Here is a 56,511-nt window from a genome sequence, read left to right as displayed (position 1 = left end):
GTTATAACGGCCTGTGCCGCTATAACATGCGTGGCGAGTTCAATGTGCCGTTCGGGCGCTATAAGAAACCCTATTTTCCGGAAGAAGAGCTTTACTGGTTTGCGGAAAAGGCGCAGAACGCCACGTTCGTATGCGAGCATTATCAGCAGACGCTGACTAACGCCACCTCTGGCTCGGTGGTGTATTGCGACCCGCCTTACGCGCCGCTGTCGGCCACGGCCAACTTTACGGCGTACCACACCAACAACTTTAATAATCGGGACCAACAAAATCTGGCGCAGCTGGCGCAACAGTTGTCGTCGCAAAGCCAGATCCCGGTACTGATTTCCAATCATGATACGTTACTGACTCGTGAATGGTATCGTGATGCCTCGTCGTTGTATGTGGTCAAGGCGCGTCGCACCATCAGCCGCAATATTTCGGGCCGCAGCAAGGTCAACGAGTTGCTGGCGTTGTATTGTCGGGCGACGTTCTGAGCGTGGCAAAGTGCGCCAGATGGATGACGAGGTGAGGAAGTAAGAGGGTTGTTCCCTTACAGAGTGGCTGCGCAGGTGTGCGATTAACCAACAGCGCCCGGCAGCGAAATGCAGACTTGATGGTTTGGAGAAACGCATGAAACCGTTTTTAATCGCCCCGTCTATTTTGTCGGCTGACTTTGCCCGTCTTGGCGAGGACACGGCGCAAGCCCTGGCGGCTGGGGCGGATGTGGTCCACTTTGACGTGATGGACAATCACTATGTTCCCAATCTCACTATCGGTCCGCTGGTGCTGAAATCTCTGCGCAACTATGGCATCACCGCACCGGTGGATGTGCATCTGATGGTAAAACCGGTGGATCGGCTGATCCCCGATTTTGCCGAAGCCGGCGCCAGCTTCATCACGTTTCATCCCGAAGCGTCCGAGCATGTCGACCGCACCCTGCAACTGATCAAAGATCACGGCTGTAAGGCCGGTCTGGTGTTTAACCCCGCCACCTCGCTGAGTTATCTCGACTACGTGATGGATAAGCTGGACATTATTTTGCTGATGTCGGTCAATCCGGGCTTTGGCGGCCAGTCTTTCATTCCGTCCACGCTAGATAAGCTGCGTCAGGTGCGCCAGCGGATTGATGACAGCGGCTACGATATTCGCCTGGAAGTGGACGGCGGCGTTAAAGTGGATAACATCGCGCAGATTGCGGCTGCCGGGGCGGACATGTTTGTCGCCGGTTCGGCGATTTTCGGTCAGCCGGATTACCGGGCGGTGATTGCGCGTATGCGACAGGAACTGGAGGCGGTACGTCATGGCTGATTTTTCTGCGATTCGCGGGCTGGCGTTCGACCTTGATGGAACGCTGATCAACAGCGCGCCGGGGCTGGCTGAAGCGGTTGATATGACATTAGGCGCGTTATCGCTGCCTCATGCGGGCGAAGAGCGGGTATCCACCTGGATTGGCAACGGCGCCGATGTGCTGGTGGAGCGCGCATTGCGCTGGGCGGGTATGGAACCGACGGCCCGGCAGGTTCAGGATACCCGTTCGCTGTTCGATAAGTATTATGCCCGCACGGTGGACAGCGGTAGCCAGCTGTTTCCAGATGTGCAGGACACGCTGACCCAATTGGCCGAACGCGGTTTTCGCATGGCGGTCGTCACCAATAAACCGACGCCGTTCGTTGCCCCGTTGCTGGAGATGCTGGGGATCGGCGACGACTTCGCGCTGATCATCGGCGGCGATGACGTGACCGAGAAGAAGCCGCATCCTGCGCCGCTGTACATGGTGCTGGGCAAGCTCGGTTTGCGCGCGAACGAGTTGCTGTTCGTCGGCGATTCGCGCAATGATATACAGGCGGCGCGGGCCGCCGGATGCCCGTGCGTCGGCATGACGTACGGCTATAACTATGGCGAGGCGATCGCCCTGAGCCACCCCGACGTGGTGCTGGATCGCTTTGCGGATCTATTGACCCTTGCCGGGTTACCCCTTTCAAACGATCAGGAAGCATGACATGAGTAAGCCCATTGTATTTAGCGGCGCACAGCCGTCAGGCGAGTTGACCATTGGTAACTACATGGGTGCGTTACGTCAGTGGGTCAACATGCAGGATGATTTTGACTGCATCTATTGCATCGTGGATCAGCATGCGATCACCGTACGTCAGGACCCGCAGCAACTGCGCAAGGCCACGCTGGACACGCTGGCGCTCTATCTGGCTTGCGGCATCGACCCGCAAAAGAGCACGATTTTCGTTCAGTCGCATGTGCCTGAGCACGCGCAGTTGGGCTGGCTGCTGAACTGTTACACCTATTTCGGCGAACTGAGCCGTATGACCCAGTTCAAGGACAAGTCCGCCCGTTATGAGGAAAACATTAACGCCGGCCTGTTCGACTATCCGGTATTGATGGCGGCCGATATCCTGCTGTACCAGACCAATCAGGTGCCGGTCGGGGAAGATCAGAAACAGCATCTGGAGCTGAGCCGTGATATCGCCCAGCGTTTCAACACGATTTACGGCGAAATCTTCCGTATTCCGGAGCCGTTTATTCCCAAGTCCGGCGCGCGGGTGATGTCGCTGCTGGAGCCGACCAGGAAAATGTCCAAGTCGGATGATAATCGCAATAACGTCATCGGCCTGCTGGAAGATCCGAAATCGGTGGTGAAGAAGATCAAACGCGCGGTAACGGATTCCGACGAGCCGCCGGTGGTGCGCTACGACCTGCAAAACAAGGCCGGCGTATCCAACCTGCTGGATATTCTCTCCGGGGTGACGGGGAAATCCATTCCCGAGCTGGAGAAGGCGTTCGACGGCCAGATGTATGGTCACCTGAAAGGTGCGGTAGCGGATGCCGTCTCCGGCATGCTGAGCGAGTTGCAGGCGCGTTATCACCGCTTCCGCGATGATGAAGCTTTCCTGCAGCAGGTCATGCGTGACGGCGCGCAGAAAGCCAGCGCCCGCGCGCAGGAAACGCTGCGTAAGGTGTATGACGTGGTTGGATTCGTGGCTCGCCCGTAATCTGCTTTTTACCAGACCGGTTCAGACAGCGCCGTTTTCCCTATCAGGAACGGCGCTTTTTTTATGTTCTGCTTTATGTTTTGATGGGCGGACGCTTGTAAATAGGGCAATTGCATAATCATCGGGCGGATAATTTTCACAAATGTTATAAATTGCCTAATGACCTCACGGCAGACTTCCTCAATAATCGATAAAAATAAAACGCAATTTTATTAAATCGGCACTGTGTTTTTATTCCCTATTCGTTCTCTTTATGGCTATAAGAACCCGTGCTGGCAGGCGCTTCACCTTCAGGCAGGTAATCAACGTGAAAATTGAATCGATCGACGTCACCGTCTTCACTTATCCCACTCGTCGCGTCTCTGACAGCGCCGGGCATTCCCATCCGGGCGATGAGCATCAGGCCAGTATGGCGTTGCTGACCATCACCGCCGATAGCGGCCACAAAGGCTATGCGTTTGCGCCGCCGGAAGTGATCCGCCCGTATGTGGTGAACAGCTTTTTCCGCAAAGTGTTGATTGGGCAGGATCCGTTTGATCGTGAGCGGCTGTGGCAGGATCTGGTGCACTGGCAGCGCGGCAGCGCCAACCAACTGACCGACCGGGCGCTGGCGATCGCCGAACAGGCGCTGTGGGATCTGGCCGGGCACGCGCTGAACCTGCCGGTGTATAAACTGCTGGGCGGCTACCGCGATAAAGTGCCGGCTTACGGCAGCACCATGTGCGGCGACGAGCTGCAAGGCGGCCTGTCCACGCCGGACGAGTACGGTCAGTTCGCCGAGAAGCTGGTGAAGCGCGGCTACAAAGCCATCAAGCTGCATACCTGGATGCCGCCGGTGTCGTTCGCGCCCAGCCCGCAAATGGACGTCAAAGCCTGTGCGGCGGTGCGCGAAGCGGTGGGGCCGGATATCTGCCTGATGCTGGACGGCTACCACTGGTACAGCCGCAGCGAAGCGCGGTACATCGGTCGTGAACTGCAAAAACTGAACTTCACCTGGTTCGAAGAGCCGATGGAAGAGCAGAGCATGGCGTCTTACAGCTGGCTGAACAAGAATCTGGACATCGACGTCATCGGGCCGGAAAGCCTGGGCGGGAAATACTTCAGCCGCGCCGACTGGGTGAAAGAAGGCGCCTGCGACATTCTGCGCGCCGGGGTGCAGGGCGTGGGCGGGATTTCGCCGTGTCTCAAGGTGGCACATCTGGCGGAAGCTTTCGGCATGGATTGCGAAATTCACGGCAACGGCGCGCCGAATCTGGCGGTGGTGGGGGCGATTAAAAACTGCCGCTGGTACGAACGCGGTCTGCTGCATCCGTTCCTGAACTATGACGAACCGGCGGCCTATCTGAATACGCTGGTCGACCCGATGGATGAAGAAGGGTATGTCCATTTGTCGCAGCGTCCCGGTTTGGGCGAAGACATTAACTTTGACTGGATTGATGCCCATACACTGAGCAAGCACTGACAAGACGTTTCGGACGTCTTCCTTTTGACGGTTTTTACCTCCCCCGGTAGCAAGAGTACGGCGCCGGGGGAGCGTGATTGTCGCCATCACAGGTTATCTGGGGGTTAAGAGCGCAAATAGTGCTCTTTTTATCGCCAATGGGTGGTCGGGATCGCGTAAAAAAAGGTAAAATGGGTGGCGCAGAAAGGTGTGGCTATTTAAAATCGGTACGCTTTCTGTCGTTGATCCTCAAAAGGAATTCTTCATGTCAAAACGTATATTGGCAGCGGTAGTAACCGTACTCTCGCTGACCGCATTTTCACCGGCTTTTGCCGCAACCACGTCCACCCATGTGTTGCTGACCACCTCTGCGGGCAACATTGAACTGGCTCTGGATGACCAAAAAGCGCCGGTTTCCGTGAAAAACTTTGTTGATTATGTCAACAGCGGGTTTTACAACGGCACCATTTTCCACCGTGTCATTCCGGGATTCATGGTTCAGGGTGGTGGTTTCAGCAGCGATATGAAACAGAAAGCCACCAATCCGCCGGTCAAGAATGAAGCGGACAATGGCCTGCGTAACCTGCGCGGTACCATTTCCATGGCGCGCACCAGCGAAAAAGACAGCGCTACCAGCCAGTTCTTCATCAACGTCGCGGACAACGCTTTTCTGGATCACGGCCAGCGTGATTTTGGCTACGCCGTATTCGGTAAAGTGGTGAAAGGCATGGAAGTGGCTGACAAGATTTCTCAGGTCCAGACAGAAAATGTAGGGCCGTATCAGAACGTGCCTTCCAAACCGATTGTGATTCAGTCGGCGAAAATCATTAAGAAATAACCGTTTACTGACCTGACATGTCCTGATGAGAGGTTAACTCTGTCCCCTTGCCGTTGAACGGTAAGGGGATTTTTTATTTCAACCGGCGCTACGCGTCCGCTCACGCCTTTCCTTGCCCGGTTATTGCGCCTGTACCGGCCAATAGCATGTACCAGACAATAACTCGTACCAAGACAATAATATGTTCCAGCCGATAACATGCTAAATGCCAGCCACGTAGCGTAACTGGCATTCGCCGGTAAGGCGTTACTTCAATGAACCGTTATTCCAGATCTTTGGCCATTTGCTGCAGCCAGGCGTCAACGTTAGTACTTGGTACTGTCAGGGTGCGCTTGGTCGCAGTCGCGGTCGGATAGCCGCCGACTTCACTCTGGCTGTTGACGAAGGTACCGCTGCGTTTCTGGAAGTCGCTGACGATGCGTTTATCCACCGCGTCGCGATCTTTCGGGCGAGCGCCGGCATGCTGCGTTACCTGATTAGCCACCGACGAGGAACTGATGGCGGTCAGCCCGGTGGGCCATACCGGCGCGGATTTCAGCAGGTTGATGCCGGTGCCGGAGGTTTGCGCCACGGCTTTGCCCGCTTTGTCGAAGGCCAGATTGTCGCTCATCCAGACATCGCCGCCGGTGGTGTTGCTGCCGACCAGCGACAGACCGGACTTGGTGTTGGCGCCGTGATACATCACGTTACCGGCGATCGCCACTTTGGCGTTAACCGGCAGGGAGCGGCCTTCCCACTCGCTCTGTATCGCACCGATGCGAATACCCCAGATGCCTGGGTTGTAGATCAGGTTGTTGACTACCACACCGGTAGTGGCGCCCTTGAACCAGGGGTTGCGTTCGTTGTTGTGGGCATACAGGTTGCCGATGATTGCCGCGTTGGTCACGTTATCGTGGACCAGCGTACCCATCGAGTGAATACCTTTGGAGTGGCTGGAGTCGTACAGGCCTTCCGCAATGATGTTATTGGAGAAGGTGACGTTATGAGCCGTGCCGGATGGGCCGTCGTAACGCGGCCCGGAAACCGACAGGTTTTCGTCGGTGCCCCAGGCAAAGCTGCAGTGGTCCACCACCACGTTGTAGGCGTTTGGTCCGTAGAGCGACACGTCTTTTTCAAAGCCGCTCTTCTTGGCGTGGCCGTTATCGCCGATGCGGAAACGGATATGTTGCACCAGTACGTCATGGGTGGTGATCATCATGCCGCCCTTGACCAGCGTGATGCCCGGCGATGGCGCGGTCTGGCCGGCGATAGTGACGTAGGGCTCGGCGAGCCGGATATCTTTTTCGTCCAGGTCGATAATACCGCCGACTTCAAACACGATAATACGCGGGCCTTTGGTGGCCAGCGCTTCACGCAGCGAACCGGCGCCGCCGGAGTCCAGCGTAGTCACGCGGATGATTTTTCCGCCGCTGCCGGCGACCGTCTCGGTTCCGAATCCTTTCAGGTCGGGGGCGGCGGTGCTGGCGGCCTGAACGGTCAGGACGCTGGTGCTGAACAGTAAAGCAAACAGAAGGGTATGTTTCATAATGGCTTGCTCCATATGCCGGATCGTGTCCTGTCACGGTGGGACACGGCTAGATAAAAAAGCGGGCGAGCGAATGTCGCTCTCCCGCTCTATAGTCGTTCCGCCATCCGTCCGGGCTTGCCGGACGGATGGGGGTTCCAGGCATCAGCGTGGCTGATGAGAACCGATTATTTACAGGCAGCGCTGGTCAGCTCGGCCAGGTTTTTACCGACGCCGGCGTAGCTAGCCAGTTTGTCCTTCACGCACTGCGCGCTGACCGGGCTGTAGCTGTAGGTCACAGCCGGGTAAGTGCCGGTGGAAGTCCAGCTGTCTGCGTTCACGTAAGCCTTGGTATCCGCCGTCCAGGTGATGTTGTAGGTGGCGAAATCAGCCGGTTTGGTGATGTTGTTGTTTTTCAGCACCCAGGTACCGAAATTGCTGCCGTCGTAACGAGACGTCACCGGGTTGACCGCGTTTTCGAACCAGTTGTTTTCGATCAGCGCCTTGCCGTTCTGACGTACGTTCAGACCAGAGCTGGTGATGTTGGTGTACAGGTTGTTGTAGGCGTGTACGTTGCCGCCGCGCTGCAACGGCAGGCGGGCGTTGACGTCGTTGTAGATGTTGTGGTGGTAAGTGATGTTGCGTTCGGCGCTGTCAGAGGAGCTGAACCCTGCCAGACCGACTTTCTTCACGCCGTGGATGTTGTTGTAGGAAATGGTGACGTAAGTTGCGCCTTTCTTGATGTCAAAGGCGGATTCGAACGTGGTGTCGCCGTCTTTGGTGCCATCACACTCGTGGTTGGCGGCAAACAGTTCGTTATGGTCCAGCCAGACGTTCGGCGAGTTGTCGATACGGAACATATCGCCATCCTGGGCACCGCCCGGCAGGTAGCCGATACGCATGTTGCGCACTACCACGTCGGAGGAGTTCACGATCCAAAGACCGAAGTTAGCGGAAGAACCGTTGGCGCCGATGATGGTGATGCCTTTGGTGAAGTCTTTGATTTCCACACCGCGGGCGTCTTTGCTCCACTGGCCGCAGATGTTGGCGGCAGCGGCGTTGATCAAGCTGTCTTCGTTACCGGTATAGGTGATGACCAGCGGGTACGCGCCGCCTTTCACCTTCTTGCCTTTGGAATCGACTTTGGCGGCATCGATGATATCGATAATGTCCTGCATGGATGCTGCGGTTTTGCTGACAGCCCCTGTCACGTTACCACCGGAAGTGGTGGCGTAACCGCCAGTCGCAGCCAGACTGGATTGACTAAAAGCCAGCAGCAGACCGGCGGCAATCGGTGCAATGAATGATTTCATGAGTAATATTCCTGTTTTTGAAAAATGTGATATGGGCATTTATCGTTCCACATGCCCTTGGTTGTGGGTTGGTGCGGCAGGGGATCCCATCGCTCCACGTCGCAGGTGCGTTAACCGCTTTCCTGCCACTCGAATGCGTTGGGAGATAGATAAGTAAAACCGAATCGCACGAATCAACCCGCGCTCAGTTTTAGCTCAAAAAGGAGACGTTTCAATAGTTGAAACGTAATTTCATTATTAGTGGTGATTATGTTTTTACAAATTTTGACAGGCGTCACTTTTAGTGGCCGGAGTTCTGACCACTTAGTCATAACGCTTGATAATTAAAAGATGATTAATTATCAAATTGGCTTGAAAATCGGTATAAGGCAACTCGCCCTGTCCGTAGCGTTCCGTATCAGGCTTATTCCGCATCGGACTTATTCCGCATCGGACTTATAGCGACCACGCGTAATACGTGCCGCAAAAAAAGAGCGGGCGTGTGGCCCGCTCGGTGATAGGGCGTCAGCCGGGCTGCTTTTCATGCCTGGCCTTCGCTGCCGGATTATTTACAGGCTGCGCTGGTCAGCGTTGCCAGGTTCTTGCCCACGCCGGCGTAGTTAGCCAGATTGTCCTTCACGCATTGTGCGCTCACCGGGCTGTAGCTGTAGGCCACCGTCGGGAAAGTCCCGGTGGAGGTCCAGCTGTCCGCGTTGACGTAAGCCTTGGTGTCCGCCGTCCAGGTGATGCTGTAGGTAGAGAAGTCGGCCGGTTTGGTGATGTTGTTGTTTTTCAGCACCCAGGTGCCGAAGTTCTTGCCGTCATAACGGGACGTCACCGGGTTCACCGCGTTTTCGAACCAGTTGCTTTCGATTAACGCCTGACCGTTCTGGCGCACGTTCAGGCCGGAGCTGGTCACGTTGCTGTACAGGTTATTGTAAGCGTGCACCAGGCCGCCGCGCTGCAACGGCAGGCGGGCGTTGACGTCGTTGTAGCGGTTATGGTGATAGGTGATGTTGCGACCGGTGTCGCTGTTGCTGGAACCGTCCAGACCGACTTTCTTCACGCCGTGGATGTAGTTGTAGGATACGGTGACGTAATCCGAAGCTCCCTTGATATCCACCGCGGCCTCAAAGGTGGTGTCGCCGTCCGGCGTGCCGTCGCATTCATGGTTGGCGGCGAACAGTTCGTTGTGGTCAACCCAGACGTTCGGCGAATCGTCAACGCGGACCATATCGCCATCTTTAGCGCCGCCCGGCAGGTAGCCGATACGCATGTTTTGCACCACCACGTCGGAGGATTTCTTAATCCAGATACCGAAGTTGGCGGAAGAACCGTTGGCGCCGATGATGGTGATGCCTTTGGTGAATTCCTTGATTTCCACGCCGCGGGCGTCTTTGCTCCACTGGCCGCAGATATTGGCCGCCGCGGCGTTGATCAGCGAATCTTCGTTACCGGTATAGGTGATGACCAGCGGGTACGCGCCGCCTTTCACCTTTTTACCGTTAGCATCCAGACGGGCCGCGGCGATGATATCGACGATATCCTGCATCGACGTCGCCGTTTTGCTGACGGCACCGGTAACGTTGCCCCCTGCCGTAACGGCGTAGCCACCGGTGTCGGTGGCGGCCAGCAACGGTTGGCTGAGCGCCAGTAGCAGTCCAGCGGTAATCGGGGTAATCAGTGATTTCATAGCGTGTGTTCCTTTTCTCTAAACCATAAATATGTTGTGGGCATGTGTTATTCCCTGCGCCCGTATTGAGGCTGAAAACGGCATGCATTGGTAAGAAATATCAAAGTATGTCGGCAGCCAAACTCAGTCTTAGTGTAAAAATCGAACAATTCAATAATTGAAATGCCATTTCATTATCTGGATCGAAGAGATTTTTTAATAGTTTTGAGCAGGCTCACGGTAACGTGTTCCCATAACGGAAGCAGGAGTGACTGTTTAGTCACTCTTCATGGTTTTGGTTTGGAATGAACTGTGAAACCGGTCACTTGCACGCCGGATGACCCGCTAACTGACCTCGTTGCCGACGTCAGCTCCCTCTCTCCCGCATTTCGCCGTATTTCCACGCTGAACAGCCGCGCTCGCCAACCGGGCGATTCCTTACCCTGCCTTTATCGCTGAAATGAGCAGACGGAGAGAATATGCAACCGATTGATGAATTAACGATTTTGGCTGAAGGCGTACACGATGTGGTGCGAAGGCGAATTTTGCGGGCCTACACCGCGCGCATGGAGGAGCAGCGGCGACATTTCGCCGGGTTTCAGACCAACCAACAGGGTGAGTTCGACACCGTATTGCGCCCGTTGCTGGACATGAATCTGCTGAATCTGGGGGACAGCATGGAGCCCGGTGCCTACCAGGTTAACAGCAAGCGTTTTGAACGGGCGGTGCTGGATTATTACGCCCGGCTGTGGAACCTGCCGTCGCCGTACTGGGGGTACCTGACCGCGATGGGGTCGACCGAAGGCAACCTGTTCGCGCTGTGGAATGCGCGCGATTTTCTGTGCGGGGCGAGCACCACGCACTGGCCGGCCATGACGCGGGCGCGCTACGCGCCGGTGGTGCTGTATTCCGAGCGCAGCCACTATTCGCTGGCTAAAGCCTGCCGGGTGTTGCAACTGGCGACGCCCGCCGAAGCCGGCCCACAGCTGGGGCGCTGCCCCATTAACGCCGGTGTGTGGCCGCGGGCGGTGCCGTGCGACGACGCCGGGCGAATCGATGTGGAGAGCCTGCTGCAACTGGTGATGTTTTTTCATCGCTACCGACGGCCGGTGATCGTCTGTCTGACCAGCGGCACCACCTTCAGCGGTTCCTGTGACGACTGGTCGCTGATTACGGCGCGGCTCCGGCAACTGCTGCCGCCGAATACGCCGCAGCAGCGCAGTTACTGGGTGCATGTGGATGGCGCGCTGTCGTCCAGTTACTTGCCGTTCTGGCCGGAACCGGAAGGGCGTCGGCTGGCGATTGATGCGCAGGCGGCGTCGCTGCACTCCATCTGCACCAGTCCGTACAAATGGCTGAGCATGCCGTGGCCGTGCGGCGTCGTGATGCTGTCGGAGCCGTATCGCGCGGTGGCGCTCAGCCGCCCGAACTATATCGGCAGCGGAGATGCGACCTTGTCCGGGTCGCGGCCCGGCCTGTCTGCGGTGGTGCTGTGGAATCAGCTGTGTCGCCTCGGCGAACCGGGGCAGCGGGAGATGATTCGCCGCTGTCACGAGATACAGCGTTACGCTCACCAGCAATTTCGATATCTGTTTGAACGGCTTGATCCTGGCCGCGAGCGATTGTTGCTGCAGCCGCTAATCAGCGGCTCGCTGATGGTGCAGTTCAGCGCGCCCAGTCCGTCCATTATCGAACGTTTCTCGTTGTCCAGCGAACAGCTGATGGTGCAGGGAAAGTCTGTGCTTTTCTGCCATCTGGTAGTGCTACCGCATTGCCATCGGGCGCTGGTGGATAACCTGTTGTGGGCGTTGGGTCAACCCGGCGCTTTTCCGTCGGTCGGGGAGGTGTGAGATGCGGATTCTGTGGTCATGCTGCGGACTTGTTTTGTTGCTGCTGGGATTGCCGGCGTGGTCCGCGCCGGCGGATAACGCGGCGGATGCCCGCCCGGTGGATGTGAGTGTGAGCATTTTTATCAATAAGATCTACGGCGTGAACACGCTGGAGCAGACCTACAAGGTCGATGGCTACATCGTGGCGCAGTGGACCGGCAAACCGCGCAAAACGCCGGGCGATAAGCCATTGATTGTCGAAAACACCCAGATCGAGCGGTGGATCAATAACGGATTATGGGTGCCGGCGCTGGAATTCATCAACGTGGTCGGCAGCCCGGACACCGGCAATAAGCGCCTGATGCTGTTTCCCGACGGGCGGGTTATTTATAACGCCCGTTTTCTGGGCTCGTTCAGCAATGACATGGACTTCCGGCTGTTTCCATTCGATCGTCAACAATTCGTGCTGGAACTGGAGCCTTTTTCCTATAACAACCAGCAACTGCGGTTCAGCGATATACAGGTCTACACCGAGAATATTGATAACGAAGAGATCGACGAATGGTGGATCCGGGGCAAAGCCTCGACCCACATCAGCGATATCCGTTACGACCATTTGAGCAGCGTGCAGCCCAATCAGAATGAGTTCTCCCGCATTACGGTACGGATCGACGCCGTTCGCAACCCGTCTTACTACCTGTGGAGTTTTATTCTGCCGCTGGGGCTGATCATTGCCGCGTCATGGAGCGTGTTCTGGCTGGAGTCTTTCTCCGAGCGTTTGCAGACCTCGTTCACCCTGATGCTGACGGTGGTGGCCTATGCGTTTTACACCAGCAATATTCTGCCGCGGCTACCTTACACCACGGTCATCGACCAGATGATCATCGCCGGGTATGGCAGTATTTTCGCGGCGATCCTACTGATTATTTTCGCCCACCATCGCCAGGCAAACGGCGTGGAGGACGATCTGTTGATACAGCGTTGTCGTCTGGCCTTTCCTCTGGGGTTCCTGGCGATTGGCGGCGTGCTGGTTATACGGGGGATTACACTATGAGCGCTTCACCTTCACGTACGGCGCTGGCGGAAGCGCTGTTCGCCAGCCTGATTTTTATCGGGCTGCTGGGGTTCTCCACCTACATGGTCTACCACAAGTCGATCAGTACGCTGGAGCAGGAGATCAAAATCGGGTTGCTGTCGAACGTGCGGGCGGCGGCCTCCACGCTGTCTGGCGAGTTACATCAGGACATTAGCGCGCGCACCGAGCGCGATGACCCGGTGTATCAGCAACTGGCGGTGCAACTGGAACGCATTCGACAGGCCTCGCAGGATGTGCGCTACATCTATACCACCGTGCTGGATCAGGACCAGGTGCGGTTTGTAGTGAACCCCAGCCCGCAAAATGACAACGATGGCGACGGCCAGCCGGACTTGCCGCCGGCGTTGATGCAGGTGTATGACAATGCGCCGTCGGAGCTGGTTGAGGCACTGCGGGAGCACAAAACCGCGGTGTCGGCGCAGCCGTATCGGGATGAATGGGGCTCTTTCATCAGCGCCTACGCGCCTTTTTATGATCGGCAAGGCGCGTTTCGCGGTGTATTGGCGATGGATCTGGAGCTATCGAGCTTTTATCAGCGGCTGGAGGCGCTCAATCAGGTATTTCGCAAAGCGATCAGCACCATTCTGTTTCTCGGGCTGGTTGTCGGGCTGGCGGTATGGTGGATGCGGCGCAGCAGCCAGCAGGTACGCGTGCAGTTGGCAAGCCGTGAACAGGCTTACCACGCGCTACTGCATGCCGCATCGCCTTCGCAACTGGAACGATTGTATGACTGGCCGTTGCCGTTGCTATTCCTGCGCGGCGGCGATCATCAACGGCCGCCGGCGTATCCCACGGCAACGGCTGCCGATCCTTTGCCGTCGGGAAGCGTCCAGGCACAGCAGGCAAACCTGGACGAATGGTGGCGAAACGCGGCGCCGTCGCTGCTTCCCTGTCCGAATTCGGTGCTGGCGATTACGACGGACAAAACGCTGGAGGCGCATTTCTCACCGGACTGTTGCCAGCATTTCTGGCTACAGAGTTTTCAACTGTGGCGGCAACTGGCGCAGCAGCCGCTGACGATCGAGGTGAGCCAAAGGGAAGAGGCGTTGCTGCACTGGGTGCTGGATGTTCGATTGACGCGATGTGGCGAGCCGGACGGTGCAGTGGCCGAAGATCCGGACTGGTGGCAGCGTTTTCTGCGCTGGCAGACGGAGGCGGAATCCGCACAGGTGACGATCCGTCAGGCGACGCACGGCCAGCTGTTACTGAGCTGGCAGGTGCCTAAATATCCGGAGGCGCTATGATGCCGCGTTTATTGCCGATACTGCTAATCATGCAGACCTTCCTGATCCAACTGGTTTCCGGCATCAATTACGTCACCATTCCGGTGCTGATGAACCTGCAGGGCCATAACAATCTGTGGATCGGCGTGGCGATGGCCTGTGAAATCATTGGCGTGCTGCTGTTCCACCAGCGGTTGAGCCGCATTATCCAGCGGATGGGACTGATGTGGTCAACGCTGCTGCTGGTGCTGTTGCGCGCCAGCCTGTGCGCCAGTATGGCGTGGCAGCAATTCTACCCCGGCTGGCTGGTCAGCATTCTGGGATACGGCCTGTGTACCGGGATGCAGCTGATTCTGTTGCAGACCTGGCTGAATCAACTGCCGTTGCGCCGACGCGGCGTCATCATGGGGTTGTTTTCCGCCGCGCTGTCGCTGGGAGTGGCGCTGGGACCGGTATTGCTGCAACTGACCCAGGTTTCCATGCCGCAGCGGTTCTGGCTGACTGCACTGCTCAGCCTGAGCGCGCTGCTGCTGGTGTGGATTGCCCATATCAACCCCCTGTCGGGAACGGTGTCCGCGGTGCGCTTTCGCTTTGTCTGCCGCCATGCCCGCGCCATTCTGGTGTCCGCGCTGGTCGGCGGCGTCAGTTTCTACGGTTTGCCCAACTTCCTGACGCTGTATGGCATCAGCGACGGGCTGACGGAGGAGCGGGCATCGTTGTTGATGACCATGTTCATGCTGGGTAGCGTCACGCTCGGGATGCTGGTCAGCCTGCTGTCGGACTGGGTGAACCGGCAGTGGATCGTGGTGTTCTGTATTTTCTGCTCGGTGGTTTGCGCGGTGTTTCTGGCGCTGGCGGTGTATGCCGATTACGGTACCACGCTGGTGCTGCTGTATGTCTGGGGCGGCAGTATGGGCGGCGTTTACAGCATCGGCCTGTCGCTGATAGGCGATCGCTTTCATCCGCAGCAGCAGATGTCGGCCAACATGAGCTACACCATGATGGATTCCCTTGGCGGCATCGCCGGTCTGATTGGCATCGGCTTCATGATGGACCGTATGGGGCCGGAAGGCATGACGATGGTGCTAGTCGTGGTTGGCTGCGCGTTTCTTTGCTATCTGGTGTGGGAACTGGTCGAACATCAGACGCCTTTTCAATAAGCGCCTCTTCTCAATGTGCCCGCACCGTGCGGGCATTGCCCACGGCGTTTCTCTTTCCCGTCCCCGGCGTGCTGCCGGGGGCTGGCTCAGCATGTCCTTATTTTCTCCGGGTTTGCTGCATGTTCCCCTGCTTTTTGCCGATGTTTACCCAAGAGAGGGAGCGTGTTTCCTCTGCAAACTGGCAGCGTCAGCAATTGAGGAGGAAAACCGATGACTCTTGAAATCAGCCAGGAAAAATTAAAAAAGATAATGACGGCGGCCAGTGCGGACGATCTTGCGCTATTCCTGCCTGCGTTGCAGCAGGAGTGCAATGCGGCGGAGATCAATACTCCGCTGCGTTTCGCGCACTTTGTCGCCCAAATCGCGCATGAAAGTAATGAGCTGCGTGCGCGGGTGGAGAATTTGAACTACAGCGCCAAAGGGCTGCGTTCGGTGTTTGGGCGTTATTTCACCACCGATGAGATGGCCGCGCAGTGTGAACGCAAGCCGGAGTCGATCGCCAATATTGTTTACGCCAATCGGCTGGGCAATGGCGCGACGGAAACGGGAGACGGCTGGAAGTACCGCGGTCGGGGGTTGATTCAGCTGACGGGGCGTGACAATTACCGCGCCTGCGGGAGCGCTATCGGCCAGGATTTGGTGACGAACCCGGATTTGATCAGCCAGAACCCGGCGGTGTCGGTGGCGGCGGCGATCTGGTTCTGGAAAAAGAACGGACTGAGCGCGCTGGCCGATCAGGATGACATCAATGGCATTACGCGTCGGATTAATGGTGGCCTGAATGGTCTGGCAGACCGTAAGGACTATCTGGCGAAAGCCAAACGTGCTTTTGGCTGAGAAGCGGGAAATACCGGAGTTGCGGGTGACTCCGGTTTTATCCGGAACAGGTATTCGCCACATTGGTATGAATAATTATCCGTTTAAAAAAAGAGGTGTTATTCAGCAAACGTTCAGTATTTTATTTATCAGTACTATGTAACCTATTGAGCTACATAGCACTGATAAAACTGATACTAAAGTGATACCAAAATATCTTTTAAGTAAGGCTACTATAAATTTATTAGCCTAAGATAAATAAGCAACTTGTCAGGGCGTTTTTAAACGATAAATCGATGACGAGCATTTATTGAGAAATACCGTATTTGCTGTGTGAATGTTCTGCGCCAGTTCCAGAGTGAAAGAAAATATAACCGGAATGATTGTTGATAACTTGTGCGATAATCACGGTTGTTATTCTCTTGCAAATGGAATGGTATATAAACACCGGGGATTTTAAATTCCATATTCAGGAAAGAGAATGATGATGCACCCGTCGAACACTCATAATGCATTATTGAATAACCCACTTTCTGATTTACAGCAATTGGGGATAAATGGAGAAGGAATAAAAATCGGTATTATTGATGGCGCCATTGATTGCCAGCATCCGATATTAAATCATTTAAATATTGAATGCCTTTCTGCTCAGACAAATAAAAGCACCTCACACGGTACGGCAGTGGGTAGTATTATCGGCGGAAAGGGCGTTGGCATCGCACCGGCGGCAACCTTACTGAGTATTCCCGTCTTTCATGAAGACGAATGGGGCAATATTCATGGCTGCTCCGAGCGGACGCTGGCAAAAGCCATTCGTGATGCTCGTTTAAAGGGATGTAATATTATCAACGTCAGCGGCGCGTCATTATCGGTTAATGGCCAGGGGACGGATGAATTACGTAAAGCCGTCGGCGATTGTGAAAAAGAAGGCGTATTAATTATCGCGGCCGTCGGTAATGAAGGCCGTAATAGCGAATCATTACCGGCGTCGATGGATTTTGTTCTGGCCGTCGGCGCTTGTGATAAAGAGGGATTGCCCGCCTCATTTAATAACTACGGGGTGAAACTGAGAAAGAAAATGTTGCTGGCATCTGGTGTATCAATCCCTGTTGCTACGCCGAATTATGATCTGTCTGTTGTATCTGGTAGCAGTTTTTCTGCCCCGGTGGTGTCGGCGGTTTCGGCATTAATCATGAGGGCGATGAATGTAGCAAACGATCGTCGTGCGTCGCAAATGATTCGGGACGTGCTGTTTAATACGGCCACCCCACTCATGTTGTCAACGGCAGGTAATCGGGAGTCTGTTGTATACCGATTAAATATTCAGAAATTATTCCGGCAAATAGCACAGGAATTCTATCACCAACCACCAAAAAGGATCATCACCATGTCAACTGAAGAGAAAATGGTTGAACCCGCCGCCGTGGAGCTGCTGGTTCCCTCGATTATCGACGCCCACCAGGACATTCAGGATGTCGAGCTGGACGACGATGCGGTGCTGGAGCCTTCCAGCCTGAGTCCGGAAGCGAGCGCCCCGTCGCGCGCCACCGGCCTGTCGTTATCGAAAATCAGCGATCCGGCAGCCAATCACTATGTTCATGCGCCGGCCCGGCGGGTTATGCCGCAATCCTCGTTGCTGGATGCGCGCACGGTTCGCGATCAGGAAAAGATCTTTGTCATCGGTCAGGTCGGCTATGACTTCGGCACCGAGGCGCGGCTGGATTATTTTACCCAGGTGATGGGAAATAAAAGCGGTTACCCGTTCGATCCGGTGCAAATGGCCGAGCATTTGAATACCGGTGATAATGCGGAGCAATCCAACGCGCTTATCTGGACGCTGAAAATTGACGGCATTCCGGTCTATGCCATTAAACCGGATGCGCAGTTCGCGGTGCTGGAATATGCCCGTTTGGTGGAATTCCTGTACGAGCAGGAAACCAAAGGTGTGGAGCGTGTTTCCATCGCCGGGATTATCAGCGGCGAAACCCGTTTGTTTAACGGCCAGGTGATCCCCACCATCAGCCCGGTATTACGCGGCATGTTCAACTGGGAATCCCAGGATATTTCCAAGATGCTGATGGGGGAAAGCGCCGTCGGCACGCCGAAATCCAAGGAACTGGTCAACTTCATCAACCGCATTTATTACGAACTGCGTAACCGGGGTTACGACTCGAATGAGCGCGCCATTAACTATGCGGCCACCAACGCTTATCAGATGAAGGAAATCTTCGACGACGCGTTCGCCGAAGGGTTATTCCTGAACAAGATCGGCGCGGAACGTAGCCCGGTCAGCCGTCCGGAATCGGATTGCTGGGATGTGGTGCTGGAATTCTTCAACCCGAAAGAACGCCTCACCGCTGCGCGCAAACTGTATCGCTACACCATTGACGTCAGCGATGTCATGCCGGTCACCATCGGCACGCTGCGCAGCTGGCATGCCTATTAATATCGGCTTGCGAACCATACCGTTTTTTAGCTTTGCCGCCAGTCGGTGGCATTAACCTGGGGATACCCCCAAAACGTAATGCAAATACACTCAAGGAGAAATAACCATGAAACTTCCAACCCAAGCACAGAATGTTAATCGCGCTAACCGTGTTGCCGAAGCCAAAGCGTCCGGCGTTAATCCGGCGTTCTGGGGCCAGGCGCTGAATCTGCTGAAAAAAGCAGGCCAGGGCGCGCTGTCCGGCGTACTGAGCTAATCGATAATGGTGCATGACCGAATGGTCATGCACCATTTCTTTATAATAAAAAATAAATAATTAAATGTAGTCTGGTGTTAATTGTGTTGTCAAAATCAGGGGATATTACGTTTGGTGAATTCACATCATAACTAGTTGGTATGCTTTATTGTGGTCTGGTGTTTTAAGACGAAACCATGAAAAGGTGTATTGATTTTGATTGCAGAGGGGAATGTATGTCTAACAACGGATTTATGGTGAACACAGCAGTGATCAAAGACCTCAGGTTAAAAAAAAATTAAGTCAGGAGGAACTGTCAGAACAAAGCCTTGAATCAAAGTGTTATATCTCTATTTCTACAATAAAAAGAGCGGAGTTAGGTAAGCCGATTTCCCGACAGACTCTGTATAAATTTGCAAAGTTCTTTGAGGTCACCGAGGAGAATCTCGTGCTGCAGTCACATGATCACGCACCCTGTGATGTTAATTCCGATGAGTATAAATATATCGCATTTCTTTTTGCTGATTTATATCAGATGCTGGTTCTGCGTGATGCGAATAAAATATGAATGTAGATATAGAAAATAATATTTTAATGGTTTTTAGAATGAACTCATTTTTATCATTGTGATAAGAGTGGTTGTATAAAAATAATGATGATCTATTCAACGATAAAATTACGTTGAATGTTTATTAGGCTGAATTTAATACCGGCAGGGAATGCATTTATTTTTATCCCGATACAACGGTGATAATGAATAAAAAATCAGTAAAGGGATTTACATTATTTTTACCAGGGTTTGTCCAGAGAGTCTGTCGACCGAATCTGCGGATTCATTTCCATTGTCGAAATAACGGTTTGAATAAGATTGGTCGTGTCGCAGAAGCCACGTCATTTCTTATAAAGGGGCGCATTTTATTGTGGAATGTGCACTGGCAGGAGTTGAATAAAGGATTTTCCCGTGAAAACAGAAAATATACTACCTGGTAAACTAAAAAGTATTCCTGCCGAAAAAATACCCTTCACGGGCTATTCGGTGGGGCGACATATCCCGGAATTTATCTTTTTGCCTTCGGTATTGCGTGACCGGATTGATCGGTTGATGTTATCCGGCAGGCCTATTCTGCTTTTTGGCGAGCCGGGCGCGGATCTGTCTGAAATCACCGGCTATATTCGCGCCAGACTACAGGCGCTGCAGGGGCGCTATGTCGAATTGGGTGGCGAAGGTGATCCCATCAAACGGCTGGAACAGGTTCTTGCCGCGATTCCCGACGATCGTCGGTTGACCCTGTGTATTCCTGGTTTTGATACGCTAACCGAACAGCAGCAGCAGAAGGCTCTGGCGTTGCTTCGGGTGGAACATGCCCGGCGGAGCGAGCTGCGTCTGGTGTTTGGGCTGATTGCGACGCTGACCGAGCAACGTGCGTCGCCGGCGCAACCCGGTGCGCAGCTGGTGTCGGCATTTGGCTGCCAGTCGCTGTCAGTGCCGGCGCTGAAAGGCAGAACGCAGGATATCGCCGAACTGGTTCATGCCGCCTGGCAGGCGTACCGTCAGTCCGTCCGGCAGACATTGCATCCCGAGGTGCTGTTTCACCTGCATCATTACGACTGGCCCGGCAACGTGCGGCAACTGTGGCATAGTGTCGCCCGGCTGTTGATGCTCAGCGACGACGCCGAGATCGACCTGGCGCAGGCCAGTAGCATTCTGCCGCAAATCGTGACACGAACTGAGCTGGAGGCGTCGGGCGAGCGGCAACGGATTAACCGTTCATTGTGCGATGCGGTGCTCAGCCGCGATCAGGACGCTCTGCAGCAGTTTCACCCGTCGGTGATCAAGGCGTTACTGTATCTGGGTGAACATTTCCAGCAGGAGGTGACGCTGATTGAGCTGGCGGAGAATTCCCACATCAGCCCGTCGCATCTCTCCTATCTGCTCAAGCACAGCCTCAGGCTGTCGTTTAAGCAGATTTTGAATCAGACCCGCATTTTCTATGCCTGCCAGCGGCTGGAATGCCACCCCATGAGCCGGATCACCAATCTCTATCTGGATTGCGGCTATGGCGACCTGAGCCATTTTGAGAAAATGTTCAAACGTTATACCGGCGTTACGCCCATCGAGTTCCGGAAAAAATTCAACCCGGTGGTGTTGCGTGATGAAACCGGGTGACAGCCGGCTCCCTTTCTTAACGTCCCCGGCCATGGCATGGCCGGGTTTTTCGCGGTATTGGCACCCATTTCTTTATTTATTTTCTTCTCCATTTACTGCCTTCTCCGGCTGTTTCAGGCTCGCATCTGGACAACCGTGTCTCAACTCTTCAGACTCGACATCATTCATTCTGCATCATGTTGTGTTAGACATGACGCCTGCACCGAGCATAACGCCATTCACCCGCTGATAGATAAAGATATGCTGCTACTTATCGACAACTACGACTCCTTTACCTACAACCTGTACCAGTATTTTTGCGAGTTGGGGGCGGAGGTGCTGGTCAGGCGTAATGATGCGCTGACGCTGGCGGACATTGAGCGGTTATCGCCGCAACGGCTGGTGATTTCCCCTGGCCCCTGTACGCCGGATGACGCCGGGATTTCGCTGGCGGCTATCCGCCATTTCGCCGGCACGTTGCCGATTTTGGGGGTGTGTCTGGGGCATCAGGCGCTGGGGCAGGCGTTTGGCGCGCGGGTGGTGCGCGCCCGTCAGGTGATGCATGGCAAGACTTCGCCGGTACGGCACGCTGGCCGCGGCGTATTCGCCGGGCTGGCAAACCCGTTAACCGTCACCCGTTATCACTCGCTGATTCTGGAAAAGGATTCGCTGCCTGATTGTTTTGAGGTGACCGCCTGGACCGAGAACGACGCCGGAATCGATGAGATCATGGGTGTGCGTCACCGCTCGCTGCCGCTGGAAGGCGTGCAGTTCCACCCGGAAAGCATTCTCAGCCAGCAGGGACACCAGCTACTGAGAAATTTCCTTGATTTATAGGTGGATAGCGGGCGCAAATCCGGCATTACCGGATTAATGATTGCGTATTTTTGATTTTTTATGCATATTTAATGACTATATTTTCACTCGAAAACCACGGATATCACAACGGGGCAGCAAATGGCGACAGAGAAAGCAGCAGTAACACGGGATACTTACGATAAGGTAATTCTTCCGGTTTATGCACCCGCGCAGTTTGTGCCGGTAAAAGGCAAAGGGAGCCGTGTCTGGGATCAGCAGGGCAAGGAATATATCGACTTTTCCGGCGGCATCGCGGTAACGGCGTTGGGGCACTGCCATCCGGCGCTGGTGGCGGCGTTGAAAGAGCAGGGCGAAACCCTGTGGCATACCAGTAACGTGTTCACCAACGAACCGGCGCTGCGTTTGGCCACCAAACTGATCAATGCCACCTTTGCCGACCGCGTCTTTTTCGCTAACTCCGGTGCGGAAGCCAACGAAGCGGCATTCAAGCTGGCTCGCCATTACGCCATTACCCGCCATAGCCCGTACAAGACCAAGATCATTTCGTTTTATCAGTCGTTCCACGGCCGTACGCTGTTCACCGTTTCCGTCGGCGGCCAGCCGAAATACGCCGATGGTTTCGGCCCGAAACCGGCGGACATCGTGCATGTGCCGTTCAACGATCTGGACGCGGTAAAAGCGGTGATGGATGACCACACCTGCGCGGTGGTGCTGGAGCCGATTCAGGGCGAAGGCGGTATCACGCCCGCTACGCCGGCCTTCCTCAGCGGCGTGCGCGAGCTGTGCGATCAGTATCAGGCGCTGCTGGTATTTGACGAAGTGCAGTGCGGCATGGGCCGCAGCGGCAAGCTGTTCTCTTATATGCATTACGGCATCACGCCGGATATTCTGACCACCGCCAAAGCGCTGGGCGGCGGTTTCCCGATCAGCGCGATGCTGACCACGGAAGAGATTGCGTCGGTGATGGCGGTCGGTACTCACGGCACGACCTACGGCGGCAATCCGCTGGCCTGCGCGGTGGCGGAAGCGGCGCTGGATGTGATCAACACGCCGGAGGTGCTGTCCGGGGTGGTGGATCGTCATGCGCGCTTTGTGTCTGCGCTGGAGCGCATTAATGCGCAGTACGATATTTTCGACGAAATCCGCGGCATGGGTCTGCTGCTGGGCGCGCAGCTGAAACCGGCCTGGCATGGCCGCGCCAGGGATTTCCTGGCCGCATCGGCGGACCTGGGGTTGATGATTTTGGTGGCGGGGCCGGACGTGATCCGTTTTGTGCCGTCGCTGGTGATTACTCCGGAAGAGATCGATCAAGGCATGGCGCTGTTCGGGAAAGCAGTGGAGCAGGTGGTGAAAGGCGCGTAAGCCACGGCTTTTCTCTGCACTAAAACGACAAGAGCGTGCCTGGGCACGCTCTTTTTGATCCGGCTGATTTTGATCCGGTGGATGATAATCAGCGGGTGCCGTACACCACGATGGTTTTACCGTGGGCGGAGATCAGGTTCTGATCTTCCAGCATCTTCAGGATACGACCGACAGTTTCGCGGGAACAGCCGACAATCTGACCGATCTCCTGCCGGGTGATCTTGATTTGCATGCCGTCCGGGTGGGTCATGGCGTCCGGTTGCTTGGCCAGGTTGAGCAGGGTTTGCGCGATACGGCCGGTTACGTCGAGGAACGCCAGGTTGCCGACTTTCTGCGAGGTCACCTGCAGGCGTCGCGCCATCTGCGAGGACAACCGCATCAGAATATCCGGGTTGACCTGAATCAGCTGGCGGAATTTTTTATAGGAAATCTCAGCGACTTCGCAGGCGGTTTTCGCCCGGACCCACGCACTGCGTTCCTGACCATCTTCGAACAAACCAAGTTCGCCGATAAAATCGCCCTGATTCAGATAAGAAAGAATCATTTCCTTGCCTTCTTCATCCTTGATCAGCACGGCAACCGAGCCTTTCACGATGTAGTAAAGCGTCTCTGCTTTTTCACCCTGATGAATCAGAGTGCTCTTCGATGGGTACTTGTGAATGTGGCAATGAGAAAGGAACCATTCGAGAGTCGGGTCTGTTTGCGGTTTGCCGAGAACCATTCGCTGTTATCCTCTGTTGTAATTCACTGCGCAAATCACAGGGCTCAGAGTTCCCTGTACGGCGTGATAACATAGTTATAATTCAATTCCGTCCTGGCGGAATGACGTCAGGGAATATACTGAGGCTGTCTATAACCGTCATACTTCAGGCTGCAGGCGCGTTGGCTTTCCTGCAATCGAATTATTGAGGGTATATCGGATGACGCCAGTAAGCCGGCGGCTGGTCAGGCAGAGGCTCAACGCACACCGGTTTACGCCTTCGTTTGTAACACAGGTTGAGTGTAGTGTCTTGTGTTGTCTCGCTTCAGCATGATTAAGCTCTGATTATCAGACTTTTTTATACATAAGCGGTGTAAAATTTCAAAAATAATTGATTGAGGGCAAACTTATGCAGGCTCGGGTGAAATGGGTTGAAGGGTTAACGTTTCTTGGCGAGTCCGCGTCCGGACATCAACTGCTGATGGACGGCAACGCCGGCGATAAAGCGCCCAGCCCGATGGAAATGGTGCTGATGGCGGCAGGCGGATGCAGCGCCATTGATGTGGTGTCTATCCTGCAGAAAGGCCGCTACGATGTGGCGGACTGCGAAGTGCGCCTGACCTCTGAACGCCGTGAGGAAGCGCCGCGTTTGTTCACCGCCATCAACCTGCACTTTATCGTTACCGGCAAAGGGTTGAACGACAAGGCCGTGGAGCGTGCGGTGTCGCTGTCGGCGGAGAAATACTGCTCCGTGGCGCTGATGCTGGAGAAAGCGGTGACGATCACCCACAGCCACGAAGTGATCGCGCTCGACTAAATCGTCAGGCACGCGGCGGCGAGTTTCGGTGCTCCGCCGCGTCGCTTAGTCAATATGGTTGCCTTCTATTAATCGCTGCACCAGCGGCATCATGATCAGTTCCATCGCCAGCCCCATTTTGCCGCCCGGCACCACCAGCGTGTTGATGTGGGAAATGAACGAGCCCTGCAACATCGCCAGCAGGTAAGGGTAGTCAATGTGGTCCAGCCCCTGAAAATGAATCACCACGAAACTTTCGTCCATTGACGGAATGGCTTTGGCGGCGAACGGGTTAGAGGTATCCACCGTCGGCACGCGCTGAAAGTTGATGTGGGTGCGGGAAAACTGCGGGGTGATGTGGGTGATGTAATCCTCCATCGAACGCACGACGGAATCCATTACCGCCTCGCGGGAGTGACCGCGCTCGTTGATATCGCGCACCAGCTTCTGAATCCACTCCAGGTTGACGATCGGCACCACGCCGACCAGCAGGTCGACATGCTGCGCCACATCGTGCTGGTCGGTGACCACGCCGCCGTGCAGCCCCTCGTAAAACAACAGGTCGGTCGGTTCCGGCATCGGCTCCCAGGGGGTGAAGGTGCCGGGCACCTGATTGTAGGGAATCGCCTCGTCGTAGGTGTGTAGGTATTTGCGGGTCTGGCCGGTGCCGCTGAGGCCATATTCGATAAAGGTGTGTTCCAACTGGCAGAAATCGTTCGCTTCCGGCCCGAAATAGCTGATGTGGCGCCCCAGATCCCGCGCTTTGCGGATCGCCATGTCCATTTCCGGCCGGGTATAGCGGTGATAGCTGTCGCCGTCCACCAGCGCGGCGCGAAGGTTCAGTTGTTGGAAAATCTTGCGAAACGCCAGGCTGGTGGTGGTGGTCCCCGCACCGCTGGAGCCGGTGACCGCGATAATCGGATGCTGGTGCGACATGAGTGTAACCTCCGGTGAATGGGGCAACCTCTGGTGAACGGCGCCAACTCCGGTCAGAGATATCTGATAATTGTTAGCATGTTTATACCGTGGTGACACGCCAATTTACGTTTTTAAGCGATTGATTCAGGGCTGATACCGTTCACCGCTGCTGAGCTGGTTGCGGGGCATGATATTGACGGTTTCATGCAGTTCCGACCACACCAGTACCACGTCGCCCTGCGCCAGTTGCTGGCGTATATCAGCCACTTTTTCTTCCAGCGTTCGCTCCTGCTCGCCGTAGTCGGTCCCTTCGCGCAGGACGAACGATTCAATCAGATTTTGCAGCGTTTCCGTCGCCAGTTCTTGCCAGGGAATGATCATGCGTTCTGCTCCAGATAAGGGGTAAACCAGTCGGGAATACGGTGTTCCAGCCACAGTTCGGGTTTGCGCCACGATCCGCCGACAAAACCGACATGGCCGCCGCATTCCGTCAGTTGATAGTCGATGTTGGCCGGCAGTTGCGATATATCGGGGATCACGGCCGGCGTCATGAACGGATCGTCTTTGGCCTGAATGATCAGCAACGGCTGGCGGATGTGCGACAACTGCGGCAGCGCGCTGCTGCGCCGGTAATACTCCGTTGCATCGGTAAAGCCATGTAGCTGGGCGGTGATCAGATCATCAAATTCTCTCAGGCGGCGTACTTGTCGTAGCCTCGCGGCGGAAACGGGCAGGCAATCGGGGTAGACGGAAAGCTTGCGCAAAGCGCTGCGGCGCAGCAGATTAAGCAGATACGATTGGTACACGCGGGAAAACCCGTGCTCCAGACGGCGGCTGCAAGGCTCCAGCATCAGCGGCGCGGAGACGATCGCCGCGGCGTTCAGCGTGCCGGGCGCGTCCTGACGGCTCAGCAGGCAGGCCAGCATGTTGCCGCCCAGCGATACTCCGACCGCCGCGGTGGGGGCGGCACCCAGCGTCTGGTTCAGCCAGTGCAGGAAATAGCGAGCGTCCTCGGTTTCGCCGGCGTGATAAGCGCGCGGCAGACGGTTGGGTTGTCCGCCGCAACCGCGAAAGTGCATCACCACCGCCAGCCAGCCGCGCCGCTGACAGGCGGCCATCAACCCGTGGGCGTAAGGACTGTGAAAACTGCCCTCCAGCCCATGAAACAGCACCACGCGAGGTTTGTGCTGCGCCTGAGTCGGCGCTTCGCTCCAGGCGAGATCGACAAAATCCCCGTCCGGCATAGTCAGTTTCTGCCACACCGGCTTCAGGGCCGGATGGCGGCGAAGCAACCGCGGCAGCAAGGTCTGCAGGTGCGGGTTGCGCACGCCCGGTAAAGGCTGAAAACACGTGCCACGCTGAGAAGAATTATTCATAACCAGAAAGCCATGATGAAAAGGTGCCGTGATAGCCGTTGCGGCACGGTGAAAAGCTTGTCTGCATCACACCGCGCTGCTAGGTTGTGACGTCCCTTCCGTTAAAGGATTGTCGTTTCATGGAGCACTTCAGCCTGTTTCTTTCGATGCTCGGTTTTTTGTGGGTCGCCGCTATTACGCCCGGCCCTAATAATATGCTACTTACCGCCTCCGCCGCCAATTTTGGCGTATGGCGTTCCATGCCGCTGATGCTGGGTATCATGGTCGGCATGCAAAGTATGCTGCTGCTGGTGGCGCTGGGGCTGGGCAGCCTGATCCTGCTTTATCCGTCGCTGCATCTGGCGTTGAAAGTGTTGGGCAGCGTGTATCTGCTGTGGCTGTCGTGGAAGATTGCCACCGCGGCGTATGAAAAGCTGGATACCGACACCGCGCCGCCGGCGCCGATCCCACTGTATCAGGGCGGGTTACTGCAATTCCTCAATCCAAAGGCCTGGCTGATGGCGCTGGGCGCGGTGGCGGGGTTTAGTCTGGCCGGCGACGGTTATGCGGGCTCGGTGGTGGCGATCAGCGTCGCGATGGTAGGCGTTAATTTCGTGGCTGGGGTTATCTGGCTGGGATTCGGCGCGATGATCGGCCGCTTGTTGCGTAGTCCGCGCGCCTGGAAGATTTTCAATCTCGCTATGGGGTTGCTGACGGCGACCTGCGTGCTGATGATCTGGCATTGATGATTTGGCATGAAGAAGAAAGCGGCGGGCTGTTCCGCCCGCCGTTCAAACGTGAAGCCGGACGTTTAGCCCTGACTTTCAGCGTCGCGCAGCAACTGCTCCAGCTGTTCCTGCGCATCCAGCCAGGCCATTTCGGCGTTTTCCAGATCTGCTTTGGTTGCGCTCTGTTTTTGCAGACACTCGGTCAGCTCGCTTTTACGGCTGACGTCATAAAGTCCGCTGTCGGCCAGGCGCTCTTCCACCGCCGTCAGCGCGGTTTGCAGTTTCTCCATCTGTTGTTCCAGTTGGGTAATCTGCTTGCGCAGCGGCTGGGTCAGCGTGCGTAGCTCGGCGTCGCGCCGTTTCTGATCCTTTCTCGACTGCGCGCTGTTGGCGGCGTTGTCTCTGGCGGCGGATTCCGCGGCGTTATCCTGCTTCTGCGCATCCAGCAGCCATTGTTGGTAATCTTCCAGATCGCCGTCAAACGGCTCGACCTTGTGGTCGTGCACCAGATAGAGATCGTCGGTGGTGGATCGGATCAGGTGACGATCGTGAGACACCACCACCAGCGCGCCTTCGAAGTCGATCAACGCTTCGGTCAGCGCCTGGCGCATGTCGAGATCCAGGTGGTTGGTCGGTTCGTCGAGCAGCAACAGGTTAGGGCGCTGCCAGACGATCAGCGCCAGCACCAGCCGCGCTTTCTCGCCGCCGGAAAAACGCTCGGTAGGTTCGGTCACCTTGTCGCCGCGGAAATCAAAACCGCCGAGGTAGTCGCGCAACTGTTGTTCGGTTTCCCGTTCCGCCAGCCGGACAAGGTGCTGCAACGGCGACTCATCGGGACGCAGGAACTCCAGTTGATGCTGGGCGAAATAGCCCAAACGCACGCCTTTGGCCAGGCCGATGTCGCCGCTGAACGGTTGAAGCTCGCCTGCCAGCAGCTTAATGAGCGTCGATTTCCCGGCGCCGTTGTGGCCGAGCAACCCGATGCGCGAGCCGGGCACCAGATTGAGCTTGATGGAATCCAGAATCAGCCGGTCGCCATAGCCCGCGCTGACTTTTTCCATCCGCAACAGCGGGTTGGGCAGCGCTTCCGGCGCCCGAAAGCTAAAGCGGAACGGGTTGTCGACGTGGGCCGGGGCGATCAGCTCCATGCGCTCCAGCATTTTGATGCGACTTTGCGCCTGCTTGGCCTTAGTGGCTTTGGCACGGAAACGGTCGATGTAATGCTGAAGATGGGCGACTCGCTCTTGCTGATGCTGGTACATCGCTTGTTGCTGAGACAAACGGGTGGCGCGCTGCAGCTCAAATGAGGTGTAGTTGCCGGTGTATTCGAACAGGGTTTCCTGCTCGATATGCAGAATCCGGTTGGCGATCGGGTCGAGAAAGTCCCGATCGTGGGAGATCAATACCAGCGTACCAGGATAGTTCTTCAGCCACTTTTCCAGCCAGATCACCGCGTCCAGATCCAGGTGGTTGGTCGGTTCGTCGAGTAACAGGAGATCGGAACGGCAAATCAGCGCCTGCGCCAGATTCAGGCGCATACGCCAGCCGCCGGAGAAGTCGCTGACGGACCGTTGCAACTGTTCCTGCTGAAAACCGAGCCCGTTGAGCAGGCTGGCGGCGCGGGCCTGAATCGACCAGGCCTGAACGGCGTCCAGCTTGCCGTGCAGGGTGGCGATGGCGTTGCCGTCGTTGCGGGCATTCGCCGCGTCCAGCTCGGCTTCCAACTGGCGGAATTCGCGGTCGCCGTCGATCACGTAATCAATCGCCGATCGCGCCAGCGCCGGGGTTTCCTGATTGACCCATGCCAGCGCCCAATTTTGCGGAAAGGTTACGCTGCCGCCGTCGGCGCTGATTTCCCCTTTCAGCAGTGACAACAGGGTTGATTTGCCACAGCCGTTTTTACCAACCAGACCGACTTTTTGACCGGGGTTGACGGTCGCGGTGGCGTTGTCCAGCAGTACCCGGGTACCGCGTCGAATTTGCAAGCAGGAGAAAACAATCATAACGCGCCAAATGTTCAAATATGTTAAATTACCGATCGGGTATCAGGACTGCCGTGTCCTGTTGTATTGCTGCGCAGCATGGTAGCCGAAAATACCTACAATGACGACGCTTTGGAGGGGAATGATGTCGCAGCCACCAAAAATTTTGCTGCTGTTTGCCCATCCGGAATCCCAGGATTCGGTCGCGAATAAGCTGTTATTACATTCTGCCCGCCAGCTCGGGCATGTCACTGTGCACGATCTTTACGCGCACTATCCTGATTTTTTTATCGATATTCATCATGAGCAGCAGTTACTGCGTGAGCATCAACTGATCGTGTTTCAGCATCCGCTTTATACCTACAGTTGCCCGGCATTACTGAAAGAGTGGCTGGATCGGGTGTTGACCCGCGGCTTTGCCAACGGGGTCGGCGGTAATGCGCTGGCCGGAAAGTACTGGCGGTCGGTGGTGACCACCGGCGAGCAGCAAGACGCTTACCGGTCTGCGGGTGTGAATCGTTACACGATGGATGACGTATTGCGACCATTTGAAATGACGGCGACCATGTGCCACATGCACTGGCTGTCGCCGCTGGTGATTTATTGGGCCCGGCGCCTGCCGCCGGACGTATTGCAGGAACATGCCAGAGCCTACGGCGACTGGCTGGCGTCGCCATTTCCGCGTGGAGAATCCTAGAACATGGAAACCTCTTCTTTGCTGAATGCCGGCGTGCTGTTTTTGTTTGTGGCCGTGCTGATGGTGCCGATTGCCGCCCGCCTGGGAATCGGCGCGGTGCTGGGGTATCTGCTGGCCGGTATCGCCATCGGTCCGTGGGGGTTGGGCTTCATTCGTGATGTGGAAGCCATCCTGCACTTTTCCGAGCTGGGCGTGGTGTTCCTGATGTTTATCATCGGTCTGGAACTGGACCCCGCCAAGCTGTGGCGGCTGCGGCGTTCTATTTTCGGCACCGGCGCGGCGCAGGTGCTGTTGAGCGCCGCGGTGCTGGGCGGCGTGCTGTATCTGAGCCAGTTTTCCTGGCAGGCGGCGCTGATCGGCGGTATTGGACTGGCGATGTCTTCCACCGCCATCGCGCTGCAACTGATGCGTGAAAAAGGCATGAACCGCAACGAGTCCGGCCAGCTCGGTTTTTCCGTGCTGTTGTTTCAGGACCTGGCGGTAATCCCGGCGCTGGCGCTGATTCCGGTGATGGCGGGCGTACAAGGCGAGCTGGATGACTGGCGTCAGGTGGTGCTGAAGGTGGTGGCGTTCGGTGGCATGCTGGTTGGCGGTCGTTATCTGGTGCGCCCGCTGTTCCGTTTTATCGCCGCGTCGGGGGTGCGGGAAGTGTTTACCGCCGCCGCGCTGCTGCTGGTGTTGGGTTCTGCGCTGTTCATGGACGCGCTGGGGCTGTCGATGGCGCTCGGCACGTTTATTGCCGGCGTGCTGCTGGCGGAAAGCGAATACCGCCATGAACTGGAAATCTCCATCGAGCCGTTCAAGGGGTTGTTGCTGGGGCTGTTCTTCATTTCGGTGGGGATGTCGCTCAATCTCGGCGTGCTGTACGCCAATATCCTGATGGTGCTGGCGGGCGTGGCGATTCTGGTGGTGGCGAAAGGGTTGATCCTGTACTTGCTGGCGCGGCTGTACGGGCTGCGCTCCTCCGAGCGTTTGCAATTCGCCGGGGTGCTGAGTCAGGGCGGGGAGTTCGCCTTTGTGCTGTTTTCCTCCGCCGCCACCCACAAGGTACTGAAGGGCGCGCAACTGCCGCTGCTGCTGGTGACGGTGACCCTGTCGATGATGGTGACGCCGATCCTGATGCAGCTTATCGACCGTATTCTGGCGCGCCGTTTCAATGCGAAAGAAGAGCCGGACGAAACGCCGTACGTGGAAAACGACGAACCGCAGGTAATTGTGGTGGGGTTCGGCCGTTTCGGTCAGGTGATCGCCCGTTTGCTGATGGCCAACAAAATGCGCATCACCGTGCTGGAGCGCGATATCAGCGCCGTCAGCCTGATGCGCAGCTACGGCTACAAGGTCTATTACGGCGACGCCACCGAGCTGGAGTTGCTGCGTGCCGCCGGCGCGGCTCAGGCTCAGTCCATCGTGATTACCTGTAACGAGCCGGAAGACGCGATGATCATCGTGCATCTGTGTCAGCAGCATTTTCCCCATTTGGAGATTCTGGCCCGCGCGCGCGGCCGTGTGGAAGCACACGAGTTTTTGCAGGTCGGCGTGACGCAGTTCTCGCGCGAAACCTTCTCCAGCGCGCTGGAGTTGGGCCGCAAAACGCTGATCTCATTAGGGATGCATCCCCATCAGGCTTATCGGGCGCAGCAGCACTTCCGGCGGCTCGACATGCGTATGCTGCGTGAGCTGATGCCGCAGCGGCAAGGCGATGTGGCGCAGATTTCCCGCGTCAAGGAGGCCCGCCGCGAGCTGGAGGATATCTTCGAGCGCGAAATGCTGCGCGAGCGACGTCGGCCGGACGACTGGGACGAACACTAGGCGCAGTCGCGGCGTACCGCGGTATGCCGCGAATGCAGGCCATCAAGAGAGGGAGCCGGAGGGTAACCATGCGGAAACGTTTTATTGCCGGGGCGGTGTGCCCGAAATGTCACGCGCAGGATACGCTGGCGGTGGGGCGTGAGGGCGACGATGAGGTGGTGGTGTGTGTGCACTGCGGTTATCAGCAGAGCCAGTCGGAAACGCCGCCCAAAGCCGCCACCCCGCCAGCCGGCGAAATCATCGGTATGTTTCGCCCGGAATAGGGCGACGGAAGCCGGATGTCATTGCCGCCAACCAGCGTCGCCGGGATAGTCTACCCCGGACAGTTTTTTTATCCCGGACAGTACATGGGGACGTTTTTCCGCTACAATTTGCGCAAAATCGATTTCCAACGCTAGGAGATATCATGAAAGTAGCAAAAGACCTGGTGGTCAGCCTGGCCTATCAGGTACGTACGGAAGATGGTGTATTGGTTGATGAGTCTCCGGTGAGCGCACCGCTGGACTATCTGCATGGTCACGGCTCGCTGATTTCCGGTCTGGAAAAAGCGCTGGAAGGCCGCGATGTGGGCGAGCGTTTTGACGTGAGCGTCGGCGCTAACGACGCCTACGGCGAATATGATGACAATCTGGTTCAGCGCGTGCCGAAAGACGTGTTTGTCGGCGTAGACGAGCTGCAGGTCGGCATGCGTTTTCTGGCCGATACCGATCAGGGTCCCGTGCCGGTAGAAATCACCGAAGTGCAGGACGAGCACGTGGTGGTTGACGGTAACCACATGCTGGCGGGCCAGAACCTGAAGTTCAACGTGGAAGTGGTTGCTATCCGCGAAGCGACGGAAGAAGAACTGGCGCACGGCCATGTACACGGCGCGCACGATCATGACCACGATCACGACGGTTGCTGCGGCGGCCACGGCCATGATCACGACCATGACCATGAACACGGTAAAGGCGGTTGTGGCGGTAACGGCGGCTGCGGTTGCCACCACTGATTTGCCCTTCCCAGAAAAGGCCGCGTTTGCGGCCTTTTTCTTATTATGGCTAATCCATCGCTTTACCGTGGCTTAGCGTTTTTGATGCGTATCCGTTGCCGGATAATCAGGGACAATCGGCGCTTTGGTTTTTTGCAACGAACGCATGAAGGTGTCGTTCAGGTGCAGGTGCTGTTCCAGCAGCGCCGGCGGCGTCAGCGCCAGCCATTGGTTGAGAGAGATATCCGCGTAGTGGTCGCTCTTGAACAGTTCCAGAAAACGCAGCGGCGTGGTGCCGGTATTCTCCACATAGTGCCCCATGGCGAACGGCACATAGCCGACGTCGCCGGCCCGAAAATCGAAGGTTCGCGCCTGCCCGGATGAAGCGAACACCCCCATCCGTCCTTCCCCTTCGAGATAGTATTGCCATTCGTCATTGTTGGGGTGCCAGTGCAGTTCCCGCATCGCGCCGGGCTCCAGTTCCACCAGCGCGGCGGCAATGGTTTTGGACACCTTGAACACCGATGAATCGGTAATGCGTACCGTGCCACCCTTCATCTTGATTGGGGTTTGCGCCAGCATGCGGTGACTGAATGGGTTGGCAACCTGACCTGCGCCGCCAAATGCGCCTTTATCGATCGCCCCCGGCACTGGCGCGGCAAAAATGTACTCTTCGGACGGGCTGGGCAGATGGCTGAATGTTTCTACCGGTACGCCGAAGTTTTTTGCCAGCACTTCCGGCGGTACGTGCTTGAACCAGTCGCTCAGCAGGAAGGTGCTGTCTTCGTCGAAGTTGCCGCTGTCAAACGCCAGCAGAAATTCGCAGCCATCCGGCCCTAGACCCTGAATGGAGTGCGGTACGCCGGGCGGGAAATACCATAAATCGCCGACGCCCAGATCGTCGACAAACCAGCGTCCCTCGGCGTCGATGGCGGTGATGCGGGCATTGCCGTACAGCATATAAGCCCATTCACCTTCTTTGTGCCAGTGCAGTTCTCGGACGCCGCCGGCGTTAAGGCGCATATCAACACCGGCGATGGTGGTGGAAATGCCCAGTTCTCGTTGCGTCACCTGGCGCGTCCAGCCGCCGCTGCCTTTGCGTATGTGCGCGTCGCTAAAAGAAAAACGCAGGTTGGGCAGGGTACCGTTGTCGGTAAACGGCGGGTTGACCAGATCCGGGTTCTGCGCTTGCCGCAGCGGGTTTTGCGGGCCGGGGTCATTACCGCCCAGGCCATTGCCGGTCCACGGAATGGCGTTGTCTTGCGCATGCAGTTTACCGGCGGCCAGCGCGACGGTTCCACCGACAGTAAACGCCATAAAGTTTCGACGTGTTAATGCATTCATTAGCGACTCCCTTGCTGAGTGATCGTGGTGTCATGATTGACGTGGGTATCATCCAAATGTGTCTTTCCGTGTGGAGTGCATAACCCCGCCCACGGATGGCTACAATTAAGTGTTATTTATTCTTGTGGTGGAGCGATACGGATGCATCCCTTACTGGCAAGTGAGTTGTAAGCATTTGTTGGCAATAAAGATAAATATAATTTATGTGTTATCGGTGAGTAATGGTGAAAAAATAGGCTGGTTGATTTTTTGTTTAATTAATGTGTGTTTTTTGTTTCATGAAGAGCACGTTATGATAAAAACCGCCTGGGTGGATTGGGTGAGTGGGTAAATCGGGCAGGTGCGATTCAGTCATACTCGTTTACACGTTGTGTACCCGTCAGAGCAAGACAGGCCACCATGAAGGCCAAAGCATCATGAAAACCAAACACCTCCCGGCCGGGAGGCGTTGAATGCACATCACCATGGTTATTATTGCGGCGGGCAACTCATCATCGGTCTCGTGGCTTGCACCTGGACAGCATGATAGGGTTCCACGAGCCATAGTGTGGCAGGCCGGATTGCCTCGCGAACCAGATGCCTGACGAAAAAAGGAGAGCAACCTACAAGATGTGGATAACGCTGGCGGGGTCATTGTTGACTCTGCAATTCAACAGAACTATCGCTATCGTATTATTGCTGGCGACGCTGGTGTGGGGGCTGGGAAATGGTGTGCTGGCCTGGTCAGGAATGGGATTTCTGGGCTTGTTGGCGCTGGTCGCTGCGCTGCATGTGGCGTACCGCTCTCATCCTGACATAAGGCGCGCAACAGAAATCCTTCTGGTTGCTGGCGTGGTTGCACTAGCCCTGCAGCAGGCACCTGGATTCGATAATCCCAAAGTGCTTGATAACGTGTATGCCGGTCCGAAAAGCGCAGCATTTTCAATGTATTTCAATCTCGACAAAGCATTGATCCCTTTTGTATTACTAGCCTGCATGCCGACGTTATTTTCATCATCGCCGGTGCGTTCGCCGGGCAAATGGGGGTGGTTCCTGCTGGTGCTGGCTGTTCCAATGCTGCTGTGGGGGGCGGTGCTGGCGGGTGGGTTGCAGCTGGAAACCCACAATCCACCGTGGTTGTGGTCTTTTATGCTGGCTAACCTGTTTTTTGTATCGCTGGCGGAAGAGGCATTGTTTCGCGGTTACCTGCAACAGCGGTTAGCGGGCGTGATGTCGCCGTGGCTGGCGCTGGCGGTATCTGCATTGCTGTTTGGCGCGCTGCATGTTTCCGGTGGAGCGATGCTGATGGCGTTTGCCGCACTGGCGGGCTTGTTGTACGGTTTGGCCTGGATGTGGAGCGGGAAGTTGTGGGTCGCCACGCTGTTCCACTTTGGCCTGAACCTGTACCACCTGCTGTTTTTCACCTATCCGATGCTGCAGCGCGGAGTATAGCAACGACCGCCTTGCCTGAGTGGTAGGGTTTCACGGCCCCTGATAACAACGCGCCTCCCGAACGGGAGGCGCTAAAACGGCATCAGCGAATGGGGCCGCTCACTCTTTCCCCACCAGCATCGCGTCCTGCGGGGCATTGTCGCGCTGGGCGCGGGTCATCAGGAAATAGCTGTAGCCCGCCAGCATCAGCACGATGAACAAGCCGCCAATCACCGGGTTAAACCACAGCATAGCTATCAGGCATACCACCGACAGCACCAGGGCGATAGCCGGGATGATCGGATAACCCGGCGCATGGAAAGTGCGATGCAGGTCCGGTTCGGTACGGCGCAGGCGGAACAGGCTCAGCATACTCATCAGGTACATCACGTTAGCGCCGAACACGGCCATGGTGATCATCGCCGCGGTCAGGCTCATCCCCTGTAGATTGATCCAACTGTCGCTAAAGATAGTAGCGATGCCAATCACCCCACCGGTCAGAATGGCGCGGTGCGGCGTCTGGAAACGGGATAGTTTCGCCAGCCCGGCGGGCAGGTAACCGGCGCGGGCCAGCGCGAAGAACTGGCGGGAGTAGCCGAGGATAATGCCGTGAAAACTGGCGATCAGTCCGAACAGCCCGATCCACACCAGCATGTGCATCCAGCCGGAGTTTGCACCCACCACCGCTTTCATTGCCTGCGGCAGCGGATCGTTGATGTTGGACAGGGTGCGCCAGTCACCGACGCCGCCGGCCATGATCATCACCCCGAGCGCCAGCACTACCAGCGTGATGATGCCGCTGATATAGGCTTTGGGGATGGTACGTTGCGGGTCTTTGGCCTCTTCGGCGGCCATGGCGGCGCCTTCAATCGCCAGAAAGAACCAGATGGCGAAAGGAATCGCGGCGAAGATGCCGGAGATAGCCGGGCTGCCGAATTGGTCGCTGCCCGCCCAGCCGTTGGCGACGAAGTGACTGATGCTGAAACCCGGCGCCACCACACCCATGAACACCAGCAACTCAATGACCGCCAGCACGGTGACAAACAGCTCAAACATCGCCGCCAGTTTCACACCCAGAATATTTAGCGTCATGAAGATCAGATAAGCGCCGGTGGCCGCGTAGCGCGGGTCCAGTGATGGATACTGCACGTTGAGGTAAGCGCCGATAGCCATCGCGATCGACGGCGGAGCGAACACGAACTCGATCAAGGTCGCCATGCCGGCGATCAGACCGCCGGTTTCGCCAAACGCACGACGGCTGTAAGCAAACGGACCGCCGGCGTGAGGAATGGCGGTGGTCAGCTCGGTAAAGCTGAAAATAAAACAGGTATACATGGCGGCGATAATCAGGGTGGTGACCAGAAAGCCCAGCGTTCCCGCCACGCCCCAGCCGTAGCTCCAGCCAAAGTATTCACCGGAAATCACCAGACCGACGGCAATCCCCCACAGATGAAGCGTACCCAGGGTGGGTTTTAACTGCATTGTCATGACGCTCTCCCCTACAAGACGCGGGATGAAAACAGCAGGTTTTCATCACCCCTATTTATAAGAATCAGTTGGTTATAAAAATCATCGGGTTGTAACAATCATCGGGTTGTAACAATCATTGGATAGTAACAACCGTTTTGCTCTTGTCTGCGACGGGCACGCTTGCCAGGTCCGCATGTTTCGATAATGCCGCTGACGGTCAGCCGGCGACTTGACATCCGCGCGGAGATTTTTGCGCTCTGCGGTCAAACCGAGGGAATTCGACCGGGAGGTGTCGCGTACGGTCAATTTGCGGCGCTGCGACGTCAAGCATCGTAACGGGAGTGGTCACATCCTGAGAGCCGGGCAGCGCTCTATCACTCGGGCGCTGCCCGGTCTGGCCCTCTTTGGATGAGATAACACGTATGGCGGAACAGGACATGGCGGAGCAGGACATGGCAGAACAGTACGATACCCTTGATAACACCACGTTGGACCAACTGGCCGCACTGGCCCTGAAACGTTACCCGTCTGCGTTGCAGGGGCAGCTCTCCCTGCTGTGCCGTTCGGAAAACGCCACCTATCGGCTGGTCGCGGGTGGTAAACGTTACGCGATGCGCATTCACCGGCCTGGCTACCATCAGCGCGAGGATATCGCCGGCGAGCTGGCCTGGCTGGATGCGCTGCGGGAAGAGGGGATTACGGTGCCGCAGGCGCTGACCGGGCTGGACGGCGAAACAGTGCAAACGGTGACGATGGAAGACGGCACGGTGCGCAATGTGGTGCTGTTTCACTGGATTGAAGGCGAGATGCCGACCACGGCCGTCGATGCCGCCGCCTTTGAGCAACTGGGCGTGATCACCGCCCGTTTGCACCAGCACAGCCGGCGCTGGACGCGCCCGACCGGCTTCCGTCGTCTGGTCTGGGACCACGATACTATGGTCGGGGCGCACGGTCATTGGGGGCGCTGGCAGGATGCGCCCAACCTGAAGGCGGAAGATCACGGCACCATCGAGGAAACGCTGGCGCAGGTGCGCGACGCGCTAACGCACTATGGCAAAGACAGCCAGCGCTATGGCTTGATTCACGCGGATTTGCGCCTGACCAACCTGTTGTTGCAGAACGGCGAAACCCGGGTGATCGATTTTGACGATTGCGGCTTCAGCTGGTATCTGCACGATTTGGCGGCGGCGATCAGTTTCGTGGAGCATCACCCCAGCGCGCCCGCATGGGTGGAAGGCTGGCTCAGCGGCTATCAGCGTGTATGTCCGCTTAGCGAGGCGGATCGGGCGGTGATCCCGTCGCTGTTGATCCAACGTCGCATCCAGTTGATGGCCTGGGCGGGTTCCCATAGCCAGACCGAACAGGCGATCGGCCTGGGTGCGGACTGGAGCGATCACACCGTGCGGTTGTGCCGCCGCTATCTGGACAAAGAAGCGCTGCCGGTCGGCGCCTGATCCTGCATCGCGGCAACTGCACCACAACAGCGCACCGTGGGATCGCCATGGTGCTGTTCTGTCTTACGGCGCCAGTTAAATCAGTGGCTTGTGAATGGTATGGAAATTGCAGGTCTATGATATTTCGTCGGTTGTGTGTGAGGCAGGAATCATGGAAACCACGTCTTTTCGGCTGCCGCCGGTCGCCGAGTTGCCCAGCGGGCACCGGGGCGTTCTGGCCGCCGCCGCATCGGGCCTGACCGATTTCATCGGTGAAAAAGGGGGCGATGCGGATCGCATTCTGGGCATCAGCGGCATCAATCCGGAATTGCTGGCCTGCCCAACGCTCAGTGTCGGGCTGGTGAATTACTGCCGGGTGCTGGAGGAAGCCGCCCGCTATTCGGATTGCGACAATTTCGGGCTGCATTACGGCCGGCAGTTCAAGCCGCAGGCGCTGGGGTTGATAGGCTATGTTGGGTTATGCAGTGCCACTCTGGAGCAGGCATTGCATAACGTAGTCAATGCCTTTCCCTTTCATCAGCACGATACGCTGATCCGTCTGGTGGACAAGGGCGACTGCTGGCGCTTCGACTATCAGGTGCGTCACGGCGCCATCCTGCACTGCCGTCAGGATGCGGAACTGACGCTGGGGATGATGTTGAACCTGATTCGTCATGCGGCAGGCAAAAACTGGGCGCCGCGGGAAGTGCATTTTGAGCATCCTCGTCCTGAACAGTGGCATGAGCACTGCAAGGCGTTCGACGCGCCGGTTTACTTCGATCAACCGTTCAATTCTCTACTGATCCCCAAACGCGACCTGATGCGATCCATGCCGGATCATGATCCGTTGCTGTTGCTGGTGGTGCAGGATTCACTGCGTCGGCTAAACAGCGACGTTCCCCAGCAGAGCGTGGTGGATATGGCGCGCGCCCGGTTGCGTCAGGTATTGCCGCAGGGCGAGCCGTCGCTGGAAGAGGTGGCGGAGAACATTGGTCTATCAAGCTGGTCGCTGCAGCGGCGGCTGAAAGACGAAGGCATGACTTTCACCCAACTGGTGGAGAAGGTGCGGTGCGAGATGGCGACCCACTATCTGCAGCAGCGCCAGCTGTCGATTTCCGAGATGGCGTTCCTGCTGGGATACTCTGAGGTCAGCGCCTTTTCCCGCGCGTTCCGCCGCTGGTTCGGCATCAGCCCGCGGCAGTGGCGTAAGGCATAGCCTGCCGCGCCTGACGGGTCACGGCGGTCGGGTTAACCGGATGACTGGGCTGGTTAACTGGGCTGGTTAATAGTGCGGCGGCGGCGTTTCTTCCGCCTGCGAAGCAATCATCGATGGCGACGTCGCCCGCAGTTTCTCGGTCATCAGCCGCAGTTGTTCGCGCAGCCTGACCATTTCCAGTTCGTGCTGCACCACGGTCTGATTCAATTCCTCAATGGTGACCTCCTGAAAAGCCAGGCGACTTTCCAGTAATTCGAGCCGTTGCTCCAGTGCTGATAATGACATCTTTTTTTCCTCCCGTGCAGTGTGCGCTGAGTGTGTCAGAAAGCGGAAAGTTCTGGTAGTAAAACCATACGCCGTCGGGCGTAAATCCTGGCGTGCAGAATTTTTCGCTATCCGGTGCGGCGCGTCGTTGTATTGTCTTTGCGCGCAACGTTATAGTAGCTGGCGAAATGTTAATGTTGCCGGGGCATGGTGCTCCGAATGTTGGAGAGATGGATGAAATCACTGTTTAAAGTCACACTGCTGACGGCAGCCATGGGACTGGCGCTGAGTACGGGTGTTATGGCGGCGGACGCGGCCAAGACCACTGATGCGGCGGCAGCCTCTGCCCCAGCGGACGCAGCGAAAGCGGCGGCGGGCAAATTCAAGAGCGATGAAGAAGCCGCAGCCTACGCACTGGGCGCGTCGCTGGGTCGCTACATGGATAACTCACTGAAAGAGCAGGAAAAGCTGGGTATCAAGCTGGATAAGCAACAGCTGATTCAGGGCGTGCAGGACGCGTTTGCCGACAAGAGCAAGCTGTCTGACGAAGAGATCGAGAAAACCCTGCAGTCGTTTGAAGGCCGCGTGAAAGAAGCCGCTCAGGCCAAAATGCAGCAGGATGCCAAAGACAACGCGGATAAAGGCGCTAAATTCCGTGATGCCTTCGCTAAAGAAAAAGGCGTGAAGAAAACCGAATCCGGCCTGCTCTATCAGGTAGAGAAGGAAGGGACCGGCGCGGCGCCGAAAGACAGCGATACCGTAGTGGTGAACTACAAAGGTACGCTGGTTGACGGTTCCGAGTTCGATAACTCCTACAAGCGCGGCGAACCGCTGTCCTTCCGTCTGGACGGTGTAATCCCGGGCTGGACCGAAGGCCTCAAGCATGTGAAGAAAGGCGGCCAGATCAAGCTGGTGATCCCGCCGGCACTGGCTTACGGCGAAGCGGGCGTTCCGGGGATCCCGGCTAACTCCACGCTGGTGTTCGAAGTCGAATTGCTGGACATCAAATCCGATGCCGACGCTAAAGGCGCTGCGCCGAAAGCGGAAAAGCCGGCTGACGAAAAGGCTAAGAAAGCCGCCCAGTAATTATTCCGGGCTTGAAAAAACCAAACCGCAGGTTCTCCCTGCGGTTTTTTTATGGCTTACATCCCGATTCGTCGCCCTGACGCGGCGTCGTTGAAAAACACGTTTGATGTTTTTGATGTCCGCTATCCGACGTACCGGTCGTTGTGCGTGGCCCCAAACGCGCGTCGGCGCGCAACGGCGGAATCAGAGATCGGCGTGATGCCCGTCTATCTCCATGCCGGCGGCGAGTACCAGCGCATCGGCAATGCTTTCCACCTGATCCTCGTTCAGCATTGACGTGCTGACGCGAATAAACTGTGCGCCGCCGCAGCGGCAACGCTCTCCCGGCAATACGGCGATGCCGCGCGCGGCCAGGGTAATCATGGCGAACTGCTCGGATTCGACGGGAAGGTAAATGCTCAAGCCGTCACGATCGGGCAGATGCAGGCCGCGGCGGGCCAACGCCTTCAGCAGCAGGCGGCGGCGCTCGGCATAGCAGTCGCGGGCCTGTTGCAGTTTGCGTTGAGTCGTCGGGTCGGTCAGCATCCAGGCCACGGCATCCTGCAGAATGCGGCTGGTCCAACTGGCGCCGAAGTTGCGAAACGATTGCAGGCGTTTGACCAGCGACTCCGGGCCGGACAGGACCGCCAACCGCAAATCCGGGCCGTAGGCTTTGGAAAACGAACGCACGTGCAGCGTTCTTTCCGGGTAGTAACGCCCGAGGCTCCAGACCGGCCAGGCGGACAGTTCGCCGATGCCGTCGTCTTCTACCACCAGTGTCGCGCTATCCGCAAGCAGGTGCGCCAGTTCGGCACTGCGGCTTTCGCTGACGGTATGTCCGGCGGCGGAGTGGGTACGGGGCTGGTAGATGAACATGATCGGCGATTTCCTCAACTGCATTTCCAGCACGTCGGGTCGTGGCCCCTGTTCATCGCAAGCCAGCGCCAGCAGTTCGGCGCCGACGTTATCCAGCATATCCAGCAGTCGGGTCGCGGTGGGATCTTCAATGATGATTTTATCGCCCGGTGATACCAGCGTCTGGATGATCAGGTTCATGGCGTCAAAGCCGCCGTCGGTAGCCATGAATGCCTGCGCCTGAAACGGCCAGCGCGGTGCCAGCGCCTGGCGCAGCGTCGGTGTAATCAGGTCGCGTTGATAGCTGTTCAACTTGCTGGAGCGTATCCCTTGTAGCATGGCGTCCCGCAGGTCCGGCAGTAATCGCGGATCCGGACATGCCATGGCTAGATCGGCCTGAATACCGCTGCCGTAATTACCGATCTTTTCAAACCTCACCGGCTTTGGCGTGTCGTGGTCGCCGCAAACCCAAACGCCGCTGCGCCCTTTACCGGCAATTGTCTTTTGCCGTTTTAACTGCCCCCACGCGGCGGAAACCGTCGCTGGGCTGACGCCCAGATGTTCTGCCAGCTCCCGCACGGCAGGAAGCTGAGTGCCGATAGGTATGCGCCCTTCGCGAATCAACGTAGCGGTAATCTGGGCAATCCCCTTGATCGAGGTATCGCTGATCTGTTCTGCCAGCCAGGTGGAATCCAGTGCTTTCGTCATAAGAAAATGATTTGTTCAATAACAAATAAATTATTGTACAGATAATATTATCGCCATAGTATCAAATTCAAGCAGTATTTGGATGCAAAACAATCTGAATGCGTTCGGATTGCGCGCAACACCGGGAGCGTAAGGAAAAAAACATAATGATCACCATTAGACTGGCCGTTCGGGATTGGGACTATTTCACGCCGTTGGCGCTCGGCGATGTCCGGTCGGAAAGATTCAACGTTGAGGTACACCGGGTGAATACGCTGGTGGACGATCTGGCCACCAGCGAGCATTACGATGCGGGCGAAGTTTCTTTCAGCCGTTATGCGCAGGCGCGCGCCAAAGGCGATACGTCATTGTTGGGCGTGCCCCATTTTTTGATGCGGGGGTTTCGGCAGCGCTGCATCATCACCACGGCGGATAACCCCGTTACGTCGCTGGAACAGTTGAAGGGCGGGCGCATCGGCGTGACCGGTTGGCAGGATTCCGGCAATACCTGGACGCGCACTCTGCTGCGGGAAGCCGGCGTGGGCATTGAGGATGTTCGCTGGTTTGCCGGACGACTGACGGCTGATCACCCCATCGTCGATCGTCTGGGACGGTTTGGTCGCCCCGGTCATATTGAAGCCGCGCCGGGCGAGCGTCCGCTGATTGAATTGTTGCAGGCCGGAGAGCTGGATGCCGTTTTCACCCCGTTTATGCCGCAGGGCTTCTTCCTGCCGGGGTCCGGGCTGCGCCAAGTGCAGGCTGATTTCCGCCAGGCCGAACTGACGTATTTCCGTCGCGTGGGTTATGTGCCAGGCATCCATATGCTCGGCATCAAACCGGCGCTGGTCGAGTCGCTGCCGTGGCTGCCCAGGGAACTGAGTCGGCTTATCGATCGATCCGCCCAGGTTTGGCAGCAAAAGCGCGAGAAGTACGCGGATACCACGCCCTGGCTGTTGGACGACCTGCGCCGCACCGCTCAGGATCTGCCGGCCAACTGGAATGACAACGGTTTTGACGTCAACCGCAAAATGATCGCCGATTTCGCCCGTGAACTTTACGAACAAGACATAACCGACACATTACTGACGCCGGAAGCAATGTTTCCGGCCTTTGACACTCAGGGAGCGTAAGACATGAAAGTAGCCATGGGGCAGTTTGCCGTCAGTCGCGAATGGCAGGAGAACGCCGATACCTGTTTGTCGTTGATGGCCCGCGCGCGGGAGGCCGGCGCCGATCTGCTGGTGATGCCGGAAGGCGTGCTGGCGCGCGATATCACCGATCCGGATTTGGTGCTGAAAGCGGCGCAGCCGCTGGACGGCCCGTTTGTCAGTCAACTGCTGGCGGCCAGCCGCGGCAACGCGCTGACAACCATGATGAGCGTTCATGTCCCGACGGAAAATCATCGTGCGTTGAATGTGCTGATCGCCATCCGCGATGGCGAAATTGTCGCGCGTTACGACAAATTGCACCTTTATGACGCTTTCTCCATGCAGGAGTCGCAGCGGGTTACTCCAGGCGATGCGGTTCCGCCGTTGGTGGATGTAGCCGGTATGAAAGTGGGACTGATGACCTGTTATGACGTGCGTTTTCCTGAGCTGGCCCGTCGCCTGGTGCTGGATGGCGCTGATGTGCTGGTGCTGCCCGCGGCCTGGGTAAAAGGGCCGCTCAAAGAGATGCACTGGGACGTGTTGGTTACCGCCCGCGCGCTGGAGAACACCTGCTATGTGGTGGCGGTTGGGGAATGCGGGCCGCGCAATATCGGCAATAGCATGGTGGTGGATCCGCTGGGGGTGTCTATCGCTAAGGCAGCCGAAGGCCCGGCGCTGGTGGTCGCCTGTCTGGACCCGGAACGCATCGCCTCGGCGCGTGATGCGCTGCCGGTTTTGAAAAATCGTCGTTTTGCCCGTCCTGAATTAAAAACCCAATAACAGACAGGGGATATTTATGATGAAGAAGACTGCCTACGCACTGGCTTTAGCGCTGGGAATGGTGACCGGCGTCGGCTATGCCGCCGAGAGTATTCCGGCCCAAAAAGTGGATCAGGCGCTGCACGATCGTCTGCCTGACGATATCAAGAAGGCCGGGAAGATCGTTGCCGTGAACAACGGCTCCTTCCCCCCGTACGAGATTGTTAAAGGCCCGACCGAGATGGATGGCGCCAGCGCCGATCTGGCCGAAGCGCTGGGGCAATTGCTGGGCGTCAAGATTGAACATGCCACGGTGAGCGGCCTGTCCGGAGTCCTGGCGGGCATCAAGTCCGGCCGGTATCAGATGGCGATTGGCCCGGTGGGGGATTACCCCGATCGCCAGAAAGATAATGACTTCATCGACTACGCGCAAGAGTTCGTGGTATTTGCCGTGCAGAAAGGCAATCCACAAAATATCAATGGGTTGGATGATGCCTGCGGCAAGAATATCGCGGTGATGGCCGGCGGTTCCGCTGAGCAGGTTATCCGCAAGCAGTCTCAGGTCTGCTCCGATGCCGGTAAACCCGCTGTCACCGTGCAATCGTTTACGGATCAGCCTTCGTCTATTTTGGCCGTGCGTTCCAAGCGTTCTGACGCTTTTTTCTCTTCCCAGGCTCCGCTGGTGTATTTCGTGGGGCAGGCCAATGGTCAGCTTGAGTTGACTGCCGTCGGCAAGAAGAATGGTTTCGGCGATATTTTCCAGGGGTCGGTGGTGCCGAAGGATTCGCAACTGGGCAAAGTGGTGCTGGACGCCTATAAAGAACTGTTCAAGAACGGGACTTACGCCGCCATCATGAAAAAGTGGAAGCTGGACAATAACACTCTCTCTGAACCGGGAGTGAACCTGGCGAAGGGAGCGGCGAAATGAACGACGGCGCCACGGATTCTCGAACCAGCGAAAATGCTGACGTAAAGGCGCGTGACGTGGCGTTTGCCCACAGTGCGCCACGCTATGGGCGCCTGGTTTCCTGGATTGTGGTCTTGCTGGTCGCCGCCGATTTTTTCTGGGTGGTGGCGACCAACCCCAATTTTGAGTGGAAAGTGGTGGTGCAGTGGTTTACCGAAGGCTCGGTCATGAAAGGGTTGGAGGTTACGCTGGGGCTGACGGTTATCGCCATGCTGCTCGGCGTCGCGCTGGGGCTGCTGCTGGCGGTTGCCCGCCTGTCGGACAATCGCTTGCTAAGCGGGCTGTCCGGTTTATACATCTGGTTTTTCCGGGGAACGCCGCTGCTGGTGCAACTGATTTTCTGGTACAACCTGTCTACGTTGTTTCCGACTATTTCGCTGGCGATTCCGGTTACCGGGCCGACGCTGGTCGAGTGGAAGACCAACGATCTGATTACGCCGCTGACCGCCGCTATCGCCGGTCTGGCGTTGAACGAAGCGGCCTATATGGCGGAGATTATCCGTTCGGGTCTGTTATCGGTGGATCAGGGCCAGATAGAAACCACGCAGGCCTTCGGGATGAGCCGGATGAGGGCGCTACGCCGCATTATTATTCCCCAGGCTATGCGCGCCATTATTCCGCCGACCGGCAACCAGTTAATCAGCATGATCAAGGCGACTTCGCTGGTGAGCGTGATTGCTATGAGCGATCTGTTGTACTCGGTGCAGGCCATCTATAACCGGACCTTTGAGATTATCCCGATGCTGATGGTAGCGGTGATTTGGTATCTGCTGATTACTTCGATACTGAACGTCGGCCAGTCGGCGATCGAGCGTTATTACGCCCGCGGTTCGCGCCGCACGGTTTCGGTCGGCAAACGCCGACCGGCGCCAAATCAGGAATCGGAGAGCGCATCTGCCGCCGTCGGGCAGCCCTGGATGAAGAAGGAGGGTGCATGAACGATATAATGCCGCTGGTACGTGCCCGCAATGTTCAGAAAAGCTATGGCGACAATGAAGTCCTGAAAGGGATCGACCTGGATGTCTATCCGGGCGAGGTGGTGGTGATTCTGGGGCCTTCCGGTTCGGGTAAGTCGACGTTTTTGCGTTGTATCAACCATTTGGAGGATATGAGCGCCGGTTCGATCATGGTGGGGGAAGAGCAGATTGGCTACGAACTCAAGCACGGTCGTCTGCATCGTCTGTCGCCCCACCGTATCGCAAGGCAGCGCCGGGAGATAGGCATGGTGTTTCAGCAGTTCAATCTTTATCCCCATATGACGGTGCTGCAGAACATTATCGAAGCGCCAATCGGCGTGCACAAACGGCCCAAAGGGGAAGCGATTCGCTACGCGAAGGAATTGCTGAACACGGTCGGGCTGAGCGATAAGGCCGATGCCTGGCCCCGTCATCTGTCCGGCGGCCAGCAGCAGCGGGTGGCGATTGCCCGAGCGCTGGCGATCAAGCCGCGGCTGATGCTGTTCGACGAGCCCACATCGGCGCTCGACCCGGAGCTGGTGGGCGAGGTGCTGGCCACCATGCGTGCGCTGGCGGAGCAGGGGCTGACGATGATTGTCGTTACCCACGAGATTGGATTCGCCCGGGAGGCGGCCGATCGGGTGGTGTTTATGGATGGCGGCGTGGTGGTGGAGCAGGGCAGCGCCGAGGCGGTACTGACCACTCCGCGCCATCCGCGTACCCAGGCGTTTCTCAGTCGTTTTATCTGATCGGTTCGCCGGGATGATCCGGCGTGTCCGCTTGCAGCCTGCGGATGGCGTTGGTAACGACGAAATCGACGGGGCGGGCGTTTTCCACCGTAGGCAGGGCCGCGTCCGCCGTCTTGTGGGGCCCGGCGTAGCATCAGATATGGATATGCGTATGCAGCACCACACGGGCCTGAGTCCCGGTGCGGTCACGCCGGTTTTCCAGAAAGAACTCGCCGTGGTGCAACTGCACGATGCGGGTCACGATGCTCAGCCCGAGCCCGATGCCGCCGTAGCGGGTATCCATGCGTACAAACGCTTTGGTCAGTTCTCCCACCTGGGATTCGTTGATTCCCGGTCCCTCGTCCGCGACGACCAGTTCACAACCACCGTTGGAATGGTCGGTGATCCTGACGGTGATAGTGCTGTTTTCCGGGCTGTATCGATAGGCGTTTTCCACCAGATTACGCAGCAGCAACTGTAATAGCGTCGCATTGCCCGGTACGGTGCCGGTCTGCGTGTCCGACCGCCAGTCGAGCTGTTGGTGACGTATGGATGCCATTTCCTCCAGCTCTTCCTGTTTTGGCGCAATCACATCGTCAACCAGGGACACTGACTCATAGTGGCCGGCGGCGAGTTCGTTTCCGACCCGAGCCAGCAACAGCAACTGTTCGATGGTTTTAGTCAGATGGTCGATGCGCTTGATTAATGGCTGGCAGTCGATCTTGTGCACTTGTTCGTGCAATTCCAGACTGAGCCGGATACCCGCCAGCGGGGTGCGCAGCTCATGCGCAACATTCGAGGCGAAGAGCCGGTCGCGACGCAGCGATTCGCTAAAACGTGTAAACAGCTGGTTCATGCTGGCGATGACGGCCGCGACTTCGGTGAGGTTGCTTTGTTGCTGGAGCGGCTCCAGATTTTCGGCGCTCCGATTTTGCAACTCCTGCTGCAGCTCGGTGAGTGGGCGCGTAAGACGACTGATGGCCTGTGCGCATATTAATAAGGTGGCGGTAACCATGACCAGACCCGGCAGACTGAGAGCGGCTATCGCCTCATAAATCTCGAACTGGATATCATCTTCGTGTGATTGTGCGGTCAGCGTCTGATTAACCAGCAGTTCAATTTGTTCTTTGCTCTCAAACCATAGCCAAAACACGCTGATAAGCTGGCAAATCAGCAAGATACAGCCGAGCGTCAGAACCAGCTGTTTCCTGATGCTGGTGGTGCGATCCGCAAGGTTTCGGGGGATGAGCCTCATGTCTGGTCCCCTTTGGTCAGAAGATAACCGAAACCGCGCAGGGTCTTGATTCGATTTTTGCCGATCTTCTGCCGCAGGTTGTGGATATGCACTTCCAGCGAATTGGAGGAGGGGTCGTCGTCCCAGCTGTAAAGGTCCTGATGCAGCACTTCGCGGTGTACCTGTGAACCGGCCTTGAGGATCAGTCGGGACAGAATGGCGAACTCTTTGGGGGTCAGGACGATCGGTTTATCGTCCAGCATGACCTGTTGATTGTTGAGATCGAGCGTGATGTTGTCTACCCGGATCCAGCTGTCGCTGGATCCCTGATGGCGGCGGATCAGTGCGCGGACCCTTGCCTGAAATTCGCTCAGCGCAAAGGGCTTTATCATGTAATCGTCTGCGCCGACGTCCAGCCCGGTAACGCGATCGTCCACGGTATCGCGGGCGGTCAGAATTAACACCGGTTGCTGGTAGCGGTTCCGCCGCCAGCGGTTTAGCAGGGTGAGGCCGTCTTCATCCGGCAACCCCAAATCCAGTACCACCAGGCTGTAGTGGGCGCTGGTGATCAGGGCATCCGCTTCTTTGGCAGTGGAGGCGCAATCGCAGACATACCCTTCGTTGCGCATCGCCTGCAATAATCCTTCCTGTAACAGCGTATCATCTTCAACAATCAAAAGTTTCATGAAGTGCCCCGACACGGTTGAAGAATATCAAGCGGCGCCTGATATTCCTTTGTCGCAATGTTAAACATGCCCAGAACGGTATGGAACAGATTGTCCTGGGAAAAACGTTGCTGGCCGGCTTGCTTGCGCATGCAACTGTCGTCGATGGAGAACTGTTGCTGATAGCCGCCGGAAAGCCACATCAGCATCGGGATATGGGTTTGTTGTGTGGGCGCGACCGCGTACGGCATGCTGTGCAGGTAGATCCCATCTTCGCCCAGTGACTCGCCGTGGTCGGAAAGATAAACCAAAGCGGTGTTAAATTTATCCTGATGCCCTTTCAAGACATTAATTGCCTTATCAACAATATAGTCTACGTAGAGAATCGTATTATCGTAAGTATTGATTAATGATTCTCGCGAGCATGTCTGGATCTGATTGGTATCGCAGGTCGGGGTGAATTTTCGAAAGTCGTCGGGATAGCGCTGGTAATAAGCCGGCCCGTGGCTGCCCATCGTATGCAGCACAATGATGCCGTCGTTGTTCAACTGATTGATGTAATCTTCGACGTCGCTAAACAATGCTTCGTCATGGCACTCCCCACCACTGCACTGGTCAGGCAGATTCAGCGCGGTGATATCCGTGCTCGGCACGCGATCGCAGGCGCCTTTGCAGCCGCCGTCGTTCTCCTGCCAGCGAACGTTGACGCCGGCGTGTTGCAGCACATCCAGCAATCCTTCCTGATGGGAGGCCAGTTGTTCATCGTAGCCGGCGCGCGGCATGTTGGAGAACATACAGGGAACGGAAACCCCGGTAGAGGTGCCGCAGGACGCCGTCTGACCGAAATAGATCACATTATCGTTGGCCAGCCGCGGGTTGGTGGGCTTGTCGTAGCCGCCGAGCGAAAAGTTCTCGGCACGGGACGTTTCCCCCACCACCAGAATCACCAAATTCTTTTTGGCATCGCCGCTTGCCTGCGGATTTTTATGCGCATCCAACCCGATTTGCACCAGCGGCAAATTGGCTTGCGCGTGATGACGGTAATAAGAAATGTTGGCGAAAATAATATTGCTGGGGGTCAGCGATTTCACCAGTTCCTTATTATTTCGCATCAGCGAGGCGTAATCTTTATAGAAAAAGGTGGCGACCAGCAGAATCGCGACGATCGACATCAGGATGCTGAAGCAGCGGGCGCCAATCGTGACCCAACTTAACGGCGTCGGTTTGATTTTAACCCACAGCGCGCCCAGCGCGGGAACGATGCCCAGCAGCGTCAACCAGAGCAGATACTGTGGCGTCACCAGCGCCATGGATTCTGCCATGTTGGTTTCGAACACATTCTGCATCATGGTACGGTCGATGATGATGCCGTAGTTGATCATGAAATATTGTACCGCCGCACCGCCAACCAGCAGCAGAGCGACCACGCCCTGACGCAGCCAGGAAATGAACAGCAGGGCGAACAGAACATTTAGTACCGCAAAAATGACTACAGGCATGGTGGCCAGGAATAATCCATCCCGCCAGGTATTGATAGCGACCAGATGTGAAACCTGGCGATAGTAGGCGATATTTTGTATCAGGGTAATGAAAGCAGCGAACACCAGGTTATAGGTAAAGCTGCTCCAGACGGGGCGGGAGAGACGAGACATTTTAAACATTGCGGATAGCCATCCAGGCAAGAAAATATGATTTGTCGCACTCTAAACCGGATAAATTAAATCAACCTTAAGAGCGGTGACCCCGGTCCGTCCATGAAATACAAAGGACGACGCAAGGGTTATTTGATAGACTGATAATCCTGTCAATACGATGATAAATGACGTTGAGGGTGGTGCCTGCCATGTCTACTTCGCTTGTTACTGGCGAATCCAATGACCTTGATTTGCTGGACCAGCGTCCGTTCACGCAGACGGATTATGAAATCCTGAAATCGTATGAAGCAGTGGTCGACGGTCTGGCGATGCTGATCGGCGATCATTGCGAGATCGTGCTGCACTCGCTGGACGACCTGAAATGCTCGGCGGTCCGTATCGCCAATGGCGAGCACACCGGACGTAAAATCGGCTCACCCATCACCGATCTGGCGTTGCGCATGCTGCACGATATGGCAGGCGAAGACAGCAGCGTTTCCAGAGCGTATTTCACCCGCGCCAAAAGCGGCGTATTGATGAAGTCGGTAACCATCGCTATCCGCAATCGCGAACAGCGCGTGATCGGGCTGTTGTGCATCAATATGAATCTCGACGTCCCCTTCTCACAGATCATGCAAACCTTCATGCCGCCTGAAATTAAAGAAGTGGCATCCTCCGTCAACTTTGCGTCTTCGGTGGATGAACTGGTGGCGCAGACGCTGGAGTTCACTATCGAAGAGGTGAACGCCGATCGCAACGTCTCCAACAATGCCAAGAACCGCCAGATTGTGCTCAATCTCTATGAGAAAGGCATCTTCGATATCAAGGACGCCATCAATCAGGTGGCCGACCGGCTGAATATTTCCAAGCATACCGTCTACCTGTATATCCGCCAGTTCAAGAGCGGCGACTTCAGCGGGCACGATCGTTAATGCTGAGCTACTGCCTGCTGGTGACCGGGCCCGCCTACGGCACGCAGCAGGCCAGCAGCGCGTTTCAGTTCGCGCAGGCTTTGCTGGCGCAAGGGTATCGGCTACAGAGCGTTTTCTTCTACCGCGAAGGGGTGCTGAACGCCAACCAACTTACCGCGCCGGCCAGCGACGAGTTTGATCTGGTCCGGGCCTGGCGGCAACTGGCGCAGACCCACCAGGTGGAACTCAATGTGTGTGTGGCGGCGGCGCTGCGTCGCGGCGTGACCGACGCGACGCAGGCGGAACAATTACAGCTGGCGGGGTCGAATCTCCAGCCGGGGTTTACCCTAAGCGGATTAGGCGAACTGTCGCAGTCGGTACTGCGCTGCGATCGCGTCGTGCAGTTTTAGCGCGAGGGGACATGAAGATGAAGCGAGTGGCTTTCGTATTTACCCAGGCTCCTCATGGCTCGGCTGCTGGTCGGGAAGGGCTGGACGCCTTGCTGGCGATGTCGGCGCTGACCGAGGATATCGGGGTTTTCTTTATCGCCGACGGCGTATTCCAACTGCTCCCAAACCAGCGGCCAGATCTGATCCTGATGCGCAATTATATTGCGACTTTCGGGGTGCTGCCGCTGTATGACATTGAACGCTGTTATGTCTGCGAGGCGTCGCTGCGCCAGCGCGGATTGTCGGTGGAAACCAAATGGGTGCTGGATGTGGCGCCGCTGGCGGCCGATGCGCTGCGTGCTGAGCTGAATACTTACGATACTGTCCTGACCTTTTGACCGGTGACCTCATGCTGCATACTCTGGCTCATTCACCTTACCGTACCGACCTGGACGCGCTGCTGCGCAACGTCGGCGAGGACGACGTCATTTTGCTGCTGCAGGATGGCGTAACCGCCGCGCTGGTCGGCGCGCCAGGCGGCGAACGCCTGCTATCTTCCGGCGCGACGGTGTACGCCCTGCAAGAGGACGTCGCGGCTCGGGGACTGGTTGACCAAATTTCCACCACAATTGTACTGATTGACTATACTGAATTTGTGCAATTAACGGCCCTGCATTCCCGGCAACTGGCTTGGTAATTTCGCCTTTTTGTATATTTCTTGACTCCTTACCCGGCCAGTCCTAAAATTCTGCGTCCTCATACTTTGCCTCTGTCTCAGTATGGGGTGATTTATTACGTGTTTACGAAGCAAAAACCAGGAGCTTTTTGAATGGCAACAATTAACCAGCTGGTACGCAAACCGCGCTCCCTGAAGGTTGCTAAAAGCAACGTTCCGGCGCTGGAAGCCTGCCCGCAGAAACGTGGCGTATGTACTCGTGTATATACCACCACCCCGAAAAAACCGAACTCCGCACTGCGTAAAGTATGTCGTGTTCGTTTAACCAACGGTTTTGAAGTTACCTCCTATATCGGCGGTGAAGGTCATAACCTGCAGGAACACTCCGTGATCCTGATCCGTGGCGGTCGTGTTAAAGACCTGCCAGGTGTGCGTTACCACACCGTACGTGGCGCGCTGGACTGCTCTGGTGTTAAAGACCGTAAGCAATCCCGTTCCAAATACGGCGTGAAGAAGCCCAAGGCTTAATGGTTCTCCGTTAAGTAAGGCCAAACGTTTTAACTTTAATGTCAAACTAAACTCGTAGAGTTTTGGACAATCCTGAATTAACAACGGAGTATTTCCATGCCACGTCGTCGCGTCATTGGTCAGCGTAAAATTCTGCCGGATCCGAAGTTCGGATCAGAACTGCTGGCTAAATTCGTCAATATCCTGATGGTAGATGGTAAAAAATCTACCGCAGAAGCAATCGTCTATACCGCGCTGGAGACCCTGGCTCAGCGTTCTGGTAAAGACCATCTGGAAGCCTTTGAAGCAGCACTGGACAACGTGCGCCCGACTGTCGAAGTTAAGTCGCGCCGTGTTGGTGGTTCTACTTATCAGGTTCCAGTTGAAGTTCGTCCGGTTCGTCGCAATGCTCTGGCTATGCGTTGGATCGTTGAAGCTGCTCGTAAACGCGGTGATAAATCCATGGCTTTGCGCCTGGCGAACGAACTTTCTGATGCAGCAGACAACAAAGGTACTGCTGTGAAGAAACGTGAAGACGTTCACCGTATGGCTGAAGCCAACAAGGCGTTCGCTCACTACCGCTGGTAATCCCTGCGTAGACGTTAATACCCTGGCGGGCGCTTCAAAGGCTGACCCGCCCGGGTTTACTACTTTGAACGCCCTAGGAATAGAGGAAACAAATGGCTCGTACAACACCCATTGCGCGCTATCGTAATATCGGTATCAGCGCACACATCGACGCCGGTAAGACCACTACTACCGAACGTATTCTGTTCTACACCGGTGTGAACCACAAAATCGGTGAAGTTCATGATGGCGCCGCTACCATGGACTGGATGGAGCAGGAACAGGAGCGTGGTATCACTATTACCTCCGCTGCGACTACTGCCTTCTGGTCCGGTATGGCTAAGCAGTATGAACCGCACCGTATCAACATCATCGACACCCCGGGGCACGTTGACTTCACTATCGAAGTAGAACGTTCCATGCGTGTTCTGGATGGCGCAGTCATGGTTTATTGTGCGGTAGGTGGTGTTCAGCCGCAGTCTGAAACCGTATGGCGTCAGGCAAACAAATATAAAGTTCCGCGTATCGCGTTCGTTAACAAAATGGACCGTATGGGCGCGAACTTCCTGAAAGTCGTTGACCAGATTAAAGTGCGTCTGGGTGCGAACCCGGTTCCGTTGCAGCTGGCTATCGGCGCAGAAGAAAATTTCACCGGCGTCGTTGACCTGGTGAAAATGAAAGCCATCAACTGGAATGACTCCGATCAGGGCGTAACCTTCACCTATGAAGATATCCCGGCTGACATGCAGGACCTGGCTGACGAATGGCACCAGAACCTGATCGAATCCGCTGCGGAAGCTTCCGAAGAGCTGATGGAGAAATACCTGGGCGGTGAAGAGCTGACTGAAGAAGAGATCAAAAAAGCTCTGCGTCAGCGCGTTCTGAACAACGAGATCATTCTGGTTACCTGTGGTTCCGCGTTCAAGAACAAGGGCGTGCAGGCAATGCTGGATGCCGTTGTCGATTACCTGCCGGCACCGACTGACGTACCGGCAATCAACGGTATTCTGGACGACGGTAAAGATACGCCGGCTGAGCGTCACGCCAGCGATGACGAGCCGTTCTCTGCACTGGCGTTCAAAATCGCAACCGACCCGTTTGTGGGTAACCTGACGTTCTTCCGCGTGTACTCCGGCGTAGTTAACTCCGGCGACACCGTACTGAACTCAGTGAAATCCGAGCGTGAGCGTTTTGGCCGTATCGTTCAGATGCACGCCAACAAACGTGAAGAGATCAAAGAAGTTCGCGCAGGCGACATCGCAGCCGCGATCGGCCTGAAAGACGTGATCACCGGTGACACCCTGTGTGACCCGGAAAACCCGATCATTCTGGAGCGTATGGAATTCCCGGAACCGGTTATCTCCATCGCTGTAGAACCGAAAACCAAAGCCGACCAGGAAAAAATGGGTCTGGCTCTGGGTCGTCTGGCGAAGGAAGACCCGTCTTTCCGTGTATGGACTGACGAAGAATCCAACCAGACCATCATCGCGGGTATGGGTGAACTTCACCTCGACATCATCGTTGACCGTATGAAGCGTGAATTCAACGTGGAGGCGAATGTCGGTAAACCGCAGGTTGCTTACCGTGAAGCGATTCGCGCTAAAGTTACCGATGTTGAAGGTAAACACGCCAAGCAGTCTGGTGGTCGTGGTCAGTACGGTCATGTTGTTATCGACATGTACCCGCTGGAGCCGGGCTCAAATCCGAAAGGCTACGAGTTCATCAACGATATCAAAGGTGGTGTGATTCCTGGCGAATACATCCCGGCCGTTGATAAAGGCATCCAGGAGCAGCTGAAAGCCGGTCCGCTGGCTGGCTTCCCGGTAGTCGATCTCGGCGTGCGTCTGCACTTCGGTTCTTACCACGACGTTGACTCCTCTGAACTGGCGTTTAAACTGGCCGCTTCTATTGCCTTTAAAGCTGCGTTCAGTAAAGCGAAACCCGTTCTGCTTGAGCCGATCATGAAGGTTGAAGTAGAAACGCCGGAAGAGAACACTGGTGACGTCATCGGTGACCTGAGCCGTCGTCGTGGTATGCTGCGTGGTCAAGAATCCAACGTTACTGGCGTTGTGATTCACGCTGAAGTTCCGCTGTCTGAAATGTTCGGATACGCAACTCAGCTGCGCTCTTTGACCAAAGGTCGTGCTTCTTACTCCATGGAGTTCCTGAAGTACGATGATGCGCCGAACAACGTTGCCCAGGCCGTTATTGAAGCCCGTGGTAAGTAATTCGGGTTTAACAACACATTGATCCCGTGCTCTCTCCGTCAGGGGAGAGCATTTGAGTAAGGAATATAGCCGTGTCTAAAGAAAAATTTGAACGTACAAAACCGCACGTCAACGTCGGTACTATCGGCCACGTTGACCATGGTAAAACCACTCTGACCGCTGCCATCACTACCGTTCTGGCGAAAACCTACGGTGGCCAGGCTCGTGCATTCGACCAGATCGACAACGCGCCGGAAGAAAAAGCGCGTGGTATCACCATCAACACTTCTCACGTTGAATACGATACCCCGACTCGTCACTACGCGCACGTTGACTGCCCGGGACACGCCGACTACGTGAAAAACATGATCACCGGTGCTGCCCAGATGGACGGCGCGATCCTGGTAGTTGCTGCGACTGACGGCCCGATGCCGCAGACTCGTGAGCACATCCTGCTGGGTCGTCAGGTAGGCGTTCCGTACATCATCGTGTTCCTGAACAAATGCGACATGGTTGATGACGAAGAGCTGCTGGAACTGGTTGAGATGGAAGTGCGCGAGCTGCTGTCTCAGTACGACTTCCCGGGCGACGACACGCC

The 56,511-nt window shown here is 56.4% G+C and carries 54 protein-coding genes and 1 pseudogene (1 of these 55 running past the window's edge); 40 read left to right on the top strand and 15 right to left on the bottom strand.

Annotated features, from left to right (window positions below; translation table 11 throughout):
- The 6 genes from dam to ppiA form a co-directional block, all read left to right on the top strand.
- A protein-coding gene (gene dam, locus DDA898_RS19610; protein WP_013319753.1) for an adenine-specific DNA-methyltransferase crosses the window boundary here: on the top strand, positions 1-476 show its 3' portion. 352 nt of this gene lie to the left of the window's left edge; 476 of the gene's 828 nt are visible here — the last part of the coding sequence; its start codon lies off the left edge, out of view; its stop codon occupies positions 474-476.
- A 136-nt stretch (positions 477-612) separates the two neighbouring features.
- The gene (rpe, locus tag DDA898_RS19605; RefSeq protein ID WP_038902251.1) at positions 613-1,290 is read left to right on the top strand and encodes a ribulose-phosphate 3-epimerase; all 678 of its coding nucleotides are present in this window, start codon (positions 613-615) and stop codon (positions 1,288-1,290) included.
- Complete coding sequence (locus DDA898_RS19600; RefSeq protein WP_038902250.1) at positions 1,283-1,981, top strand: phosphoglycolate phosphatase; 699 nt, start codon at positions 1,283-1,285, stop codon at positions 1,979-1,981. Before rpe ends, DDA898_RS19600 begins: the two co-directional genes overlap by 8 nt.
- A gap of 1 nt (position 1,982) precedes the next feature.
- Complete coding sequence (gene trpS / locus DDA898_RS19595) at positions 1,983-2,987, top strand: tryptophan--tRNA ligase (RefSeq protein ID WP_013319750.1); 1,005 nt, start codon at positions 1,983-1,985, stop codon at positions 2,985-2,987.
- Between the two features lie 307 nt (positions 2,988-3,294).
- Positions 3,295-4,449, top strand: coding sequence for a mandelate racemase family protein (locus DDA898_RS19590; RefSeq protein ID WP_038912091.1), 1,155 nt, complete (start codon positions 3,295-3,297; stop codon positions 4,447-4,449).
- A 244-nt stretch (positions 4,450-4,693) separates the two neighbouring features.
- On the top strand, positions 4,694-5,266 hold the full coding sequence (ppiA, locus tag DDA898_RS19585) for a peptidylprolyl isomerase A (protein ID WP_013319748.1): 573 nt from the start codon (positions 4,694-4,696) through the stop codon (positions 5,264-5,266).
- Positions 5,267-5,528: 262 nt separating this feature from the next.
- Here ppiA and pelZ read toward each other — a convergent pair whose 3' ends face one another.
- From pelZ to pelC, 3 genes are all read right to left on the bottom strand, one after another.
- Positions 5,529-6,791: a pectate lyase PelZ gene (gene pelZ / locus DDA898_RS19580; protein ID WP_038902797.1), complete on the bottom strand. Its 1,263-nt coding sequence runs from the start codon at positions 6,789-6,791 to the stop codon at positions 5,529-5,531.
- A 167-nt stretch (positions 6,792-6,958) separates the two neighbouring features.
- On the bottom strand, positions 6,959-8,083 hold the full coding sequence (pelB, locus tag DDA898_RS19575) for a pectate lyase PelB (RefSeq protein WP_013319746.1): 1,125 nt from the start codon (positions 8,081-8,083) through the stop codon (positions 6,959-6,961).
- A gap of 544 nt (positions 8,084-8,627) precedes the next feature.
- On the bottom strand, positions 8,628-9,755 hold the full coding sequence (gene pelC / locus DDA898_RS19570; RefSeq protein WP_013319745.1) for a pectate lyase PelC: 1,128 nt from the start codon (positions 9,753-9,755) through the stop codon (positions 8,628-8,630).
- Between the two features lie 458 nt (positions 9,756-10,213).
- On the opposite strand from pelC, the gene DDA898_RS19565 reads away from it, so the two are divergent.
- The 11 genes from DDA898_RS19565 to argD all read left to right on the top strand — a co-directional run bounded on the left by DDA898_RS19565 (position 10,214) and on the right by argD (position 22,866).
- Positions 10,214-11,584 carry a pyridoxal-dependent decarboxylase gene (locus DDA898_RS19565; RefSeq protein WP_038912090.1) on the top strand — a complete coding sequence of 457 codons (1,371 nt, stop codon included), beginning with the start codon at positions 10,214-10,216 and terminating at the stop codon, positions 11,582-11,584.
- 1 nt (position 11,585) lies between these two features.
- The gene (locus tag DDA898_RS19560; protein WP_038902244.1) at positions 11,586-12,617 is read left to right on the top strand and encodes a ligand-gated ion channel; all 1,032 of its coding nucleotides are present in this window, start codon (positions 11,586-11,588) and stop codon (positions 12,615-12,617) included.
- The gene (locus DDA898_RS19555) at positions 12,614-13,903 is read left to right on the top strand and encodes a PDC sensor domain-containing protein (protein WP_038912089.1); all 1,290 of its coding nucleotides are present in this window, start codon (positions 12,614-12,616) and stop codon (positions 13,901-13,903) included. The genes DDA898_RS19560 and DDA898_RS19555 overlap by 4 nt, the downstream gene beginning before the upstream one ends.
- Positions 13,900-15,042: an MFS transporter gene (locus DDA898_RS19550; RefSeq protein WP_038912088.1), complete on the top strand. Its 1,143-nt coding sequence runs from the start codon at positions 13,900-13,902 to the stop codon at positions 15,040-15,042. The genes DDA898_RS19555 and DDA898_RS19550 overlap by 4 nt, the downstream gene beginning before the upstream one ends.
- Before the next feature lie 210 nt (positions 15,043-15,252).
- A complete protein-coding gene (locus tag DDA898_RS19545; RefSeq protein WP_013319740.1) occupies positions 15,253-15,879 on the top strand; it encodes a glycoside hydrolase family 19 protein in 627 nt (208 codons plus the stop codon).
- Positions 15,880-16,339: 460 nt separating this feature from the next.
- Entirely contained in the window at positions 16,340-18,304 is a 1,965-nt protein-coding gene (locus DDA898_RS19540; protein WP_038912087.1) for a PatA/PatG family cyanobactin maturation protease, read from the top strand.
- 106 nt (positions 18,305-18,410) lie between these two features.
- Entirely contained in the window at positions 18,411-18,560 is a 150-nt protein-coding gene (locus DDA898_RS23465) for a hypothetical protein (RefSeq protein WP_022635150.1), read from the top strand.
- Between the two features lie 229 nt (positions 18,561-18,789).
- A complete protein-coding gene (locus tag DDA898_RS22575) occupies positions 18,790-19,107 on the top strand; it encodes a helix-turn-helix domain-containing protein (protein ID WP_107768397.1) in 318 nt (105 codons plus the stop codon).
- 393 nt (positions 19,108-19,500) lie between these two features.
- Positions 19,501-20,706: a helix-turn-helix domain-containing protein gene (locus tag DDA898_RS19535; protein ID WP_038912086.1), complete on the top strand. Its 1,206-nt coding sequence runs from the start codon at positions 19,501-19,503 to the stop codon at positions 20,704-20,706.
- 240 nt (positions 20,707-20,946) lie between these two features.
- Positions 20,947-21,522, top strand: a complete 576-nt coding sequence (locus DDA898_RS19530) for an aminodeoxychorismate synthase component II (protein WP_038912085.1) — start codon at positions 20,947-20,949, stop codon at positions 21,520-21,522.
- Positions 21,523-21,642: 120 nt separating this feature from the next.
- Positions 21,643-22,866, top strand: a complete 1,224-nt coding sequence (argD, locus tag DDA898_RS19525) for a bifunctional acetylornithine/succinyldiaminopimelate transaminase (RefSeq protein ID WP_038912084.1) — start codon at positions 21,643-21,645, stop codon at positions 22,864-22,866.
- 88 nt (positions 22,867-22,954) lie between these two features.
- On the opposite strand, the gene crp is transcribed toward argD, so the two are convergent.
- A complete protein-coding gene (gene crp / locus DDA898_RS19520) occupies positions 22,955-23,587 on the bottom strand; it encodes a cAMP-activated global transcriptional regulator CRP (protein ID WP_012768072.1) in 633 nt (210 codons plus the stop codon).
- Positions 23,588-23,975: 388 nt separating this feature from the next.
- Between crp and DDA898_RS19515 the strand changes: the two genes are divergently transcribed.
- Positions 23,976-24,383 carry an OsmC family protein gene (locus DDA898_RS19515; RefSeq protein ID WP_013319733.1) on the top strand — a complete coding sequence of 136 codons (408 nt, stop codon included), beginning with the start codon at positions 23,976-23,978 and terminating at the stop codon, positions 24,381-24,383.
- A 45-nt stretch (positions 24,384-24,428) separates the two neighbouring features.
- Here DDA898_RS19515 and DDA898_RS19510 read toward each other — a convergent pair whose 3' ends face one another.
- From DDA898_RS19510 to DDA898_RS19500, 3 genes are all read right to left on the bottom strand, one after another.
- A complete protein-coding gene (locus DDA898_RS19510) occupies positions 24,429-25,298 on the bottom strand; it encodes a phosphoribulokinase (RefSeq protein ID WP_013319732.1) in 870 nt (289 codons plus the stop codon).
- A 126-nt stretch (positions 25,299-25,424) separates the two neighbouring features.
- Positions 25,425-25,661 carry a YheU family protein gene (locus DDA898_RS19505; RefSeq protein ID WP_038902237.1) on the bottom strand — a complete coding sequence of 79 codons (237 nt, stop codon included), beginning with the start codon at positions 25,659-25,661 and terminating at the stop codon, positions 25,425-25,427.
- A complete protein-coding gene (locus tag DDA898_RS19500; protein ID WP_038912083.1) occupies positions 25,658-26,656 on the bottom strand; it encodes a hydrolase in 999 nt (332 codons plus the stop codon). The genes DDA898_RS19505 and DDA898_RS19500 overlap by 4 nt, the downstream gene beginning before the upstream one ends.
- A 119-nt stretch (positions 26,657-26,775) precedes the next feature.
- Between DDA898_RS19500 and DDA898_RS19495 the strand changes: the two genes are divergently transcribed.
- Positions 26,776-27,381, top strand: coding sequence for a LysE family translocator (locus DDA898_RS19495; protein ID WP_033112112.1), 606 nt, complete (start codon positions 26,776-26,778; stop codon positions 27,379-27,381).
- A 65-nt stretch (positions 27,382-27,446) separates the two neighbouring features.
- Here DDA898_RS19495 and DDA898_RS19490 read toward each other — a convergent pair whose 3' ends face one another.
- Positions 27,447-29,366 (bottom strand): ABC transporter ATP-binding protein, encoded by a 1,920-nt coding sequence (locus DDA898_RS19490; protein ID WP_038912666.1) that lies wholly within the window; start codon positions 29,364-29,366, stop codon positions 27,447-27,449.
- Between the two features lie 124 nt (positions 29,367-29,490).
- On the opposite strand from DDA898_RS19490, the gene kefG reads away from it, so the two are divergent.
- The 4 genes from kefG to slyD all read left to right on the top strand — a co-directional run bounded on the left by kefG (position 29,491) and on the right by slyD (position 32,842).
- Positions 29,491-30,042 carry a glutathione-regulated potassium-efflux system ancillary protein KefG gene (gene kefG / locus DDA898_RS19485; RefSeq protein ID WP_033112111.1) on the top strand — a complete coding sequence of 184 codons (552 nt, stop codon included), beginning with the start codon at positions 29,491-29,493 and terminating at the stop codon, positions 30,040-30,042.
- Positions 30,043-30,045: 3 nt separating this feature from the next.
- The gene (gene kefB, locus DDA898_RS19480) at positions 30,046-31,851 is read left to right on the top strand and encodes a glutathione-regulated potassium-efflux system protein KefB (RefSeq protein WP_038902235.1); all 1,806 of its coding nucleotides are present in this window, start codon (positions 30,046-30,048) and stop codon (positions 31,849-31,851) included.
- 68 nt (positions 31,852-31,919) lie between these two features.
- Positions 31,920-32,114, top strand: coding sequence for a YheV family putative zinc ribbon protein (locus DDA898_RS19475; RefSeq protein ID WP_033112110.1), 195 nt, complete (start codon positions 31,920-31,922; stop codon positions 32,112-32,114).
- A gap of 143 nt (positions 32,115-32,257) precedes the next feature.
- On the top strand, positions 32,258-32,842 hold the full coding sequence (gene slyD / locus DDA898_RS19470; RefSeq protein ID WP_038902233.1) for a peptidylprolyl isomerase: 585 nt from the start codon (positions 32,258-32,260) through the stop codon (positions 32,840-32,842).
- A gap of 72 nt (positions 32,843-32,914) precedes the next feature.
- Here the strand turns inward: slyD and DDA898_RS19465 are convergent, their stop codons facing one another.
- Complete coding sequence (locus tag DDA898_RS19465; protein ID WP_038912082.1) at positions 32,915-34,165, bottom strand: oxalate decarboxylase family bicupin; 1,251 nt, start codon at positions 34,163-34,165, stop codon at positions 32,915-32,917.
- Positions 34,166-34,774: 609 nt separating this feature from the next.
- On the opposite strand from DDA898_RS19465, the gene DDA898_RS19460 reads away from it, so the two are divergent.
- Complete coding sequence (locus tag DDA898_RS19460; RefSeq protein WP_038912081.1) at positions 34,775-35,596, top strand: CPBP family intramembrane glutamic endopeptidase; 822 nt, start codon at positions 34,775-34,777, stop codon at positions 35,594-35,596.
- Between the two features lie 99 nt (positions 35,597-35,695).
- Here DDA898_RS19460 and eat read toward each other — a convergent pair whose 3' ends face one another.
- Entirely contained in the window at positions 35,696-37,063 is a 1,368-nt protein-coding gene (gene eat / locus DDA898_RS19455) for an ethanolamine permease (RefSeq protein WP_038912080.1), read from the bottom strand.
- A 419-nt stretch (positions 37,064-37,482) separates the two neighbouring features.
- On the opposite strand from eat, the gene DDA898_RS19450 reads away from it, so the two are divergent.
- Complete coding sequence (locus tag DDA898_RS19450; protein ID WP_038912665.1) at positions 37,483-38,499, top strand: phosphotransferase enzyme family protein; 1,017 nt, start codon at positions 37,483-37,485, stop codon at positions 38,497-38,499.
- 151 nt (positions 38,500-38,650) lie between these two features.
- Positions 38,651-39,694, top strand: coding sequence for an AraC-like transcriptional regulator QhpR (gene qhpR / locus DDA898_RS19445; RefSeq protein WP_038912079.1), 1,044 nt, complete (start codon positions 38,651-38,653; stop codon positions 39,692-39,694).
- Between the two features lie 66 nt (positions 39,695-39,760).
- Here qhpR and DDA898_RS19440 read toward each other — a convergent pair whose 3' ends face one another.
- Positions 39,761-39,979 (bottom strand): protein SlyX, encoded by a 219-nt coding sequence (locus DDA898_RS19440; RefSeq protein ID WP_013319717.1) that lies wholly within the window; start codon positions 39,977-39,979, stop codon positions 39,761-39,763.
- 213 nt (positions 39,980-40,192) lie between these two features.
- Between DDA898_RS19440 and fkpA the strand changes: the two genes are divergently transcribed.
- Positions 40,193-41,044 carry an FKBP-type peptidyl-prolyl cis-trans isomerase gene (gene fkpA / locus DDA898_RS19435; RefSeq protein WP_013319715.1) on the top strand — a complete coding sequence of 284 codons (852 nt, stop codon included), beginning with the start codon at positions 40,193-40,195 and terminating at the stop codon, positions 41,042-41,044.
- 183 nt (positions 41,045-41,227) lie between these two features.
- On the opposite strand, the gene DDA898_RS19430 is transcribed toward fkpA, so the two are convergent.
- Entirely contained in the window at positions 41,228-42,586 is a 1,359-nt protein-coding gene (locus DDA898_RS19430) for an aminotransferase-like domain-containing protein (RefSeq protein ID WP_038912078.1), read from the bottom strand.
- Positions 42,587-42,732: 146 nt separating this feature from the next.
- On the opposite strand from DDA898_RS19430, the gene DDA898_RS19425 reads away from it, so the two are divergent.
- Genes DDA898_RS19425 through DDA898_RS19405 form a run of 5 tightly spaced genes read left to right on the top strand, consistent with a single transcriptional unit; the run spans position 42,733 to position 47,144 of the window.
- The gene (locus DDA898_RS19425) at positions 42,733-43,695 is read left to right on the top strand and encodes a substrate-binding domain-containing protein (RefSeq protein WP_038912077.1); all 963 of its coding nucleotides are present in this window, start codon (positions 42,733-42,735) and stop codon (positions 43,693-43,695) included.
- 3 nt (positions 43,696-43,698) lie between these two features.
- Positions 43,699-44,493 (top strand): deaminated glutathione amidase, encoded by a 795-nt coding sequence (locus DDA898_RS19420; RefSeq protein ID WP_022635126.1) that lies wholly within the window; start codon positions 43,699-43,701, stop codon positions 44,491-44,493.
- Between the two features lie 19 nt (positions 44,494-44,512).
- The gene (locus DDA898_RS19415) at positions 44,513-45,400 is read left to right on the top strand and encodes an ABC transporter substrate-binding protein (RefSeq protein WP_038912664.1); all 888 of its coding nucleotides are present in this window, start codon (positions 44,513-44,515) and stop codon (positions 45,398-45,400) included.
- Positions 45,397-46,377 carry an amino acid ABC transporter permease gene (locus DDA898_RS19410; RefSeq protein ID WP_038912075.1) on the top strand — a complete coding sequence of 327 codons (981 nt, stop codon included), beginning with the start codon at positions 45,397-45,399 and terminating at the stop codon, positions 46,375-46,377. Before DDA898_RS19415 ends, DDA898_RS19410 begins: the two co-directional genes overlap by 4 nt.
- On the top strand, positions 46,374-47,144 hold the full coding sequence (locus DDA898_RS19405; RefSeq protein WP_038902223.1) for an amino acid ABC transporter ATP-binding protein: 771 nt from the start codon (positions 46,374-46,376) through the stop codon (positions 47,142-47,144). The genes DDA898_RS19410 and DDA898_RS19405 overlap by 4 nt, the downstream gene beginning before the upstream one ends.
- Before the next feature lie 133 nt (positions 47,145-47,277).
- On the opposite strand, the gene pmrB is transcribed toward DDA898_RS19405, so the two are convergent.
- From pmrB to eptA, 3 genes are read right to left on the bottom strand one after another with little or no spacing between them, the layout of a single operon-like run.
- A complete protein-coding gene (gene pmrB, locus DDA898_RS19400) occupies positions 47,278-48,378 on the bottom strand; it encodes a two-component system sensor histidine kinase PmrB (RefSeq protein WP_038912074.1) in 1,101 nt (366 codons plus the stop codon).
- Positions 48,375-49,043 carry a two-component system response regulator PmrA gene (pmrA, locus tag DDA898_RS19395; RefSeq protein WP_013319713.1) on the bottom strand — a complete coding sequence of 223 codons (669 nt, stop codon included), beginning with the start codon at positions 49,041-49,043 and terminating at the stop codon, positions 48,375-48,377. The genes pmrB and pmrA overlap by 4 nt, the downstream gene beginning before the upstream one ends.
- The gene (gene eptA / locus DDA898_RS19390) at positions 49,040-50,683 is read right to left on the bottom strand and encodes a phosphoethanolamine transferase EptA (RefSeq protein WP_038912073.1); all 1,644 of its coding nucleotides are present in this window, start codon (positions 50,681-50,683) and stop codon (positions 49,040-49,042) included. Before eptA ends, pmrA begins: the two co-directional genes overlap by 4 nt.
- A gap of 182 nt (positions 50,684-50,865) precedes the next feature.
- Between eptA and DDA898_RS19385 the strand changes: the two genes are divergently transcribed.
- The 8 genes and pseudogenes from DDA898_RS19385 to DDA898_RS19350 form a co-directional block, all read left to right on the top strand.
- Entirely contained in the window at positions 50,866-51,588 is a 723-nt protein-coding gene (locus DDA898_RS19385; RefSeq protein ID WP_013319711.1) for a helix-turn-helix transcriptional regulator, read from the top strand.
- Positions 51,588-51,977: a sulfurtransferase complex subunit TusD gene (tusD, locus tag DDA898_RS19380; protein ID WP_038912072.1), complete on the top strand. Its 390-nt coding sequence runs from the start codon at positions 51,588-51,590 to the stop codon at positions 51,975-51,977. The genes DDA898_RS19385 and tusD overlap by 1 nt, the downstream gene beginning before the upstream one ends.
- Positions 51,978-51,994: 17 nt before the next feature.
- Positions 51,995-52,354, top strand: a complete 360-nt coding sequence (gene tusC, locus DDA898_RS19375) for a sulfurtransferase complex subunit TusC (RefSeq protein WP_038912071.1) — start codon at positions 51,995-51,997, stop codon at positions 52,352-52,354.
- Between the two features lie 11 nt (positions 52,355-52,365).
- Positions 52,366-52,653 carry a sulfurtransferase complex subunit TusB gene (gene tusB / locus DDA898_RS19370; RefSeq protein ID WP_013319708.1) on the top strand — a complete coding sequence of 96 codons (288 nt, stop codon included), beginning with the start codon at positions 52,366-52,368 and terminating at the stop codon, positions 52,651-52,653.
- Positions 52,654-52,785: 132 nt separating this feature from the next.
- Complete coding sequence (rpsL, locus tag DDA898_RS19365) at positions 52,786-53,160, top strand: 30S ribosomal protein S12 (protein ID WP_012768095.1); 375 nt, start codon at positions 52,786-52,788, stop codon at positions 53,158-53,160.
- A 96-nt stretch (positions 53,161-53,256) separates the two neighbouring features.
- Positions 53,257-53,727: a 30S ribosomal protein S7 gene (gene rpsG, locus DDA898_RS19360; protein ID WP_013319707.1), complete on the top strand. Its 471-nt coding sequence runs from the start codon at positions 53,257-53,259 to the stop codon at positions 53,725-53,727.
- 92 nt (positions 53,728-53,819) lie between these two features.
- The gene (gene fusA, locus DDA898_RS19355; RefSeq protein WP_013319706.1) at positions 53,820-55,934 is read left to right on the top strand and encodes an elongation factor G; all 2,115 of its coding nucleotides are present in this window, start codon (positions 53,820-53,822) and stop codon (positions 55,932-55,934) included.
- A 71-nt stretch (positions 55,935-56,005) separates the two neighbouring features.
- Positions 56,006-56,511 (top strand): annotated as a pseudogene (locus DDA898_RS19350) (GTP-binding protein); the annotation flags it as partial.

It is taken from the genome of Dickeya dadantii NCPPB 898, assembly GCF_000406145.1.
In the GTDB taxonomy this organism is placed as follows: domain Bacteria; phylum Pseudomonadota; class Gammaproteobacteria; order Enterobacterales; family Enterobacteriaceae; genus Dickeya; species Dickeya dadantii.
Note: the sequence above shows the minus strand (reverse complement) of the source record. Positions and strands in the feature narration are given on the sequence as shown.

Excerpts from the sequence above, each read along its gene's own strand:
- fkpA (WP_013319715.1), top strand. The coding sequence starts at position 40,193 with ATGAAATCACTGTTTAAAGTCACACTGCTGACGGCAGCCATGGGACTG.
- DDA898_RS19425 (WP_038912077.1), top strand. The coding sequence starts at position 42,733 with ATGATCACCATTAGACTGGCCGTTCGGGATTGGGACTATTTCACGCCG.
- DDA898_RS19505 (WP_038902237.1), bottom strand. The coding sequence starts at position 25,661 with ATGATCATTCCCTGGCAAGAACTGGCGACGGAAACGCTGCAAAATCTG.
- DDA898_RS19560 (WP_038902244.1), top strand. The coding sequence starts at position 11,586 with ATGCGGATTCTGTGGTCATGCTGCGGACTTGTTTTGTTGCTGCTGGGA.
- DDA898_RS19490 (WP_038912666.1), bottom strand. The coding sequence starts at position 29,366 with ATGATTGTTTTCTCCTGCTTGCAAATTCGACGCGGTACCCGGGTACTG.
- qhpR (WP_038912079.1), top strand. The coding sequence starts at position 38,651 with ATGGAAACCACGTCTTTTCGGCTGCCGCCGGTCGCCGAGTTGCCCAGC.
- DDA898_RS19410 (WP_038912075.1), top strand. The coding sequence starts at position 45,397 with ATGAACGACGGCGCCACGGATTCTCGAACCAGCGAAAATGCTGACGTA.
- kefG (WP_033112111.1), top strand. The coding sequence starts at position 29,491 with ATGTCGCAGCCACCAAAAATTTTGCTGCTGTTTGCCCATCCGGAATCC.
- crp (WP_012768072.1), bottom strand. The coding sequence starts at position 23,587 with ATGGTTCTCGGCAAACCGCAAACAGACCCGACTCTCGAATGGTTCCTT.
- pmrA (WP_013319713.1), bottom strand. The coding sequence starts at position 49,043 with ATGAAACTTTTGATTGTTGAAGATGATACGCTGTTACAGGAAGGATTA.
- DDA898_RS19405 (WP_038902223.1), top strand. The coding sequence starts at position 46,374 with ATGAACGATATAATGCCGCTGGTACGTGCCCGCAATGTTCAGAAAAGC.
- rpsG (WP_013319707.1), top strand. The coding sequence starts at position 53,257 with ATGCCACGTCGTCGCGTCATTGGTCAGCGTAAAATTCTGCCGGATCCG.
- DDA898_RS19555 (WP_038912089.1), top strand. The coding sequence starts at position 12,614 with ATGAGCGCTTCACCTTCACGTACGGCGCTGGCGGAAGCGCTGTTCGCC.
- rpe (WP_038902251.1), top strand. The coding sequence starts at position 613 with ATGAAACCGTTTTTAATCGCCCCGTCTATTTTGTCGGCTGACTTTGCC.
- eat (WP_038912080.1), bottom strand. The coding sequence starts at position 37,063 with ATGACAATGCAGTTAAAACCCACCCTGGGTACGCTTCATCTGTGGGGG.
- DDA898_RS19530 (WP_038912085.1), top strand. The coding sequence starts at position 20,947 with ATGCTGCTACTTATCGACAACTACGACTCCTTTACCTACAACCTGTAC.
- kefB (WP_038902235.1), top strand. The coding sequence starts at position 30,046 with ATGGAAACCTCTTCTTTGCTGAATGCCGGCGTGCTGTTTTTGTTTGTG.
- DDA898_RS19430 (WP_038912078.1), bottom strand. The coding sequence starts at position 42,586 with ATGACGAAAGCACTGGATTCCACCTGGCTGGCAGAACAGATCAGCGAT.
- DDA898_RS19545 (WP_013319740.1), top strand. The coding sequence starts at position 15,253 with ATGACTCTTGAAATCAGCCAGGAAAAATTAAAAAAGATAATGACGGCG.
- DDA898_RS19460 (WP_038912081.1), top strand. The coding sequence starts at position 34,775 with ATGTGGATAACGCTGGCGGGGTCATTGTTGACTCTGCAATTCAACAGA.
- pelZ (WP_038902797.1), bottom strand. The coding sequence starts at position 6,791 with ATGAAACATACCCTTCTGTTTGCTTTACTGTTCAGCACCAGCGTCCTG.
- DDA898_RS19540 (WP_038912087.1), top strand. The coding sequence starts at position 16,340 with ATGATGATGCACCCGTCGAACACTCATAATGCATTATTGAATAACCCA.
- DDA898_RS19385 (WP_013319711.1), top strand. The coding sequence starts at position 50,866 with ATGTCTACTTCGCTTGTTACTGGCGAATCCAATGACCTTGATTTGCTG.
- tusC (WP_038912071.1), top strand. The coding sequence starts at position 51,995 with ATGAAGCGAGTGGCTTTCGTATTTACCCAGGCTCCTCATGGCTCGGCT.
- DDA898_RS19475 (WP_033112110.1), top strand. The coding sequence starts at position 31,920 with ATGCGGAAACGTTTTATTGCCGGGGCGGTGTGCCCGAAATGTCACGCG.
- eptA (WP_038912073.1), bottom strand. The coding sequence starts at position 50,683 with ATGTTTAAAATGTCTCGTCTCTCCCGCCCCGTCTGGAGCAGCTTTACC.
- slyD (WP_038902233.1), top strand. The coding sequence starts at position 32,258 with ATGAAAGTAGCAAAAGACCTGGTGGTCAGCCTGGCCTATCAGGTACGT.
- pmrB (WP_038912074.1), bottom strand. The coding sequence starts at position 48,378 with ATGAGGCTCATCCCCCGAAACCTTGCGGATCGCACCACCAGCATCAGG.
- pelC (WP_013319745.1), bottom strand. The coding sequence starts at position 9,755 with ATGAAATCACTGATTACCCCGATTACCGCTGGACTGCTACTGGCGCTC.
- ppiA (WP_013319748.1), top strand. The coding sequence starts at position 4,694 with ATGTCAAAACGTATATTGGCAGCGGTAGTAACCGTACTCTCGCTGACC.
- DDA898_RS19510 (WP_013319732.1), bottom strand. The coding sequence starts at position 25,298 with ATGTCGCACCAGCATCCGATTATCGCGGTCACCGGCTCCAGCGGTGCG.
- DDA898_RS19420 (WP_022635126.1), top strand. The coding sequence starts at position 43,699 with ATGAAAGTAGCCATGGGGCAGTTTGCCGTCAGTCGCGAATGGCAGGAG.
- DDA898_RS19495 (WP_033112112.1), top strand. The coding sequence starts at position 26,776 with ATGGAGCACTTCAGCCTGTTTCTTTCGATGCTCGGTTTTTTGTGGGTC.
- DDA898_RS23465 (WP_022635150.1), top strand. The coding sequence starts at position 18,411 with ATGAAACTTCCAACCCAAGCACAGAATGTTAATCGCGCTAACCGTGTT.
- DDA898_RS19465 (WP_038912082.1), bottom strand. The coding sequence starts at position 34,165 with ATGAATGCATTAACACGTCGAAACTTTATGGCGTTTACTGTCGGTGGA.
- DDA898_RS19415 (WP_038912664.1), top strand. The coding sequence starts at position 44,513 with ATGAAGAAGACTGCCTACGCACTGGCTTTAGCGCTGGGAATGGTGACC.
- rpsL (WP_012768095.1), top strand. The coding sequence starts at position 52,786 with ATGGCAACAATTAACCAGCTGGTACGCAAACCGCGCTCCCTGAAGGTT.
- argD (WP_038912084.1), top strand. The coding sequence starts at position 21,643 with ATGGCGACAGAGAAAGCAGCAGTAACACGGGATACTTACGATAAGGTA.
- tusD (WP_038912072.1), top strand. The coding sequence starts at position 51,588 with ATGCTGAGCTACTGCCTGCTGGTGACCGGGCCCGCCTACGGCACGCAG.
- DDA898_RS19450 (WP_038912665.1), top strand. The coding sequence starts at position 37,483 with ATGGCGGAGCAGGACATGGCAGAACAGTACGATACCCTTGATAACACC.
- pelB (WP_013319746.1), bottom strand. The coding sequence starts at position 8,083 with ATGAAATCATTCATTGCACCGATTGCCGCCGGTCTGCTGCTGGCTTTT.
- trpS (WP_013319750.1), top strand. The coding sequence starts at position 1,983 with ATGAGTAAGCCCATTGTATTTAGCGGCGCACAGCCGTCAGGCGAGTTG.
- tusB (WP_013319708.1), top strand. The coding sequence starts at position 52,366 with ATGCTGCATACTCTGGCTCATTCACCTTACCGTACCGACCTGGACGCG.
- DDA898_RS19550 (WP_038912088.1), top strand. The coding sequence starts at position 13,900 with ATGATGCCGCGTTTATTGCCGATACTGCTAATCATGCAGACCTTCCTG.
- DDA898_RS19565 (WP_038912090.1), top strand. The coding sequence starts at position 10,214 with ATGCAACCGATTGATGAATTAACGATTTTGGCTGAAGGCGTACACGAT.
- DDA898_RS19500 (WP_038912083.1), bottom strand. The coding sequence starts at position 26,656 with ATGAATAATTCTTCTCAGCGTGGCACGTGTTTTCAGCCTTTACCGGGC.
- DDA898_RS19440 (WP_013319717.1), bottom strand. The coding sequence starts at position 39,979 with ATGTCATTATCAGCACTGGAGCAACGGCTCGAATTACTGGAAAGTCGC.
- DDA898_RS19600 (WP_038902250.1), top strand. The coding sequence starts at position 1,283 with ATGGCTGATTTTTCTGCGATTCGCGGGCTGGCGTTCGACCTTGATGGA.
- fusA (WP_013319706.1), top strand. The coding sequence starts at position 53,820 with ATGGCTCGTACAACACCCATTGCGCGCTATCGTAATATCGGTATCAGC.
- DDA898_RS19515 (WP_013319733.1), top strand. The coding sequence starts at position 23,976 with ATGCAGGCTCGGGTGAAATGGGTTGAAGGGTTAACGTTTCTTGGCGAG.